This is a genomic window from Arthrobacter sp. GAS37 (genome assembly GCF_044908325.1).
GTDB classification, from domain to species: domain Bacteria; phylum Actinomycetota; class Actinomycetes; order Actinomycetales; family Micrococcaceae; genus Arthrobacter; species Arthrobacter ramosus.
On the sequence record NZ_JBIYDB010000034.1, the window covers coordinates 1 to 47,028 of the forward strand.

The window sequence follows — 47,028 nt, forward strand, 5'->3', positions numbered from 1 at the left end:
GGCCTTTATATTTTTATAAAAACTACCGTTTCCGGTATTTAAAATGTACTTATAAAATCCGGGGGTCCGCAAAACCAACCCCCCCCCCCACCACTGTATTTAAGGCAGGAGTCCCTTACCAGGCAAGCGATTGGGCCCTGCGTCGGATCTCAGTTTTGCGCCCTTCACGGAGCGCGTCGACAGGGCGGCCACGCAGCGACTCGTCCGGAGTGAAAAGCCACGCGATGAGCTCCTCATCCGTGTACCCGGCATCGCCAAGCACTGCGATGGTGCCCTTCAGGCTATCCACCACATGACCGTCCTGGATAAAGAGTGCAGGAATCGAACGGATATTGCGTTCGCCCACTCTCACAGCCACCACTGCACGCTCATCCAGAAGACCGTGGACCTTGGTGATTGAAACGTTCAGCAGCTCTGCCACATCGGGCAGCGGCAGCCATTCGGAAACGAGGCTTTCTATATTACTCACGGATCAAGATTGCCACGCCCGCGCACTTTGCGCCTAGCCGGACGGACGGTACGGGCGGAATTTGCGTCCCCGAATTGCCCAAGAATCGAATGCGCCGGGATTTCTTGTGCGGAATCGAAAAATGTGAGAGATTCACATTGACCACATTTGCATCACTACTAACTTTAGTAACACAGGCAACAGCGGCATTCCCAACATCCGCTGCTGAGATGAGGATTGCTCCCATGACGACGCCCCGCTCGCCCAAGAAGACAACGAGCATGCCCATAATTGCGGCCACCACAGCGGCGCTGCCCGCCGTCATGCTCTCTTCATTGGCACTCGCCCAACCGGCAACAGCGCTTCCGGCGGTACAAACCCAGAAGATCCCCGCATCGCTGACTGCGGCCATGCAGGCCCAGGCCGCGGCCGCAAACGTCATTCCCGCCTCCGCGGTTGCCGCGACCATCCCGGCTGCCATGCAGCCCATGGCACCGGCGGCTCCGGCTACGTACACCATCGTCCGGGGCGATACCATCAGCGGCATCGCGGCCCGCTACGGGCTGAACACCAACACTGTCCTGCAGCTCAACGGGCTCTCGGGCAACACCATCATCTACCCGGGACAGCAGATCAAGTTGTCCGGTTCCGCGGGTGCTCCAAGTGCCCCGGCACCCGCGCCAAGCCCGGCACCCAGCCCGGCGTCGTCGTCGGCTGCCAGCTACACAGTCGTGTCGGGCGATACCCTGAGCGGCATTGCCGCCCGCCACGGCGTGGCGCTGTCCGACGTCTTCAGTTGGAACGGCCTCAACGGCCGATCCATCATCTACCCGGGACAGAAGATCAAGGTCGGCCCGGGAACGAACGCACCGGCGCCCGCGGCACCGGCTCCAGCGGCACTCGTCCCTGCTTCCGCTCCGGCGGCCCCGGCAGCGCCGGCACTTGCCAACACCGGCTCGTACACCATCAAGTCGGGTGACACCCTTGGTGGCATCGCGTCCCGCCTTGGCGTGTCCTTGTCATCGCTGCTCTCGGCCAACAAGCTGTCCATGAGCACCATCATTTATCCGGGGCAGAAGCTCGCCATCCCGGGCGCTCCTGCGCCCTCGGCTCCGGCCCCGGCTCCGGTCAGCGCCCCCTTGGTTCCGAGCACGTTCCTGGGCTACACCTACCCGGAGGCGGTGGTCAGTTCAGCCAACGCGAACAAGGCCCTGCTCAATGCGTCCCCGGTCCCCAGCACCGCCCAGATGAAGGGGATCGTCGCCGATACCGCGCGTCGGATGGGGGTGGACCCGTCGTTGGCCATGGCGTTCGCCTTCCAGGAATCCGGCTTCAACCAGCGTGCGGTCTCTCCCGCCAACGCCATCGGCACGATGCAGGTGATTCCCTCCTCCGGTGAATGGGCTTCCCAACTGGTGGGACGCAAGCTCAACATCCTGGACCCGTATGACAACGTGACCGCCGGCGTCGCCATCATCCGGGCCCTCGTCAACACCAGCAAGGATCTGAACACCGCCATCGCAGGCTACTACCAGGGCCAGTACTCGGTGAGCAAGCACGGCATGTACGACGACACCAAGGCCTACGTCGCCTCGATCCTGGCCCTCAAGAAGAACTTCAGCTAAGTCACGGCGAACAACACGGGCCCGGATCGCATGTCGATTCGGGCCCGTGTTTTTGCTCAACTAGGATCGTAGGGTGCAGGAACAAGTTTCGGACCAACTCCTCGGATCCCTCGTGGACGGACGCTACCTGGTGCGATCGCGCCTCGCGAACGGCGGAATGTCAACCGTCTATCTCGCCACCGACGAGCGTCTCGACCGCGACGTGGCGCTCAAAGTGCTGCATCCGCACCTGGCCAACGACCAAAATTTCCTGGACCGCTTGCAGCGCGAGGCCCGGGCCGCGGCGAGCCTTTCCCACCCGCACGTCGTAGGGGTCCTCGACCAGGGACAGGATGGCCACATTGCGTACATCGTCATGGAGTACATCAAAGGCCACACTCTGCGCGACGTCCTCAACGAGAAGGCAGCGCTTCCGCCCCGGCTGGCCTTTGCACTGATCGACCCCGTCATCGAAGGGCTCGCGGCCGCCCACGCGGCGGGGCTGATCCACCGCGACGTCAAACCGGAGAACGTCCTGATCGCCGACGACGGACGCATCAAGGTGGGCGACTTCGGGCTCGCCCGGGCGGTCACGGCGACAACCAGCACCGGCGCCCTGATCGGCACGGTCGCATATCTGGCTCCCGAACTGGTCCTCGGCAAACCCGCGGACGCCCGGAGCGACATCTACTCCACCGGCATCATGCTTTACGAAATGCTTACCGGCGGGCAACCTTATGCGGGCGACGTTCCCGTCCAGGTTGCCTACCAGCACGTCAACTCGGCCGTCGCTCCGCCCTCGCTCGCGGTGCCCGGCCTCGCCGCCGACGTGGACGAACTCGTCCAGTGGTGCACCGCGAAGGAACCTGAAGAGCGTCCCGTGGACGGTTCTGCGCTCTTGTCGGAACTACGGCATATCCGCACAACCTTGAGCGACGCGCAACTGGACATCAACCCGCCTGCCGCCAAGGCAGCAACGTCCGAAGGGCAACAGGAAGCGGCCGGGGCAACCGCGATAGTCGCCCCTCTCCATTCCGAACGTACGGAGCCCCTGGAACGGATAGGCCGCCCGACGGAGATCATCTCAAGCCAGCGCAATCCAACCACGGTGCTTCCGCCGTCGGGATTCTCCCCCGCCGCCGCGGCATTCGACGTCCAGGTGCCACAGGACCGGGAATCCCAAACACCGGCCGGAGCCCCGCCAAGCAAACGCGACATCAAGCGGATGGAGCGCCAGGAAGAAAAGGACCGCGCCCGGGCCGCGGCCACGCCGTCGCGCTCCTTGCGGGAAGGCAACCCGCGCCGCCGGGCAGTGATCTGGACGATCGTCGTGATTGTCCTGGCGATCCTGGCCACCGCGGCAGGCTGGTTCTTCGGCATGGGGCCCGGCTCGCCCGGAACCATACCGGACACCAAGAACAAGACGGTTGCGGAGGCACAGCAGCTGCTGAGAACCGCCGGCTTCCAATCCGAGCCAAAAGACGTGTTCGACGACGAAGTCACGGCAGGGTTGGCGGTCGGAACGGAACCCGCGTCCGGCCAGGTGGTTCGGAAGTTCCAAGCAGTGTCGCTCTTCGTCTCGAAGGGTCCACAGTTGTTTCCGCTTGCCGCGATGTCGGGCTTGACACTCGACCAGGCAAAGAATGCCCTTGGTGTGGCCGGAATGACGCTCGGCAAAGTCACCGAGCAATATGACGACAAAGTGCCTTCAGGAACGGTCATCTCCCAGTCCCCGGCACAGGACACCGCGGTCCGCCACGGCACCCCGGTGGCATTGGTGGTTTCCAAGGGACCGCAGCCACTCCCCGTACCGGATGTCCGCGGCATGACCCAGCAAGCAGCCGTCAAAGCGATCAGCGACGCCGGATTCACCGCGAAAATTGCGCCGGAACCCGTCAACGACAAAAAGGTCCCCGCGGGAGCCGTGGTCAGCCAGATCCCTGCCAACGGCACCTTGATCCGCGGCGACTCCGTCACGTTGACCCTGTCCAAGGGTCCGAAAATGGTGCACGTCCCCAACTTCATCGGCAAGCAGGCGGACGCCGCCCGCAAAGCCTTGGAGCAGCTCGGATTCGACGTCAAGATCAACAACATCCTGGGTGGCTTCTTCGGCACTGTCCGTGACCAGAACCCCGTGGACAGCGATGCGCCGGAGGGCTCCGTCGTCACCTTGACCGTAGTGTAGGACGTACCCGTACGGGAAAGGCGATCCGGAATGTTCCGGATCGCCTTTCCCGTATTCGGGCGTGCTGCTGGACTTCCGCTTGGTGGGGACTACCGCTTGGTGAGGGCTCCAGCCACGAGGAACGCCATCTCGAGGGACTGCATGTGGTTCAGGCGGGGATCGCACACTGACTCGTAGCGGTCCAGGAAGGCATCCTGGTCAATGGGATCGGCGCCGCCAAGGCATTCCGCGACGTCGTCGCCCGTCATTTCCATGTGCAGGCCACCCGGTACCGTGCCCAGGGCGTGGTGGACTTCGAAGAACCCGCGGACTTCGTCCACGACGTCGTCGAAGTTGCGGGTCTTGTACCCGTTGGGCGAAGTGACCGTGTTCCCGTGCATGGGGTCCGTGACCCAGAGGACCTGTGCGCCGGAGGCCGTGACCTTCTCGACGACGGCGGGCAGCTTCTCGCGGATGTTCTTGGAACCCATCCGGGTGATGAACGTGAGGCGGCCGGGCTCGCGGTTCGGGTCCAGCTTGTCAATGAGCCTCAACGCGTCGTCTCCGGAGGTTCCGGGACCGAGCTTGACGCCGATCGGGTTGCGCACGCGGGACAGGAAGTCCACATGCGCATGGTCGAGCTCACGCGTGCGCTCACCGATCCAGAGGAAGTGCCCGGAGGTGTCGTAGGGAAGTCCCGTGCGGGAGTCGATGCGCGTCAGGGCACGCTCGTAGTCCAGCAGGAGTGCCTCGTGGCTCGCGAAGAACTCCACGCGCTTGAGGGCTTCGAAGTCGGCACCGCAGGACGCCATGAATTTGATGGCACGGTCGATGTCCCTCGCCAAGGACTCGTAGCGGGCATGGGCGGGGTTTTCGGTGAAGCCCTTGTTCCAGAGGTGCACCAGGCGGAGATCGGCGAAGCCGCCCTGCGTGAAGGCGCGGATGAGGTTCAGTGTGGAAGCCGAGGTGTGGTAGGCCTTCAGCATGCGGCTGGCGTCGTGGGCGCGGGACTCGGGGGTGAAATCGTAGCCGTTGACGATGTCGCCGCGGTACGCAGGCAAGGTCACGCCGTCGCGCGTTTCCTCGTTCGACGACCGGGGCTTGGCGAACTGGCCGGCCATGCGGCCCATCTTGATGACCGGCATGGCCGCACCATAGGTGAGGACAACGGCCATCTGCAGGATGGTGCGGACCCGGGCACTGATCTTGTCAGCCGTGGCGTCCTCGAAAGTCTCGGCGCAGTCGCCGCCTTGAAGCAGGAATGCCTTGCCCTGGGCCGCGGCGGCCAAACGCTCGCGCAATATGTCGACTTCACCCGCGAAGACCAGCGGCGGAAGCACGGAGAGTTCTTTGACGGAGGCATCGAAGATGCCCCTATCGGTCCAGGTGGGTTGCTGCGAGATAGGCAGCTGGCGCCAATCGTCCAAGCCGGGATAGTTTGCCGCGCCACTTTGCGCGGTGCTGGTCAGGGGGCTGCCCAGGGAACTGGTCAGGGGGCCGGTCATGGACGGTGCGGGGTTCGCGGATAGCTCAGTCACTCTCCAAGACTAGTTGCCTTGCCCGCTGTTCGGGGCATGGCTTCCGTAACCCTTATTCGCCGGTCGTCACACTTTCCCGGCCACTGCACCGTCGCCGTCCGGCCCTGAACCGTTGCCGGGCGGGCGCCTGCCCTCGTCACCGGCGTCGGCTGGATTCGCTTCGCTTCCGCCCGCCGGCTCCGGAAGCTGCCCGGCCAGTCGCTGCTTGACGACGGCGGCGTATTCATCCACGTATTCCTGCCCCGAGAGCCGCATGAGTTCGTACATGATTTCGTCGGTCACGGCGCGTTGAACGGAATGGTCTTCTTCTTGGCCGTAGTACCGGCTGAAGTCCAACGGTTGCCCGAAAATGATCCCGATCCTGCGGATGTTGGGCAAACGCTTGCCGATGGGCTGGACTTTCTCGGTGCCGATCATCGCTACGGGAACAACGGGCACCCGTGTTTGGAGTGCAAGTTTGGCGACCCCTACTTTGCCCCGGTACAGCTTGGCATCGGGACTTCGGGTGCCTTCCGGGTAGATGCCCAGCAGGCCGCCCCCGGCCAGGACGTCCCTGCCGGCCTGCAAAGACAACTCGGACGCGGCCCCGCCCGAACGGTCCATCGGCAATTGGTTGGTGAGCCGGAAGAACATGGCCGTAAGCCTGCCTTTGAGTCCGGTACCCGTGAAGTACTCGGACTTGGCCAGGAAACTGACGCGCCGGGGCACCATCACCGGCATGAAGATCGAGTCTGAAAAGGACAAATGATTGGAAGCGAGAATCGCGGCGCCAACGTGGGGAACATTGTCGAGGCCCTTGACCCAGGGGCGGAACAGCAATCTGAGAAGCGGACCCAAAAAGATCCGTTTCATGACCCAATAGAACACTTTGGTTCCTCTCCGGGGCGGCGTCTGCAAGGCGTCCGGACGGTCCCGGCCCGCACTCAGAAGCCACCATACTCCAGTGAGAATTGTCCCGAACAGTGACACGATGGACTCATCACGGAAAGCAGTGCCGCCAACAGAGTAGCCTCGGAGTCATCATGAACACTCTCCCCGATCCCTCGCCGTACACCAGCGACTTCACCGGTAGTGGACCCAGCATCGGCGTCGTGATGAGCCACGGCTTCACGGGCAGTCCGCATAGCATGCGCCCTTGGGCCGAGTACCTGGCGGCGGAAGGCTACGCTGTCCGCCTCCCTCTGCTTCCAGGCCACGGGACCACGTGGCAGGACATGGCCACGCGGCACTGGCAGGAGTGGCACCAGGCGGTGGACGCGGCGTACCTCGAGCTCGAGGCCGAGTGCGACTTCGTCTTCGCCGCCGGCTTGTCGATGGGAGGGACACTGGCTCTGCGGATCGCGGCTACCCGGCCCGTGGCCGGTACCGTCGTCGTCAATCCGGGACTGGTGATCGATGATCCCCGCGCCGCCGTGGTCGGCATCCTCAAGCACGTCATGAAATCCACCCCGGCCATTGCCAACGACATCCTCAAACCCGGGATGGATGAGGGAGCATACCCCCGGACACCGGTCGCCGCCGCCCATGAGTTGAAAAAGATGTACAAGGACACCGTCACCCTGCTCCCCCGGATTTCCGCACCGGTGCGCGTCTTCCGTTCCTCCGTCGACCACGTGGTTTCGGATCGAAGCATCAAGCAATTGAAGGAGCGGGTCACCGCTTCGATGGAGTTCAGCACCTTGGAGAACAGCTACCATGTGGCCACCCTGGACAACGACGCCCTGGAGATTTTCCGGGGCTCGGCCGAGTTCATCAGGAAAACGATGGCAGGACTGACAAGCAGTTCCGCCCCTGCCAGCCAGTCTGCCGCCGAGCTTCGGGATTCACCCCATGAATAGGCCAGGGCCTGACTCCCCCGACCAGAGCGCCAACAAAGACGACGACGCCGTCTGGCTCGATTTGGTGGCCCGGCTTGAGTCAATGCCTTCCTCGGCCCTCGACGAGGCGCCGACGGCGGAGGAACCCGGCAACGATTCCGGAACAGAGCCGGATCCAGGGCCGGACGACGTTCCAGGCCGCTCATCGTCCCGTTCCTTCCAGGACTTCGACCCTCTTGGATTGTCCAAAAGGGGCGCTGCAGAAGAACCCGCAAGCAGCGGGGAGGGCAGTGGAGCGACCGGTCCACGCGACTACGACGTCGAGGACGAGAACGGCTTCGTCCCGGAGGACCCGCCGAGCCTGGCCGGCACCGAACCGCTGACCATGCTCGCCTGGATCGGAGCCGTGGGCGGCCCGCTCGCCCTGCTGTTCACCGCGATGTTCTGGCGCTCGGCGCCGCTCCTGGCAGTGATGGGCATCCTGGCGACCTTTCTGGCCTCAGTGGTTTACCTCATCATGAAGCTGCCCCAGGAAAAAGACGAGAACGACGACGGCGCCCGCATCTAAGCGGACTGTCGCACTGCGCATCCCCTCGCGGCGGAGCCCGTACTAGCCGCGCGCCCTGCCGCTGACCCGGGACAGGTCGGCAGCACCGATCATCCCCGCCCGCGGTCCCAGCGCCGCAAGCTTGATGGCTGCCGCGGGACGGAAACCGCGGCCGGTGAGGTTCCGGGTGAACGCTGTGCGCGCAGGGCCTACAAGAAGCTCACCGGCATCGCACAGCCCGCCGCCGATAACAAACGTCCCTGGGTCGAGCGCAGCCGCCAGGTTCGCCAGGCCAAGCCCGAGCCAGTGCCCCACTTCTTCCAAGAGCTCCCTCGAAGCGGAATCTCCGGCTTTTGCCCGCTCCGTCACGGTAACGCCCGTGATGTTCTCGGCCGAGCCTCCGGCCGCCTTGAGCAGTTCGTAGGCAACCGGTGAATTCCGCAGGGCCAGCTCCCGGGCTTCCCTGCCGAGCGCGTTGCCGGAAGCATATTGCTCCCAGCAGCCGCGGTTGCCGCATTCGCAGCGATGCCCGCCGGGCACCACGATCTGGTGGCCGAACTCCCCCGCTACGCCGAAACGCCCACGCTCCACCCGTCCGTCCATGACCATGGCACCACCGATGCCGGTGCCGAGCGTGATGCAGACGAGGCGGCTCTCCCCAAGACCAGCGCCGAAGCGCCATTCAGCCCAGGCAGCAGCGTCGGCATCGTTGGTGACGAGTACCGGGCGCCTCAGCAGGCTCTGCAGGTTTTCGCGCAGCGGCTCATTACGCCAGGCAAGATGCGGGCTGAACAGCACCGTACCGCCGTCGAGGTCCATCCAACCGGCGGCGCCGATCCCCACGGAGGCAATCCGGTGGCTTCTGCCCAATTCCTGGACAAGCTCGACGATCACCCGCTCTACTGCCCGGGCGTCATTGCCCGGCGTGGAGCGCCGCGCTTCCTCGACCACACGGCCCGAGGGATCCACAACTCCCGCTGCCACCTTCGTGCCGCCGATGTCGATCCCGATCGCCAGCCCCCTGCGGCCGAGATGGGAACGGCGCGCGGCCCATGGCACCGACTCCCAGCGCAGGCCGCCGTGCGTGGAGCCGGGGCGCCGGCCGGTTGACGCCGAACCGGACCAGGAAATCTTCCGAACTCTTGCCGGGTTCTGGTCGTTGGATGAATTCAGTGGCATGTCGCCATCCTATTCCGAGTGCCGCATATGTACTGACATGCAGGACCTGCGGACGGAGCGCCCGCACGCCTGCATTGGCGGAATCTCACGCTTCACGTAAAGTTACTCATCAGTAACTTGAGTAAGGTGAATTGCGCCACACCCATTACCTGGCCGTATAGAGTTAGAGCAGCCCCGCAATGGTCTGTTGATATCGAAGGAGCTATCGTGCGTGAATTCAGTGTTCCGCCCCTGGTGAATGTTGCCCCCGAAACCAACATCACGGACCTCGTGGTCCGTCAGGCCGCCAAGCCATCCAACCCGGCACTGTTTGCCAAGCTCAACAGCGCCGGCCAATGGCAGGACATCCGGGCAAAGGACTTCCTCAAGGACGTATCGGCTCTGGCCAAAGGCCTGATCGCCAACGGCGTTGGTGTGGGCGACCGGGTGGGCATCATGTCCAGGACCCGCTACGAATGGTCCCTCGTGGACTTCGCCGTCTGGTTTGCAGGCGGCATTTCCGTGCCGATCTACGAAACGTCATCTCCGTCGCAAGTGGCCTGGAACCTCGGCGACTCCGGCGCAGTCGCGGCATTCGCCGAGACTTCGCACCACGAGGACGTCATCCGCGAAGCGGTCACCGCCGAAGGCCTCGGCTCGGTCGGCCATGTCTGGCAGCTTGAAGGCGGCGGCCTTGACGCCCTTCGCAGTGCCGGCAGCGGTGTCAGCGACGAGGAACTCGAGGCGCGCCGCAGCAGCGCGGAACTAGCCGACGTCGCCACGATCATCTACACCTCCGGCACCACGGGGCGCCCCAAGGGTTGCGAACTCACGCACGGCAACTTCGTGGAGCTCTCGGAGAACGCCTTGGCTTCCCTCGGCGATGTCGTCAACGAAAACGCCAAGACCATCATGTTCCTTCCTCTGGCCCATGTCTTTGCCCGTTTCATCTCCGTCCTGGCCGTCGCCGCCGGCGCCCAAGTGGCTCACACGCCGGATATCAAGAACCTGTTGGCGGACCTGCAAAGCTTCCAACCGTCCTTCATCCTGGCTGTTCCGCGCGTCTTCGAGAAGGTCTTCAACTCGGCCCTCACGAAGGCGGAGGACGGTGGCAAGGGTGCTATCTTCCACAAGGCCGTGGACACCGCAATCGCCTACTCGAGGGCGCAGCAGTCGGGATCCGTCGGGTTGGTGCTGAGGCTCAAGCACGCTGTATTCGACCGTTTGGTGTACGGGAAGCTTCGCGCTGCGATGGGTGGCCACGTCAGCCACGCCGTCTCCGGTGGCGGCCCCCTCGGCGAGAGGCTGGGCCACTTCTTCCACGGCATCGGCTTGCAGATCCTCGAAGGTTACGGCCTTACAGAGACCACGGCACCCATTTCAGTCAACACACCGTCCCTGATCAAGATCGGCACGGTGGGGGCCCCGCTCCCGGGCAATGCGGTCAAGATCGCCGATGACGGCGAAATCCTCGCCAAGGGCGTCTGCGTCATGAGGGGCTACTTCAAGCGGGATGACCTCGCCGCGGAAACCTTCGTCGACGGGTGGTTCCGCACCGGTGACATCGGCGAACTGGACGAACAGGGTTTCCTCAAGATCACCGGCCGCAAGAAGGAAATCATCGTCACGGCCAGCGGCAAGAACGTCGTGCCTGCCCTGCTGGAGGACCAGATCCGTGCAGACGCCCTGGTGTCCCAAGTCCTTGTCATCGGCGACAACCGGCCCTTCATCGGCGCACTGGTCACCCTCGACGAGGAAGCCCTCCCGGGCTGGCTCGAGCGCCACGGCCTTCCTGCGTCCACTACGACGACGGATGCCGCGGACAACGCCCTCGTCCGGGCGGCCGTCCAGGAACTGATCAGCCACGCAAACCAGTCCGTATCCCATGCGGAGGCGATCAAGTCGTTCCGGATTGTGCCGGCCGACTTCACCGAGGCTTCCGGCCACCTCACGCCGTCGTTGAAGGTCAAGCGCGCCCAGGTCATGAAGGACTTCGATGCAGTGATCGAGGAAATGTACTCGGCGCCCAAGGCGTCCTGACCCGCCTCACCCCGACGCTTTAGGAAACCAAAGAAAGAAGGTCCCGGGCTTTACAGCCCGGGACCTTCCTTCATGCGTGCTCCACGGACGAGCTAGCCGCTATTCGACCACGATCAACAGATCGCCGCCCTGGACCTGCTCCACGTTGTTGATGGCGAGGCGCGAGACCGTGCCGGCCACCGGCGTCGTGATGGATGCTTCCATCTTCATCGCCTCAATGGTGGCGACAGTGTCGCCGGCTTTGACGGCGTCGCCTGCCTTGACGGTCAGGGTCACGGCGCCGGCGAACGGCGCTGCGACCTGGCCGGGCTGGGACGCATCCGCCTTCTCCGCAGCCTTCACGTTGCTGACCACCGACTTGTCACGAACCACCACGGGGCGGGACTGGCCGTTGAGCTTGCACATGACAGTGCGCATGCCCTTTTCGTCGGGCTCCGAGACTGCCTCCAAGGAGGCGATCAGGCGCACGCCCTTTTCGAGCTCCATGACGTGTTCGGCGCCGAGCTGGAGACCGTACAGGTAGTCGCGGGTGTCAAGCACCGACAGATTGCCGTAAGTGTCTACGCTCTTGAGGTAGTCCTTGGTCGGGCCCTCGAACAGCAGCCGGTTCAGGGTCCTCTGGCGGGACTTGGAATCGCCCTTGAGCGCTGCACTGTCTTCGGCGCTCAGCTCTACGTCGCGGACCTTGATGCTGCGGCCCTGAAGCGCTTTGGTGCGGAACGGCTCCGGCCATCCTCCGGGAGGATCTCCCAATTCACCCGACAGGAAGCCGATGACGGAGTCCGGGATGTCGTAGTTCTGCGGGTTCTCGTTGAAGTCCGCAGGATCTGCATGGATTCCCACGAGGTGCAGCGCGAGATCGCCCACCACCTTGGACGACGGCGTCACCTTGACCAGGCGGCCCAAGATACGGTCCGCGGCGGTGTACATGTCCTCAATGGCCTCGAAACGCTCGCCAAGGCCCAGCGCGATGGCCTGCTGGCGCAGGTTGGACAGCTGGCCACCCGGGATTTCGTGCTGGTAGACCCGGCCTGTGGGACCGGGAAGCCCGGACTCGAACGGCGCGTAGACCCTGCGGACCGCTTCCCAGTAGGGCTCCAGTGAGCTGACGCTGGCCAGGCTGAGCCCGGTGTCGCGCGGGGTATGGGCCAAGGCGGCCACAAGGGCCGACGCAGACGGCTGGCTCGTTGTACCGGCCAGGGACGCTGACGCGACGTCGACGGCGTCTACGCCGGCTTCCACGGCTGCCAGCAGGGTTGCCAGTTGGCCGCCTGCGGTGTCGTGCGTGTGCAGGTGGACCGGAAGGTCGAAGCGTTCACGCAAGGCGCTCACAAGCTTGGCTGCGGCTGCCGGGCGAAGCAAGCCGGCCATGTCCTTGATGGCCAGGATGTGCGCACCGGCGTCGACGATCTTCTGGGCGAGGTCCAGGTAGTAGTCGAGGGTGTACAGGTTCTCGCTCGGGTCGAGGAGATCGCCGGTGTAGCAGAGTGCCACCTCCGCTACCGCGGTGCCTGTGGCCCGCACTGCGCGGATGGCCGGAGCCATCTGGTTGACGTCGTTGAGGGCGTCGAAGATGCGGAAGATGTCGATGCCCGTTGCCGCGGCCTCGTTGACGAATGCCTCGGTGACTTCCTCCGGGTAGGGCGTGTACCCGACCGTGTTGCGGCCACGGAGCAGCATCTGCAGGCAGACATTGGGCAGGGCCTTGCGCAGGGCGGTCAGCCGGTCCCAAGGATCCTCCCCGAGGAAGCGCAGGGCGACGTCGTAGGTGGCACCACCCCAGGCTTCGACCGAGAGCAGTTCGGGCAACAGCGCGGAGACCGCGGGGCCGGCCGCGACGAGGTCGCGGGTACGGACACGGGTTGCAAGGAGCGACTGGTGGGCATCGCGGAAGGTGGTGTCCGTGACGGCCACGGCCTGCTGCTCGCGCAGCGCCTTCGCAAATCCTTCGGGTCCCAATTCCTGCAGCTTCTGGCGCGAGCCGGCCGGTGCGACGATCCCTGCAATCGACGGGAGCTTGGCTGCGGGGTCCGTGTGGACCTTGAGTTCGCCGTTGGGCTTGTTGACCGTCACATCGGCCAACCAGGTCAGAAGTTTGGTTCCACGGTCGGCGGAGACGTGGGACTTCAGCAGTTCGGGGCGCTTGTCGATAAAGTCGGTCGCCACGTTGCCGGCAATGAAGTCGGGGTCGGCAAGGACGGCCTGGAGGAAGGGGATGTTGGTGGACACGCCACGGATCCGGAACTCGGCCAGGCCGCGCCGGGCACGGGCCACTGCAGCCGGGTAGTCGCGTCCGCGGCAGGTTAGCTTGACCAGCATGGAGTCGAAGTGGGGGCTGATCTCGGCACCCGAGTAGACCGTGCCGCCGTCGAGACGGACGCCGGCGCCACCCGCGGAACGGTAGCCGGTGATCTTTCCGACGTCGGGCCGGAAGCCGTTGGCGGGATCTTCCGTGGTGATGCGGCACTGCAGGGCGGCACCCTTGATGGATACCGTCTCCTGGCTCAAGCCGAGGTCTGCGAGGGTCTCCCCCGATGCGATGCGCATCTGTGCCTGGACGAGGTCCACGTCCGTGATTTCCTCAGTGACCGTGTGCTCAACCTGGATGCGCGGGTTCATCTCGATGAAGACGTGCTGGCCGGCCCGCTCGCCCTCGGTGTCCACCAGGAACTCGACCGTTCCGGCGTTAACGTAGTTCAGGGCCTTCGCGAAGGCCACGGCATCCCGGTAAAGGGCCTGGCGGATGGACTCGTCCAGGTTGGGGGCCGGAGCGATTTCCACGACCTTCTGGTGGCGGCGCTGCAGGGAGCAGTCGCGCTCGAAGAGGTGCATGACATTGCCCTCGCCATCGGCCAGGATCTGGACCTCGATGTGGCGGGGACGCAACACGGCCTGCTCCAGGAACATGGTGGGATCGCCGAACGCAGCGTCCGCTTCGCGCATGGCCGCCCGGAGTGCTTCCGGAAGGTCCTCGCGGGTCTCCACCCGGCGCATGCCGCGGCCACCGCCACCAGCGACGGCCTTGGCGAAGATCGGGAATCCAACCTCGTCCGCTGCGGCAATGAGCTCATCGATGTCGCGGGACGGCGCACTGGACTTCAGAACCGGTACGCCGGCCTTGCGGGCGGCCTCGAGCGCGGCGACCTTGTTGCCGGCGAGCTCCAGCACCTCGGCCGGAGGGCCGATAAACGTGATGCCTGCCTCTTGGGCTGCCCGGGCGAGGTCCGGGTTTTCGGACAGGAATCCGTAGCCCGGGTAGATTGCGTCAGCACCCGCTTCTTTGGCGACACGGACGATTTCGTCTACGTCCAGGTAGGCACGGACCGGATGACCTTCCTCTCCGATCAGGTAGGCTTCATCAGCCTTCTGCCGGTGGATCGAGTTGCGATCCTCATACGGGAAGACCGCTACGGTCTTGGCGCCCAGTTCATAGCTAGCGCGGAAGGCCCTGATCGCGATTTCGCCGCGATTAGCCACCAGAATCTTGGAAAACATGCTTCTCCTGCATCATTGCGGGTGTAACGGTCGGTGGTCACAGTGTGTAAGACCTCCATACCCAAACACAAATCTTTGTGGTGACAGTCACATGGGGATTCGTCACGAGCAGTGTACCTTCGCGCACGGTGCAGTTTCACGTGCTAAAAGACGATCGAGTAACAGGCGGCCCAAACCGTTCAGGGCCGATAAGGCAGGAATCCGCGGCCACTCAACATATGATGTTGAAGGGCAGCGGCAGAGCCCCGGTTCCGGCAACGCCGGAACAACAAGCACCGCGACACGGCAACCGGCGTTAGGTTTTGGGTTTTCAAGTGCAAGTAGTCAGCATCAGCAGCCTCAAAGGCGGCGTGGGCAAGACATCCGTAACCACTGGGTTGGCCTCGGCCGCACTGGCCGCAGGGATCCCCACCCTTGTCGTGGACCTGGATCCCCATGCCGACGCCACGACGGCGCTTGGCGTCCAGGCCGGGGACCAGCTCGACATCGGCCGCATGCTGAAGAACCCCCGCAAGGCGAGGCTCTTGGACAACGTGGTCAGCAGCGGCTGGGTTGACCACCCCCGCGGCAATGGCGGAGGGACGGCCCTTGATGTGGCCGTCGGGTCCGCCTACACCGGAATCTACGATCGGCCGGATCTTGGGCGCCGCGATCTCCGCCGCCTGTCTGCGGTCCTTGCACCTGCCGAAAAGTACGAGCTGGTACTCGTCGACTGTCCGCCGTCCCTCAACGGCCTCACCCGCATGGCGTGGAGCGCGAGTGACCGCGTGGTCCTTGTCGCCGAACCAGGGCTCTTCTCGGTAGCCGGCACGGAACGCACCATGCGCGCCATCCAGCTGTTCCGCCAGGAGTTCGCTCCGCAGCTGGCTCCTGCGGGGATCGTTGCCAACCGGGTCCGGCCCGCCTCGTCCGAGCACACGTTCCGGCTTGCAGAGATGGAATCGATGTTCGGCGAGCTTTTGCTGGCACCGCATATTCCGGAGCAGGCGAACTGGCAGCAAATCCAGGGGGCCGCCCACGCCGTGCACAACTGGCCTGGCGACTCCGCCAAGAACACCGCCAAGCTGTTTGACTCGCTTCTGGAGAACATGTTGTCCTCGAACAACGGCACCCGGGAACGCCGCAAGCGCTGACGGGAGTCTGCAAAGCAGCAGCTATCCAACTTCGAGAAAAACGACGAAGCCGCCTTCCTGTTGGAAGGCGGCTTCATTGGTCTTCAGTGGCCGCTCGCGGCGATCCCGACGGCAGTTCAGCCTGTGCGGCGCGCGGAACGGCGCTTGCTGAGTTCGTCGTCCGGAAAGGACTGTTCTATAACGTGCTCGCTCGGCAGCGCAGCAAGGCTGCCCTCGACTTCGCGCCATACGCGGCCTACGGCGATGCCGAAAACGCCCTGGCCACCCTGCACCAGGTCAATGACTTCGTCCGCGGAAGTACATTCATAGACACTCGCGCCATCGCTCATGAGCGTGATTTGCGCCAGGTCCTCTACTCCGCGTTCACGCAAATGTTCAACGGCAGTGCGGATCTGTTGGAGGGATACACCTGTGTCCAGGAGGCGCTTGACGACTTTGAGAACCAGGATGTCCCGGAAGCCATAAAGCCGCTGCGATCCGGAACCGGCGGCGCCTCGCACAGCGGGTTCAACAAGTCCTGTACGTGCCCAGTAGTCCAGCTGGCGGTAGGTGATCCCTGCCGCCTTGCACGCGGTGGGACCACGGTAGCCGGCATCTTCATCCAGGACCGGAAGGTCCTCGGTGAAAAGCAGACCCTGGGCACCGCTTGCGGGTACAGCAACGCCTGTCGAGGCCTGCTTTAGCTCGCCTGCTTCGCCTTTGGGACTCACGTGACCCTCCTTGTCAGAAGTTCCCTTGGGGATGGTGCATACGGCGGCTAACACGAAACGGGAAAATGCACTCGTGTAATTTCAACGCGGCCGCACCTTTCAGTGTGACTTGCGCGGGTCCTGTACGCAACGGGAACTTGATATCTTCGACGTTAGGCGTGCGGGGGCCTCAGGTCAAAGACGTCCGGGGCATTTTCAGATCGTGTCGAAACTTTCACCCTCAACTTTAACCTTAGGCTGCCTTCAGCCTTCGAAATCCTCTGGCTCCACGTCGTCCAGGAACTCCCGGAATCGGCGCAATTCCCGTTCTTCGTCAACTTCGGGGCCCGGCTCGGTGTCTTCGCCCTCGTCGTGTTCAGTGATCCGGACGCCGGCTTCATCCATCACGGCGTCGGCACACCAGATGCGGCATTTCGCCCGCAAAGCTAGCGCCAGCGCGTCGGAAGCGCGGGAACTCACCACCGTGCCGTCGTCGAACTGGAGCTGACCGTAGAAGATGTTGTCCTCGACCGCCACAATGTTCACGCTGATGATGGTGTGGCCGAGTGCCTCAACGACGTCGATCATCAGATCGTGGGTCATGGGCCGGGGCGGCACCACTCCTTGCTGGGCCAGGGCGATGGCACTGGCTTCGGGTGTGCCGATCCAGATGGGGACATGGCGTTCCCCGTGCATCTCCCGCAGGAGGACCAGAGGCTGGTTCGAAGGCAGTTCAATCCGCACTCCAACGATCTCGACCTCAATCATCATGCGTCCATACGGGAGATACGGTCCTGCACCAAGGCTCGATGCAGGCTGAGGCAGAGTTCACTGATTTCCCGGGCGGCTTCCGCAGCCCGGGATTGCGATGCCGCATCCTTGCGGGAGGTCAAAGGAGCGACCACCCGCTCCACCAAGCCGAATTCGCGCTCGGCCGCCGCTTGGAACGGACGGAGGTGCCGCGGCTCAAGTCCGTGGCTTTCAAGTTGGACACAGGCACGCGCCACTTGCAGGGCATGTTCGTCGAATTTGCCGTTGACATGGCTGATGAGTCCGAAACTGAGGAGGGACTGCAATAGCGGGACGCTGGCCCCGGATTCCGTCCGCAACTGTTCCTCGCTCAGCGCACGTGCGCGGCCCTGCAGCTCAGCCGCAAGTTCGTCCGAGACAATCCGAGGGGAAACCGACACCCCCGGCGGAAGGTTTTCGGGACGCTCGCCACGGTCGATCGCGTCAAGGTAATCCTTGATGACCTTGAGGGGCAGGTACTGGTCACGCTGGAGGGCCAGCACGAAGCGCAGGCGCTCGACGTCGCTTTCGGCGTATTGCCGGTATCCGGCAGGCGTGCGCTTCGGATTGATCAGTCCCTTTTCCTCAAGAAAACGGATCTTCGACGCCGTCATGGTGGGAAAGTCGTCGCTGAGTTGGGCGAGGACCTCCCCGATGTTGAGGACCTGCGGTCCTCGCCGTTCCGGCTGGGGCATTGCCACAGGCGTACCCGGAATCAGTCTTGGCCTGCTGCGCGGGCAGGGCTCAGGTAGTAGGTGAGGCGGAACTTCCCGATCTGGACCTCGCTGCCGTTCTTAAGCAGGACGTTGTCCACCCGGTCCTGGTTGACGTAGGTGCCATTGAGGCTTCCGGTGTCCACCACTTCGAAGCCCTCGGGGGTGCGTACGAATTCCACGTGTTTGCGCGAAACCGTCACATCATCCAGGAAGATGTCCGCATCCGGGTGGCGGCCAGCGGTGGTGGTGTCCGAGTCCAGGAGAAACCGTGCACCCGCATTGGGGCCGGTGTGGGCAATCAGCAAGGCCGAGCCGGGAGGCAATGCCTGGACCGCGGCGCGCTCCTCGGCTGCCAGCGGCGGGCGGGCATCCGGCTCGTGGTGGCGCACTGGCGTGAGCTGGATTGAGGTGGTCTCCGAGGTTGGCTGTTCTACAGCACCGTGCTCGTCCCGGGCGTGGTTCCGCTTGCCGCCAACCATGGAAATCCTCCTCATCCGCCGGCAGTTGTCATCAACTGCCGGTTACGCAACTGCCCGGTTCCCCCGGGCCAAACAGGTCGCTGGCCCGCCGCCGCCGCTCCCCTGTTCCGGGGAGAACCGACTTGGCGGGCCAGATACCATTTAGCCTACCTGTTGTTCGTACTCTGATGCACTGAGAAGGGTCTCGATGGCGTCAGCTTCCGAAAGCTTTACTTCGAACAGCCAGCCGTCACCGTAGGGATCCGAGTTGATCAGGGCAGAGTCGGTGTCGAGAGCGTCGTTGCGGGAGACAATTTCGCCGCTGACCGGGGCGTAGATGTCGCTCACGCTCTTCGTGGACTCGACTTCACCCACGACGTCGTTGCCCTTCACGGTGGTGCCGGGCTCGGGCAGCTGGGCGTAGACGACATCGCCGAGTGCATCCTGGGCGAAGTCCGTAATGCCGACGCGCACGACGCCGTCTGCATTCGGGGCACTCACCCATTCATGTTCGGCGGTGTAGGAAAGATCGGCAGGAATGTTGCTCATGAGTCGCCTTTCATCGGGACATTTCGGACCACGACGGCGGCCCGGTCATCCGGCCACCGCTGAAAGTATAAGCACATCCAAGCCCCCTCCCCACAGGTGTCTGGAATGATTGGAAGCAGACTCGAGCCGCATAGTCCTGCAATGCCGTCAAAGGAGCGCGATCATGCCGGAACTGCCCGAAATCACTGCCTTGACCGATTTTCTGGACGAGCAGCTATCCGGGGCGCAGCTCACACAGTTACTGCTGCCATCGGCGTTCGCCCTGAAAGTAGCGGATGTTTCCCATGAATCGCTGATCGGGCGGACGGTCGAGTCCGTCGGCCGGCGGGGAAAATTCCTCGTTTTCGAGATCGCTCCTGCCGCTGAAGCGCGCGAGGGCGAAGACTCAGCAGAGCCCCTGTATTTGATCGTCAATTTCGCGAAGGCCGGCTGGCTCACATTCTCGGATAAACAGCCCGGAAACGACGCAACTGCGGCGGGCGGATACTTCGCCGCGCAATTGGGCTTTTCGAACAATGGCAGCGATTTCGGCATCACCCTTACCGACGTCGGAACGTGGAAGGGATTGGCCATCTTCATCGTTCGCGAGCCGGAGGAAGTCCATGGCATTGCGGAGCTTGGGCCGGATCCCCTTGACCCCGCCTTCGGCCTGGACGAGTTCAGCCGGCTTTTCACGCACCGGCAGCAGATCAAGGGAATCCTGAAGAACCAGAAGCTCATGGCGGGTATCGGGAACGCCTATAGCGACGAAATCCTCCACGCAGCCAAACTGTCTCCCGTCGCCCCCGCTTCTTCGTTGGGCCCGGACGCAGTGGTGCGCATCTTCACTTCGATGCAGGACATTCTCAATGGAGCCGTCCAGGAGTTCTCGGGCAAGAAACCGAGCGAGCTGAAGCCGGCCAAAAAAGCCTCGATGCGCGTGCACGGCAGGACCGGCGAGCCTTGTCCTGTCTGCGGGGACACCGTGCGGGAGGTTACGTTCGTGGGGACTTCGCTGCAGTACTGCCCAACGTGCCAGACCAACGGCGAGATCCTGGCCAGACGCGGTTCGAGCGACGACTGATTCGAAGAAACCCGCGTTTCGCCTAGGCGACCGGCGACTCCTCAGGTTCGCGTACGACGTCGGGGGCTGCTTCCGGCGCGGAAGCAGACTGCGCCGCTCCCCCACGCCGGGCCGCTGCCGCGGCGGCGATCATGACGATCAGGGCCGCTACAGTGATGGCGGCGCCGGCCCAGATAGGCGAGGTGTAACCCAAGCCCATGGTGATGGTGACGCCGCCCAGCCAGGCGCCCAGGGCGTTCCCCAGGTTGAAGGCGCCGATATTCGCGCCGGACGCGAGGGTAGGCGCGGTGGTGGCAAAGTGCATGACGCGCATCTGCAGGCCCGGCACGGTAGCGAAGCCGAAGCCGCCCATGGGTGCGAGCGAGAACAGGGTGGCCACCGGGCTCGCGGCGGTGAGTGCGAAGAACACAAGCACCAGCACCAGGCCTGCGAGGATGACCACGAGGGTTTTGTCGATGGACTTATCGGCCGCTTTGCCGCCGGCGATATTGCCGACGAACAGCCCGGCGCCAAACAGGACGAGGAGCCAAGGGACCGCGTGGGGATCGAATCCGGAGACATCGGTCAGGGTGAAGGCGATGTAGGTGAAGGCACCGAACATGCCGCCAAAGCCGAGAATTGTGACGATGATGGACAGCCACACCTGAGTGGACTTGAAAGCTCCAAGCTCGCTGCGGAGGCTGCTGGCGACGGCCCCTTCCCTGGTGCGCGGGACCATGAGGGCGATGCCGATGAGGGCGACAACGCCGATGATGGTGATGGCCCAGAAGGTGGACCGCCAGCCGAGGTTCTGGCCAAGGAAGGTACCGAAGGGAACACCCAGCACGTTGGCGGCGGTGAGGCCCGTGAACATGATGGCAATGGCTCCGGCCTTTTTGTGGGCCGGGACCAGGCCGGCCGCGACCACTGAGCCGATACCGAAGAAGGCTCCGTGACAGAGGGCAGCGACAATGCGACCGATCAGCATGGCCGGGTAACTGTCCGCGATGGCGGACAGGAAGTTACCCGCAATGAACAGGACGAGGAGCCCGATCAGCACAGGCTTGCGGGGCAAGCGTGTGACGGCCGCTGTAACCAGGAGTGCGCCGACAACGACGCTCAGCGCATAGCCGGTGATGAACCAGCCGGCGGCTGCTTCGCTGACTCCGAAGTCGGTGGCAATCTCGGGTAAGAGGCCCATGATGACGAACTCGGTCAAGCCAATGCCGAATCCGCCGAGGGCGAGGGCGATCAACCCTGCGGGCATGTTGTTGCTCCTTTGTGGGGATGGATTCCCGTGAGACTGGAAGTGCGTCGCCGAGAACCGTAGAATATTAGTTGCAGACGCTGCATATATAGTTGCACACGCCATGTAATTGCGCAAGCAACTACTTTCGTGCGTCTGGTTTCTTCATCGATCGGCAGGAGTTTCGGGAGACATGGGCATCAAAGACGACGCCGTTGAGGTGCGAGCGCAGGGGTGGCGGACTCTCGCGGCGCTCCACGGCAACATCGAGGCAGCACTGGAGAAAGCGCTGCAGTCGGCCGCGGATCTTTCGGTGGTCGAGTACACGGTGCTTGACGCCCTGAGCCGGCAGGACGGATGGCACATGCGGATGCAGCAGCTCGCCAGGGCAACAGCACTTTCCAGCAGCGCCACAACGCGTTTGGTGAACCGGCTTGAAGACCGCGCGCTGCTGACCAGGATCCTGTGTGCGGACGATCGGCGCGGGATTTACACGGAGCTTACCGAAGCGGGCCAGAAACTGTTGCTGGCGGCCCGGCCGGTACACGACGAAACCCTCGCGGAGTCCCTGACGGCCGCAGAATCGGTGCCGGAGCTTGAGCCCCTGGTGAAGGCGTTGGGGGCGTTGCAGGGGACTTAACGCGCCTTGTTTTGTGGGGCGCGGCGTTGGTTGGGCCTGCCGTCGGGCGGCGCGCGTTGGCGCGTTAGACCTTCTTGACCACGCTTGACTTGAGCTGCATGGGGCCGAAGCCGTCCACCTTGCAGTCGATGTCGTGATCCCCCACGCCGTTCACGAGGCGGATGTTGCGCACCTTGGTTCCGACCTTGATGGCGGTAGCGCTCCCCTTGACCTTGAGGTCCTTGATCACCGTGACAGTGTCCCCGTCTGAGAGGACATTGCCGACGGCGTCCTTGATCTCCGTTGAGTCGGCTTCCGCTTCGTCAGAAGCCGTGGGCGACCATTCGTGCGCGCACTCGGGGCAGACCAGCAAGGCACCCATCTCGTAGGTGTATTCGCTGGCGCATTCGGGGCAAGGGGGAAGTGTATCGCTCACCGTCCAATGATAGTTGGGGGCGGGCGTGCTTCGACCTCCGCGCTTGGCTCGGCCTCGCCCTGTCTGATTCTGCTCGATCATTCCATTCGAGGGAGGTCTCCTGCCTTGCGAATCCAAGGCTTCGGGATTTATCGATACGAATGATTGAGCGAAACCCGACGCCACCCCCAAAGAAAGACCGAGGCACGGACCGACCGGGCCTGCTCGACGATCTTCCGAGCCCTCCCTGACATGGACGATGCGCATCTCGTTTGACGACTCTCATTTTGACCCAGGACACCGGAATACACTCGTCCCGTGTCCGTTTCCGAGTCGTCGATCGGTTTCCGCGTCACGGGTCCTTTGCAGCGTCGACCCGCGATCAGGCGGCATCTTGGAACAAGCAAGCAACTTAAACGCAAAAGTCCCGGGAACCTTTAGGTTCCCGGGACTTTGCTATCGATACCTTGGCTATCAATACCTTGCGGTCGGGCTGACAGGATTTGAACCTGCGACCCCTTGACCCCCAGTCAAGTGCGCTACCAAGCTGCGCTACAGCCCGTCAGTCCTGCCGTTCTCCGCCTAGGTTTTCACCCAAGCAGTCCGGCCGAACCACCTCAAAAAGCTTACACGATGTTCGAGGTTCCCAATGACACCATGGCGGGTGTCATCTGTGATGCGCGTCTCAATTAACGCTTCTTGCCGCGCTTTTCACGGACGCGCATGTTGACCTCGATCGGCGTGCCATCGAAGCCAAAGGTTTCGCGCAGCCGGCGAGTGATGAACCGGCGGTATCCGGGGTCCAGGAAGCCCGTGGTGAAGAGCACGAACTTCGGCGGACGGCTGGATGCCTGGGTGCCGAACAGGATGCGGGGCTGCTTGCCGCCGCGGACCGGGTGCGGGTGGGCAGCCACGAGCTCGCCCAGGAACGCGTTGAGGCGTCCCGTGGGGATGCGCTTGTCCCAGCTCTCCAAGGCGAGGTCCAGTGCGGGCACCAGACGGTCCTTGTGCCAGCCGGTCTTGGCGGAGATGTTGACGCGCGGAGCCCATTCAACGTGTGCCAGGTCCTGCTCGATTTCACGCTCAAGGTAGCGGCGACGTTCGTCGTCGAGCAGGTCCCACTTGTTGAACGCGAGGACGAGCGCACGGCCCGACTCGATGGCGAGCTGCAGGATGCGGACGTCCTGCTCGCTGAGCACCTCGTCTACGGCCAGGAGGACGACGGCGACCTCCGCCTTTTCGAGCGCGGCCTGCGTACGCAGGGAAGCGTAGAAGTCTGCGCCCTGGGCCATGTGCTGGCGGCGGCGGATGCCTGCAGTGTCCACAAAGCGCCAGGTGCGGCCGCCGAGTTCGATGAATTCATCCACGGGGTCGCGGGTGGTCCCGGCGAGGGGATCAACGACGACGCGCTCGGAGCCGGCCAGCTTGTTCAGCAACGAGGACTTGCCGACGTTCGGACGGCCGATGAGGGCAATGCGGCGGGGACCGCCTGAGCGCTCGACGCCTTCCACGGTGGAGAACTCGGGCAGGGTGTCCATGACGTGGTCCAGGAGGTCGGCAACGCCGCGGCCATGGAGGGCGGACACCGGGTACGGCTCGCCGAAGCCAAGGCCCCACAGGGTTGCCGAGTCGGCTTCCTGGGCAAAGTCGTCAACCTTGTTGGCCACCATGATGACCGGCTTCTTGGACTTGCGCAGCATCTTCATGACGCCTTCGTCCGTGGCAGTGGCGCCAACGGCGGAGTCCACCACGAAGAGCACGGCGTCGGCCAGTTCCACGGCCATCTCGGCCTGCTCGGCGACCCGGGCGTGGATGCCCCTCGCGTCGTGCTCCCAGCCACCGGTGTCCACCAGCGTGAAGTTGCGGCCGTTCCAGTGTGCCGAGTACATGACACGGTCACGGGTAACGCCCGGGGTGTCCTCGACGACGGCCTCGCGGCGGCCGAGGATGCGGTTGACCAGCGTGGACTTGCCGACGTTGGGGCGGCCAATGATGGCCAGGACCGGGTCCAGCTTGAGGGGGCCGTCTTCGCCTTCGTCGTCGTAGAGCCCGCTCAGCAGCGCGGCGTCGTCCTCGTCGAGGTCATAGTCTTCCAGGCCTGCCCGGAGGGAGGCTGCGCGGAGTTCGGCTTCGTCGTCGTCCAGGGCGGCGAGGTTTTCAGCCACCTGGTCGGTGCCGGTGGGCGTGTATTCGTCGTCGCCGGCTCCGATGTTGCCGGATTTGTGAGTCGTATCGCTCATTGCACTTTCCTTAGTGGTGATCTGCCGGCGTCCCGGCTACTTCTTCTTGGCGGTGCTGCATTGGCTGTGGGCCGGTTCATTTAGTCCCCCGGAAGGGACTGACCGGTGGTCTTGACGGCATCCTGGACGTGTCCAGCCAGCGCAGCGCGGATCTCCGCAGCCGCCCTGTCCATTGAAACACGCCCCGACTCGCCATTTCTGCGGGTCACATTCAAGGGGGCTCCGAAACTGACGTGCAGGCGGCGGCGCAGCCCCGGAATGGAATCGCGATGTTCGTCTGCGATCCGCGTTCCGAGGATGGCCACGGGAATCACTGTGGCCCCGGACATCAGCGCGAGCCATGCGACGCCGTTGCTGATGTTGCCGGCGGTGCCGCTCCCCCGCGTTCCTTCAGGGAGAATCCCCACGCAACGACCGGCGTCGAGCACTTGCTTTCCGAGTTGGAGCGCCGCACGGTCGCCGGAGCGGTCGATGGAAATCTGCCCCGAGGCACGAAGCACCTTTCCCAGGAAACCCCTGAACATCTCCTTCTTGACCAGGATGTGCATGGGCCGTGGAGCCGCGCCGAACATCACCGGCCCATCCAGGAAGCTGATGTGGTTGCCCGCGAAAATGACCGGGCCGGACTTGGGAATATTGGAGCGTCCCGTTATTGCGGTCCGGTACAGGACGTGGTCCAACAGCCAGCCAACAGGCCGGCTCCACATCATGGTCCAGCGTGCCGGGAGCCGGGCTTCAGTCACCGTAGATGACCTTGCCCACAATGCTCAGTGCCGTTTCGACCGTCTCTTCGAAGTCCAGGTCCGAGGAATCCAAGGTCACGACGCCGTCGGCCGCCTGGGTGAAGTTCACCACAGTGGAGTCCTTGGCATCGCGGTGGATCACTTGGGCGGCGAGTTGCTCCTGGCTCTGCGTTCCGCCCAACTGGAGGCCGCGGCGCCGCAGCCGGGCTTCCTCGCTGGCGGTCAGCAGCATGCGGACCTCCGCATAGGGCGCGACGACGGTGGTGATGTCCCGTCCTTCCACCACCATGCGGCGGTGGTGCTGTTCGATCAGCTGGCGCTGGCGACGAATCAATTCGTTGCGGGCACCCAAGGTGGTTGCCACCGAGCTGACAGCCGAGGAGATCCTCGGCTCGCGGATTTCCTCCGTGATGTCCACTCCGGCAACACTGACGTATTCGGCGTTGGCGCTGGTGCTAAGTTCCAGCGGCAGATCCTTTGAGGCCTGCTCGACGGCGGCACCGTCGGCGAGGTCGATCCCGGTCTTGAGGCAGTACCAGGTCAAAGCACGGTACATCGCACCGGTGTCCAGGTAGGCGAGCTTCAAGCGCCGGGCAACTTCCTTGCTGACGCTTGACTTGCCGGAGCCGGACGGGCCGTCGATGGCGACAACCAGCGGCTTTCCCGGACGTACAACGGTCTCCGGGCCGAAAAGTTCACGTTTCATTACTGGAGTACCCGCCATCCACGGTCGGTCAAGGCTTCAACAAGGAGGTCATGCTTGTTGGGCATAACGGAAAGTTCCACCATGCCAACGTTCTGCCCGGACGAGTGGTCCAAGCGGAGGTCTTCAACGTTGACGCCGATCTCACCGATCTCCGTCAACAGCCTGGCGATCTGCCCGGGCCGGTCGTCTACCAGAACTGTAAGCCATGAATATGCCTGCGGGGGTCCGCCATGCTTTCCAGGGATCCTGGCCTGCCCGGCGTTGCCCTCACTGATGAGCTGGGCAAGATCCAGGCGGGCCCCGGGTGCCGTGGGATCCTCCAGGGTACCGATCAAGCGGTTGAGGTCTTCACGGACACCATGGAGGATATCCACCACCTTGGCCGCGTTGTTGCCAAGGATCTGCACCCAAAGAGTGGGATCGCTGGCAGCAATCCTCGTGGTGTCCCGCAGCCCGTTGCCGGCCAGGGACAGCGCGTGAAGCGGTGTTCCCTGCAAGCGACTGGCGAGAAGCGAAGACATCACCTGGGGCAAGTGCGATACCAAAGCAACCGCTTCATCGTGTTCCTCCGCGGTGAACTGGGAGACTATTGCCCCCAGGTCGCCAGCAAGGGAACGTGCAGTCTGAAGCGCGTCGGCGCTGGTCTCGTCGGACGGGCAGAGAACCCAAGGCATGGACGTGAAGAGCTCGCCGCGGGCAGCGACGGGCCCCGACTTCTCGCGCCCCGCCATCGGGTGCGTCCCGACGTAACGGGACATGTCCACTCCACGGCCCCGGAGCTCGGCCTGGATTGCCAGCTTGACGCTGGCAATGTCCACCACAACGGCCTCCGGGTATTCACCCAGGGCGCGCTCGACGACGTCGGCCGTCACATCCGGTGGCGCAGCGACAACAACCAGTTGGGGCGGGTTCTCAAGCTCGGACAGAGGCCTGCCCGCACCGATATCCACGGCCACGGCCTGGTTGGTTGGCGACGGGTCCGAAAGGAACACGGAGACACCCCGGCCACGCAGGCCGAGACCGATGCTGGCTCCGAGCAGGCCGGTGCCGAAAACGACCACCGGGCCGTCAAGGTGGCCCCGGCCGTGCGAGTGGAATGCCGACATGCCTTACAGTCCTACGGAGGCCAGAAGGTGTCCGACTTCCTGCTTGCCGAGGTTGCGGATGCTGCCCTGGCGCTGGTCGCCCAGGCCGATGGGACCGATCTTGACGCGCACGAGACGAAGCACGGGGAAACCCACGGCTTCGAACAAGCGGCGAACAATGCGGTTCTTGCCGGAGTGCAGCACAACCTCGATCAGCACGTGGCCGGGAGTGGAATCCACGAGCTTGAAGGAGTCGACGGATGCGATGCCGTCTTCGAGCTCGATGCCGGCCTTCAGCTGCGCACCGACGCCCTGCGGGAACGGACCACGGACCTGTACCAGGTACGTCTTGGGCACCTCATAGGAAGGGTGCGTCAAGCGGTTGGCGAGTTCGCCGTCGTTGGTCAGCAGCAGCAGGCCCTCGGTGGCGACGTCAAGACGGCCGACGTGGAAGAGACGCTCGCCCTTGTTCTTGGCGGACTTGAGGAAATCGCTGATGCAGGGACGGCCCTCGGGGTCTTCCATGGTGGAAACGACGCCCTTGGGCTTGTTGAACACCATGTAGAGCATGGTGTCATCGAGCTGGATGCGAATGCCGTCGACGTGGATCACGGCGGTCGCGGGGTCGACGCGCATGCCAAGCTCGGTGGTGAGCTGGCCGTTGACCTCGACGCGGCCTTCCTCGATCATTTCCTCGCACACGCGGCGGGAAGCCACGCCGGCCTGGGCCATGACCTTCTGCAGGCGCACGCCATCGGCGTCGTGCTGCTCGGACTGGGCCACCTCGCCGCGGCGGCCGCGGGGCTTGCGGATCGGGCCAAGGTTCTGGCCGAAGCGCTCACTGCCGAAGGCGCGGGAAGCGTACTGTTTCTTGTTGCTGGCTTTGGGCTTCAACGCACCTGGCGTGCCCGGAGCCTTGCCGAATCCGGGCTTGTTCGAGCCTGGCTTGCGGGGGGCCTTGGCCGGCCTGGAATCTTGGCGGCCGGCCTCTTCACGGCGCTCGTAGCCTCCGGCCGAGGTGGGGTTGTCCGGATCAAAGGGGCGTTCTTCACGCGGACGAGTGGGCTTGAAGGGGCGCTCTCCGCCCGGGGAGAAGCTGCGCTTGCTCCCTCCGGAGGCGCCACCGGCACGGCTTGCGCCACCCCGGCCGGCACCAAAGCTGCTGCCTCCTGCGCGGCCGGCACTGCTGCGGCCTGCACTGCTGCGGCCTGAGTCTTGCGACTCGTTGCGTCCGGAATTGTTTCGTCCCGAACTATTACGTGGTGAACCCTGGCGTCCCGCCTGTGTCATGACCCGTCCTTTTGTTATGGTGGCCGGCTTGTTCTTTCTCAACGTAAGCCAGCCGGACAGAGGATATCTGTCCCGTGTGTCTGCCCGCTACTAGCCGGGCGTTTGTAGATCCTTGCAATATCAAAAATTATTGAGTTGTTCCCGCGACTACATGCGTTCGGCGTCGAAGAACTCCTCGATGCCCTCCAGCCCCGGAAGGTGGGGGGACAATTGAGGCAGTTCCGTCACCGAGCCAATGCCCATGCGCTCCAGGAAGTACGAGGTGGTCCGGTAAAGGATCGCCCCCGATTCAGGATCGGTACCCGAGTCCTCGATCAGCCCGCGTTGGACCAGGGTCCGAACGACTGAATCGACATTGACGCCGCGGATGGACGACACCCTGGCCCTGGAAACCGGCTGCCGATACGCGATGACCGCCATGGTTTCAAGGGCTGCCTGCGTCAGCCGCGCGGTCTGGCCCTCGAGAACGAACCTGCCCACGACGTCGGCAAAATCCGCGCGTGAATAGATCCGCCACCCTCCGGCAACGTTCCGCAACTCAAAACCCCGGGGTGCAGCGCTGGCACTTGCATCAGTGTGCAAGTCATCAGCGTCCCTGCCCGGGGCTTTAACAGTATAGCCGCTATACTCCTGCCGCAGTCCCTCCAGCAAATCCTCGACGACGGCGACCGTCACGTTGAGCCCGGCAGCGAGCTCTTCCGCCGTGGCCGGTTCGTCGATCACCATCAGGACGGCTTCCAGGGCCGCGCGGGCGCCTCCGGGTAGGGCTTCAAGCTCGGCGAGGCCGTCCCCGCCTGTTTCCTGCTCGCTCACAGCGGCTCCTCTCCTTCGTCGATCTGCTCGTACTCGTCGCTCAAGTTGTCGCTGCTCCATCCTTCGGGGCGCCCTGTCCACCGGACAGTGAGTTCGGCGAGCGGACCCGGCTGCTCAAACGCCACCACACGGTCACGGAACAGCTCGAGGAGTGCCAGGAACCGGGCCACGACAACGAGCGTGGACTCGGCGTCGGCAATCAATGCCCTGAAGGATTGCGGCTGGCCGCGCTGCAGGCGGTACCCGATGATCTCGGCTTGTTCCTTGACGCTGACGGGTGTTCCGTGAAGGTGGTCGAGCCCGACTTGCTCGGGCGTGTTGTCCTTCGGCGCCAGGGTCTTGGCCGCAAGCGCCGCGAATTGCTCAGGAGTGTGGCGCCAAATCAGTTCGGGCAGCATTGCGGCGAAATGCCCTTCCAGCGCAACTTGCCGGGGGAAGCGCCGGGCTTCGGACTCCAAGGTGCCGGACATGATCGCGGCCACCTGTTTGAAAGCCTTGTACTGCAGGAGCCGGGCGAAGAGAAGATCCCGGGCTTCCAGCAAGGCGATGTCCTCGGCATCTTCGACTTCGCCGGCTGGCAGGAGCCTTGCGGCCTTGAGGTCCAGAAGGGTGGCGGCGATAACCAGGAATTCGCTGGCTTCGTCCAGTGCCCAGTCCTCGCCCAGTTTCTGCAAGCGCCGGATGTACTTGATGAACTCATCCGTCACGGTGGCCAGCGCAACTTCCGTGATGTCCAGCTTGTGCTTGGAGATCAGGCCGAGCAGGAGATCGAACGGGCCGGTGAAGTTCGCCAACCGGACCTCGAAGCCGGCCTTTCGTCCGGAAGGCGACGCTCCGGCGTCGTCCGCTGTGCTTGCAGAAGAGTACGACGGCGGCGCGTCGCCCATCAGGGCGGGCGCGCCTTCAGCGGTGAGTGGCTCTGCCACGCGGGCTAGGGTGCGCCGCCGCGCGAAATCAGTTCCTTGGCCAGGCGGCGGTAGGCGTCGGCACCGATGTGGTTTCCGGCGTAGCTGGTGATGGGTTCCGCGGCAACCGTAGCGTCGGCGAACTTGATGGAACGTTTGATGACGGTCTCGAAGACCTTGTCCCCGAACGCCTCCACGAGCCTCGAAATGACTTCACGGCTGTGCAGGGTGCGGGCGTCGTACATCGTGGCGAGCACGCCGTCCACCTGCAGGCGCGGGTTCAACCGGTCCTGGACCTTTTCGATCGTTTCGACGAGCAGTGCCACCGCGCGGAGGGCGAAGAATTCGCAGATCAGCGGGATGATGACACCGTGCGCAGCCGTCAAGGCATTGACAGTCAGGAGGCCCAGGGACGGCTGGCAGTCGATGAGCACCACGTCGTAGTCGTCCTCGACGCTCTTGAGCGCGCGGTCAAGCACTTGCTCGCGGGCGACCTCGTTGACCAGCTGGACCTCGGCGGCGGAGAGGTCGATGTTCGCCGGCAGGAGGTCGATACCTTCGACGCCGGTCTTTTGGATGGCGTCGCGGATATCCACTTTGCGGTCCATCAGGACGTTGTAGACAGTGAGGTCGAGCTCGTGCGGGTTCGTGCCCAGGCCCGCGGAAAGAGCCCCTTGGGGATCGAAGTCAACAAGCAGGACGCGCCGGCCGAATTCTGCGAGCGCAGCGGCGAGGTTGATGGTTGACGTGGTCTTGCCCACGCCACCCTTCTGGTTGACCATGGCGATGACGCGGGCCGGGCCATGGGAGGCCAGCGGCGCGGGCTCGGGGAAGTCGCGGTGCGGGCGGCCCGTTGGCCCCATGACGGCGTCTTCCAGATCGAAATCCGTGCCCTCCAGCGTAGTCGTTCCCCGTTCGCTGCTCACGTATCTGTCCACTCTCTCCACGACGGTCATTTCCTGCGGCTGTCTCCAGCACCAGCACTGCTCCCCACCTAGGCTACAGCGCCAGACACGGCATTCTGCGGAACTTGACATTGCCCGCAGTTTGAGCCTTTACCTTCTAGCTGAGGTAGAAGGTTGGGCCGCGGTGCCAATAAAACGCAAGCAAGGCAGGCCCCCATGACGGGTTCCTGCCTTGCCTGCGTGGATGCTTCCAAACAGTGTGCCGGACTAAGCGGCCACGGCCTCTTTCACCTCTGGTTCAGCGTGGTGGCTGATCATGGTCAGCTCGTCGAACGGCTTCGCACCGGACAGGACGTTGGTGACCTGGTTGCGGTCGATTTCCTTGACCCACGTACCGATCAACACGGTGGCGACGGCGTTGCCCGTGAAGTTGGTCAGGGCGCGGGCTTCCGACATGAAGCGGTCGATGCCGACGATCATGCCGACGCCGCCCAGCAGTTCGGGCCGGTGTGCCTGCAGGCCTGCGGCGAGGGTGGCCAGGCCGGCACCGGAAACCCCGGCCGCTCCCTTGGACGCAATGATCATGAAGACCAGCAACGATACCTGCGCACCGAGGTCCAGCGGAATACCCATGGCGTTGGCGACGAACAGCGAGGCCATGGTCAGGTAGATGGCAGTTCCATCCAGGTTGAAGGAGTAGCCGGTAGGCACCGTGACACCGACAACCGGCTTGGAAACGCCGAGGTGCTCCATCTTGGCGATGAGCCTCGGCAGCGCCGCTTCGGAGGACGAAGTGGAGAAGATGAGCAGGTACTCGCGGGCCAGGTACTTCATCAGCTGGAAGATGCTGACGCCGGCAACAACCCGCAGCAAGGTGCCCAGCACGACGACGATGAACAGCGCGCAGGTGATGTAGAACGCAACCATCAGGGTGAGCATTCCGAAGATGGCCTTCACACCAGTGGCACCGACCACTGCGGCGATCGCGCCGAAGGCACCGACGGGAGCCAGCCACATGATCATGATGAGGATGCGGAAGACGAGTGCCTGCCCGTGCTGGATGGCCTTGAGCACCGGCTGGCCCTGGGAGCCCATGCGCTGCAGCGCGAAGCCCACCAGGATGGCGGCCAGGAGCGTCGGCAGGACGGGAATGTCTCCGGGGATGATGCCCAGCAGGAAATCGGCGGTGCTGTTCGTGGCAGCCTTCGCATTGGGGTCGTACGGGATCAGCTTCAGGCCCTCGCCCGGGTGGATGATGTTGCCGACTACCAAACCGATGGCGAGCGCGAAGGTGGACATCACCAGGAAGTAGATCAGTGCGAGCCCGCCGACCTTGCCGACAGTGGCAGCCTTGGCGATCGATCCGATGCCCAGGACGATGGTGCAGAAGATGACCGGGGCGATCATCATCTTGATGAGCTTGATGAAGCCGTCACCCAAAGGCTTGAGGGATTTACCCACCTCGGGGAAAAGCAGGCCGACGACGGCGCCCAGCACAACTGCGGCGATCACGGCGATGTAGAGGTAATGCGACTTGTCCAGCCCCTTGCGCCCGGTCTTGGCGGGTGCAATCTCTCCTCTTTGAGAGGTCATGGCTTTGCTCCTTATAGATACTCTGGAAAGCGCCGTGGTCCCTTCAAAATGTCCCTGCGCCGCTCTGCTGTGATACCCATCATTAGGCGCGGCGTGACATGTATCACTGTTGCGTTCATATTGGTCACAGGATTGCCCGCAGAAAGGAGTACGTGATCCGACGCTGGAGCATTGCCCGGAGACTCTTTGTGGCGAATCTACTGTTCGTCCTCGCGCTCACCGCCATCGTGGGCACGGCGGCTTTCCTGGATGCCCGGGACCGGGCCTACAACGACGCCGGCCAGCGCATGCAGGCGGTGGCCGCCGCGATCGCAGCCAATCCCCTCGTGCTTCAAGCAGCCGGTACGCCGAATCCATCCGCCATCCTGCAGCCCTATGCCCAGGTGGTGACGGCCAATGCCCATGCCGATTTCATCACCATCATGGCGCCGGACCGGACTCGCTGGACCCATCCGAACCCCGACGAGATCGGCAAACCCTACATCGGCACCATCGATCCTGCCCTCCACGGCCAGACCTTCACCGAAGTCACCGCCGGTACGCTCGGCCCGTCCGTCCGAACCATCGTTCCCGTGGAGGATTCCTCCGGAAAAGTCCAGGCCCTGGTGGCCGCGGGTGTCACAGTGCGGACAGTGGACGTCGCAGTGTCTGCCCGACTCACGGCGATCATCGGCATCTCCCTGGCCATGCTCGCTGGAGGCTCCCTCGCCTCCTGGCTGCTGGGCCGATACCTGCGTTCGGTCACCCGGGGCTGGGGACCGGAGCAATTGGCGCAATTGTTCGCGTACTACGAGTCGGTCCTGCATTCGGTCCGCGAAGGCGTGGTGCTGATCGACACCGGCGGCAGGGTGGTCATGTACAACGACCAGGCCGCGGAGCTGCTGGGACTGGAACCGTCCGACGTCGATCCCGCCGCGGAGGCCGCCCCGCGCCTTTCGGATCTGCCCCTGGATCCCAGCCTCCACCGCCTCTTCGAATCCGGCCGGACGGCACACGACGAAATCCACCTCACAGGGTCCCGGATCCTTGTGGTGAACCAAGCGCCCGCCGTCGGGCCACCTGGAATGAGGGGCCGGCAGCGACCTGCCGTGTTCGGGACCGTAGCCACGCTCCGCGACAGGACGGAAATCGAGTCCCTGGGCAGTGAACTCGAAACCATGAAGACCCTGTCCGACGCATTGCGGGCCCAGACCCATGAGCACGCCAACCGGCTGCACACCATCGTGTCCCTCATGGAGCTCGGGCGGACCGCCGACGCCTTGGACTTTGCCACCAAGGACCTTGAGCTGAGTCAACAACTGACCGACCACCTCGCGGCATCGGTGGACGAGCCTGTCCTGAGTGCGCTCATCATGGGGAAGTCCGCCGAGGCGCACGAACGCGGAGCAGAGCTGACTGTCATGGTGACCGGCGGGGACGGCCTCCAGGGCCTGGCCGTCCAGGACCTCGTGACCATTTTGGGAAACCTGCTGGACAACGCACTCGACGCCGCCACTGCCGCTCCCCCGCCGCGCAAAGTGGAACTGGGCATCGAATCCGGACCTGAAGGAACCACGTTCACGGTGGTCGATTCCGGCCGCGGCATCGATCCCGGCATCGTGGACGACGTCTGGCAATACGGATTCAGCACCAAGGCCGCCGGCATCGGACAGGCCGGCCAACCCGGGGCTCCTTCCCGCGGCGTGGGCCTGGCCCTGGTGCGGCAGGCGGTGCAGCGGCTTGGCGGTACGCTGTCCATCAGCGAATCCACGAGCGCCTTGGGCGGTGCGTTCTTCCGCGTGGCGCTCCCCGCGCCGGACTCCAGGAAAGAAGCCGAATGACCGAAATCCGCGTTCTCGTTGTCGAGGACGAACCCATCGCCGCCGATGCCCATGGCGTCTACGTCGGACGAATCGACGGCTTCACTGTTGCGGGAACGGCCCCGGACGGGCAATCTGCCCTGCGGCTACTCAACGAATTCGCCGTTGCCGGGCAGCCAGTGGACCTCGTCCTGCTGGACATGAACTTGCCGGATCTTCACGGACTGGACGTCGCCCGCCGAATGCGCGCTTCGGGGCTCCTTGCGGACATCATCGCCATCACCGCCGTCAGGGAAGTGAACATTGTCCGCAGCGCGGTGTCGATCGGCGTGGTGCAGTACCTCATCAAGCCGTTCACGTTCGCAACGTTCGCGGACAAACTCGCCAGCTACCGCACCTTCCGCGAACAACTCGCCGCACCGGCGTCGGGCGCTCGGGCAAGCGGAGCCTCGCAAAGCGATGTGGACCAGGCGTTTGCCAGTCTCCGCGCACCCACCGAAGTCCCACTGCCCAAGGGCCTTTCCGCCCATAGCCTGGAGTCCGTCAAAGACCTCCTGGCCAGCCTTGGCCGGGCCGTGTCCGCGAGCGAGGCAACTGTCGCCCTGGGGATGTCCCGGGTTACCGTTCGCCGCTATCTCGAGTACCTGGCCGACGCCGGGATGGTCACGAGGAATGCGCGATACGGCACCCCCGGACGGCCGGAAAACGAGTACCGCTGGAATCGGACTTAGCACCCCGCCGTCCTTTGCGTTGCGAGGCCCGCTCTGCGTCCCAAGTCCCCTAGAGAGCGCGCAGAGTGTAGGTTCTCGTTCAAACTGTCTAACGCCCGACGCGCTGACCTGTGGAGACACCGGGCGCAGGTGTGATGATTTTCGCTGCCGTGGCAAAAGTCGACTCAACTAGACAGGTCTCGGGACGTTACTTGCGACTCACTGTGAGCAGGCCAGTTCGAGTGTCCCCGCGATCTTCGATGAAGACATCAGGACTCTGACCGTGGCCCTCAAGGAATCACCGGGCATGTAGGAAGAACTCCCGCGTCCTATTCGCACACGATGCCGTCTTCATCCGAGCGTTCAGCGCCCTGGTTCCCGCCCGTTCCTGATTGGTCTATGTTCCGGGTTGCGGCCATTTCACGCAGGCTGAGATGTGGTGTCGGGCGGGCTCCCAGCGTGCTTCCTCCGCTGACGTCAAGGGTGGCGCCCGTGGTCCGGGAGGCGTGAGCGGAGAGTAGGAACGCAACGGCTTCGGCAACGGTCTCGGGGTCACTGATTCCGCCGAGCACGGCGAAGGTGGACAAGTACTCACGGACCTGGTCGATACGGAACGCATTATGCCCGTTGTCGGTGAACCCGGGAATTACGGTGTTGATCCGGATCGCGCGTGTTGCGAGCCATTCTGCTGCGTTCATTGTGAGGGACTCGATCGCGGCCTTGCTCATGGCGTAGACGATGTCGCCAGGACTTGAGAAGTGTGCGCCGGCAGAGGATATGTTCACGATACTGCCGCCTGGGTGCATACGGGTGGCGAGCCGCTGTGTTAGGAAGAACGGGGCCTTCACGTTGAGTGCAAAGTATTCGTCGAACTGAGCCGGCGTCGCGTCGGAGAACGACGGGCCCAGGAGCTTCGCGGCATTGTTGATGAGTACATGCAGAGCCTGCGTCGGCTGCGAACGGAGGAGATCGTCGACCGAATCCACAAGTTGACCCACTCCTTCCTCGGTTCGTAAGTCAGCTTGCACGATCGAGCATGCGCCGCCGAGTTCCTGGACTTCACGTTGAAGTTTCGATGCCCGGTCGGAATTGCTCTCGTAGTGAGCGATGACTACTGCGCCACCAACGATAAGCCGCTTGACGATTGCCGTGCCGATGCCTCCGGTGGCGCCGGTGACCACGACGACATGCTGCGGATGCTCAGCCATGTCGGGCCCAACAGGGGCGGATGCTGCACTTCGGACTGCTTTCGGCGCGGATCGCATCACCCATCGCGGAGATCCACCGAGGTTTCGCTTCTGACCAGCATGAGAATTGTGTTGAGTGTGGCCTCAAGCCTCGCGGGCGCCTCGGTCCAGGCGTTGCGGGACGCCAAGAGGTCCTTCGTTCCCATGCCCGCAGCGACGATGAGCCAAACGGTCTCGTCGAGATTGACCCTGTCATGAAGCAGCCCCTTGTTCTTGGCTTCATCGAGTTGTCTGAACACGAAGTCACGCCAGACGGCGAACGGATCGAGTCGTCGTTCGGGAAAGTGTTGCCGGGACTCACCCGCCAGGCGGACTCCAGCCCTGACGACAACATCGTTGGCCAGATCATCGCCGATGGAACGAAAGACGAAAAGCAGGCGTTCGATAGGATTGCTGGTTCGTCGGGCTGCTTCCCGTTGATTTCGTCGCATGCATTCACGTTCGTAATCCAGGACAGCTGCTCCCAGCGCGTGCATCGTGGGGAACCATTTCTCGATATTCTCGATCGGCACCTGAACGATCGACGCGATCCGCTCAAGTGTGACGGTGATGTAGGGTTCCGCGGCGAGCATCTCGGCGGCGGCTTGGAGAGCGGCGCCGCTCGATGATGCGTCGTGCCCGAAGGCGCCGGCACCGCCCGGATAGCCATCGGAGTGCTCACCCAACACGTTATTCGATCTGCTCACAGCTGAGGGCCTTCCTCGTAGGCCAACGCTGCCCGTGCCGTTACCCCGGATGATGCCTTTGAGTCGACTAGCACATCGTGGAGTTGCCGGCCGGTTCGGGCAACGGGGCGGTCGCGAACGAGACGCGTGGATGTATGAAGAGATGCGGGCACCCGTGTCGGACGAGAAGGGAGTCTGAGCTGCATGGTGCGCATCCACAGATTGCCGGCGGCTGATCTGCTCGTCTGCGCTGACTCGTAGATTGCAACCTGAGTGAGCTGTCCCATGGTGACCAGGTAATCGACGGCCGTCAGTGCGGGCCAGAAGGCTGACTCCAACCCTCCCGGTGTCCGCGCGTCTGAGGCCGGGCTGGAAAACTCATGCTCTGCGCTAAGAGTTTGGTGGGGTGCTTCGTAGGCGGTGAGCAGTGTTCGCGACGCTGTGTTCCTATAGAGCCCGCCATATACCGTGCTGCCACCGGGCGGCGACCCGTCTGTTTCGCTTCGCGTGTCGCCGGTTGCATTCCGCGTGGACAGGGTCAGTCGGGCGCGGATGTTTCCGACCATCGCGGTAACCAGAAGTGTGTGCCCGTGAACGTCGATTTCGACTGCAAGCGGCACCCGGTCCAGTTCAAGCCAGGGCACGCTGCCGGATCTCAAGTCAACATTCTGAACCCAGCAGTTTCCCAGCACCCCTGGGAAGTCGACCGGGTCCGATTGTTCAAGGAACAGCAAGGGAAGAACGATCGCGTCGACGGAACTCAGGTGTGCCACGCGGGCACTACCGTCTGGGTTGGTCGACCAGTCCCGCGGATACAGAACCGAACCTACGGCTTCGAGTGGGTGCCCTGGTCTACTGCGGCCGGAGGCTCCCACCAGGTGTGACACCCGGCGGTAACCCGCAGCGAAGTAGCGGCCGTTCGCCGGCCCAAGAGCCTCCTCGATGAAAACCCCAATCATGCTGCTACGTTACAGAGCTATCTGTATTTTTAGAAGCAATTTCCCGGCTGTCTGCGCCGAGGGCGCTTGATAGGGTTACGCAGTGACGAATAATCAAACAGGGCGCCCTTTCGTCCCGGGCATTACGGAAGCTCTGATCCAGGCCGCTGAGCGCATCATGGTAACCGATGGTTTCTCCGGACTCTCCATTGACGGGCTCGTCACGGAGGTGGGCACGACAAGGCCTACGTTCTACCGCCGGTACCCCAGCATCGCCCATCTCGCTTTCGAGGTCATTGCGGCCCGTTTCGGAACCGGCATGCCGGTCGACACCGGTTCACTATACGGAGATCTCCTGAAGCTCCAGCGCGAGGATATCGCCATGTTCGCTTCTCCGCTTGTCCGAAACAATCTGCCAGGACTTCTCGAGTCGGTTCGCACGGACCCGAGGGTGCGCGACAGGTACCGTGACGATTTCGTGGGCCCGCGTCGCGCGAACGTGGCCAGAGTGATAGCTGCAGCCGTCGAACGCGGGGAGTTGGCCGACCGGAACGTCGATGTCGATATGGTGTGTGACCTTCTTGTTGGCCCTATCCTGGCTCGCACCTTGCTGCCCGTGGCGGTGTCCGCCGATGACCGGCTCGCCCGGCAAACCGCACAATTCGTAGTGGGCTACCTCCAATCGACGGTCGTGGAGTGACGGAATCCTACTAGCAGCAGATCACGACCGATCGCACTGTTGGCTTGACACGGCTGGGCTTCTCTTTGCGGCGCCGAGGGTGATGTGTCGATCGCTTCGTCCGGATACTGAGTCGTCATGTGTCACGACGATGACGGCTTTGCCGGCCTCGGCCAAGGTTCTGGTGAGGGCCAGGACATGGTCTCGGTTGACGTTGTCGAGGGAGCCTGTTGGTTCGTCGGCGAGGATCATCTGGCAGGGTTTGAGGATGAGGCGGGCGATGGCGAGACGTTGTTGTTCTCCGCCTGAGAGTTCGTAGACTTTGCGATTCGGGTCAAGGTCGAGGCCTACCCGTTCCATCGCGATTGCGCGGGATCCGCTTTTTTCCTTGCGTGTTCCCGGGGTGTAGATTTGTGCGATCTTGAGGTTTTCGGTCACGGTCGCGTTGTCGATGAGGGCGTAGTTCTGAAAGAGATATCCAAGGCGCAGCCTCCGGAGTAAGCGTGCGCTGCGGCTACCCGGGTGAGGGGCACGGCGGCCGAATAACTTGATCTCGCCCCTGTCAGGCTGATCAAGCAGGCCAAGCATGTTAAGGACGGTTGTCTTCCCGCTTCCGCTTGGACCTGTAATGGCGACGATTTCGCCTGAGTGCACCTTCAGACTCAGGTCCGAGATGATTTCATGGCCGCGGAAGCCTTTGTGGACGTTCAGGAGTTCGCATACGACGTCGGACATTAGAGTTCCCCTTTCAGGATGTTGGGAGTGCGCCGCCGTTCTGTGAGCCACAGGACGCCGACAGCGACCAGGCCCTGAACGGCGCTGACGGCAACAGCCGCGGTGAGCGTGGAGAGCGGCCCGGTGTCGGCATAGGAGAACGGCCGGAAACCGGCCAATACCAGCCCGGAACCGAGCCCGGCCTGGACAGCCCACACAATTGCTCCAAGCTTGATGAACTCGCGGTAGCGCCTCCATGTTGACAGGCCGAACAGGCCACGGACAATGATCTTGCGCGCGAACCGCTCGAACGCGATCGTCAAAGTCTGCGCGGTGACAATGACCAGCAATACCACCAGAGCGGCCAGCACGATCGTGGTGTTGCGGAGGCTCTCCTGGAGGTGGCCGATCCTGGCGAGCTGATATTCGTTGATGGTCACCAGATGACGCAGGTTGTCGTCCAGGCTCAGTCGTTTGAGGAGTGGCTGGAGGGCGGTGATCGTGGCCTGGGAGCTCCCTTCTACCAGCGGGACCTTCAGTCCGGCACTGGCGTCACCCGTGACGGCGTTGAGCCGGTCCACGCCCAGGCTGTTGGCCCGGGTGATGACTTCAACGATGGGGTCCTCCACCGAGCCGCCGGAGGATGCGGCGACGTCGGGGTTGAATGTGAAAATTCGCTGGCCGTTGTCCGTCCAGATGATCCGCACGCGGAGATCCTGCGCTGTCGCGCTTATATTGCGGTGGAAGATCGTCTTCTCGGCGGAGAGTGCGCTATCGCGTTGGGCCCGGAAATATGCAGTGATCTCTTGTTCCTGGGAGCGGAATTGCTCGGGCACGAGCAACATCCACGACGATTCACTCTCATCCACCGTGATCGGCTGGCCGTTTGTGTCACGGATCGGGTATGTGCGGAGGTAGGCAGGATTTACCTGCATCGATCGGTATTGGCCGGCCTGTTGACTTTGCTGGAGCGCTGTCTTTGAGAATGCGCCGGCGTAGACATACAGGGCCCCGCGGGCGCTGAGTGCGTCGTAGAGGTCTGTGGCTTGAACGATGGATGAACCGGGCTGGCCGGTCTGCAGGTCCACTGCATCGTTGCCGTTGCTCACCGGAGCGAAAACACCGTTCCCGGTTGTCGAGGTCCAATGTTGCAGCGATTCGCGTTCATTGTCAATCACGTCCACGTTGGACCAGGCGCCCGCAGCGACCACTACGAGGGCCGCCGAAGTCACAACGGACAATGCGATTCCTGCACCAAACAATGCTCTGGTGTCACGTCGGTTCTTCAACGCGTCCGAGGCTCGCATCCTTGCCACGTAGGGTATGGTCAGCAAGCTGGTGGCAGCGAGCAAGCCCACGGCAATTATCTGGTCGAGGACCACAACTGCTGCGAATCCGCTGTCCGCGCCAGGCAGAAGGGCCGAGATGGAAACGAGAGCGACGCCGGAAGCCGTGCTGACGATGATCACTGGCCGCCCTGTGATCGTCCACCACACCCTAGTCGCACCATAGCCAAGCAAGCGCATCGCGCCAGCTCTCTTTGCCTCGTATAACTGTCGATAGACAGCAAGCACCGCGGTGAGGAGAAGCCCGGCGAAAACCGCGAGTTGCAAGTAGACCGGCGGGACATTTGTCGGGACAACCAACTGCGGATTCGGTGCGCTCAAATCCGAGGCCACGAAGGTCCGTCCGGCAATGTGAGTGGTGAGCGCGGCAGCTGCAGCGTCCATAAAGGCCGCGCACCCGGCGGGCCCGCACTCGGCATAGTAGGTTCCCGGCGCAGGCATCGTGTCGAACGCTGTCCGTAATGGACGGAATGAGAAACGCTCTCCCGCCCCCAGGACACGCAGAACACCAACCGTGTTCGGGCTGGTGTCCGATGACGCGACCGAAGCGTCGCCTTCCTGCGACTCTTGGACGGTAAGGAATCTCCCCGATGAGAGGGCGGTCCCGTCGAAGACCCGAGTATCCGGCTGGGTCAAAAGCACGTACTGAGTCACGAACGCGTGGTCGTTTTCATCCACCCCGACCACCGTCCTGAAAACGTTGCTGCGGGTGGCTTCGGCTGCGCTTCTCAACGCGGACAGCACTGCATCAGGATCCGCTGCATCGCTCGGGACTGAAAACGCCTTTCCGGCATCAGCTGCCGCGCGCGCTACAGCCGTGCGTTCTTCATTGATTCCGTTGACGACGCTCACACCAAACGTTGCAGCGCACACTACGATCACCAGTCCCAGCAGGACATGTTTCATCGGCCCACCACACCTTCAACTCTTCGACATTTCCGTTCGCCGCCTACAAACAAAGGGGTCGGCGGGCCCAAAGGGGACCCGCCGACCGACAACCGCTGTGACGGCATCTGCACATCTGGGACGGCTCTACTCAGTAGGTATTCCAATATTGGGCGGCATTCTCGCCGGAGCCGCACTGGGTATCAGCGTTGGCCCAGTTATTGGCATTGGCATAGACCTTGACATTGTTCGGGCCGCCAATAGCTGTAGCGGAGTGGTACGCGGTTGGGTGAACGTAGTGAGACCAGACGTTCTTGAACCACGGTGGTTGGAACGCGGTCCCATAGTTCCAGGTGCCGCCTCCGACGTTGGTGATCGTTCCTGCGAGTGCGGGAGCAGCTGCGCCGATCGTCAACACACCGACCAGGGCTCCCCCTGCCAGCAGACGCTTAACATTCATGATTATCCCCAATCTTGTACCGGCCAGAGTTGGCCCTTACAGAGTAATGATTCGCTTCAGCCGTACCGATTGACGGCCCATTTCGATACAGGCTAGTGTGTAACTGAATATAAGGCGGAGTCAATAGTTGAGCTCATCGGCATCCAGTTCCAGATCGTCGAACCGTCTCGCAGGACAAGGGCGGCAGCAGGGCGATCGGCCCCACCCCATCGCCGCCAAACAACAACCGTTCAAGGACTAACTCCACCCTCGCACTAGCCGCGGTGCGCGGCCGTCTCGCAACGAGGATGCATGCGCGGATGCTATGTATACATGAGTCGGAAACTATTCCCCTTTCATTGGCCAGAACTAGGCCTGTTCGCGGTTTATGTATACACTGAGGGCATCTGCTCAGTGAAGGAGGGTCCATGCGTGCCAGCGACAAAGCCTATGCGGCCCTGCGAGAAGACATCATTGAGTGGCGCCTGGCACCCGGAACGGTCCTCGCGGAAGTGGAACAATCCGAACGCCTGGGCGTGTCCCGCACACCTGTCCGGGAGGCGCTGAGCCGGCTCAGCGCGGAAGGGTTGACGACAGCGGCAGGCGGCCGCGGCGTCGTCGTCACCGACATCTCGCTGGAGGACATCGACGAACTGTTCGAGTTGCGCGAAACCCTGGAAGGCAAGGCCGCCGCCCTCGCCGCGGAGCGCGGTGAACGCCCCGTGTTCGCCCAACTCCACGCAGAGCTCCTCCGGGCCCCGGAGATGCTCAACAACAGCGACCCGGCCCGGCACGACTATTACGCCCTGGTGGGAAGGCTCGACGAAGCGATCGACGAAGCCATCTCCAATTCCTACCTCGCCCAGGCCATGCGCAGCCTGCGCGTCCACCTGGTGCGGGTCCGCCGCCTCGCGGCCGACGACGCCGAACGCCTCCACGCCGCCGCGGCCGAGCACGCCGCGATCGCCGAAGCCATCGCGGCAGGCAACCCCCGGCTCGCCGAAGCCGCCACCACCCTTCATCTGCACCGCAGTCTTTCCCACGTCAAAGCCACCCACACACCTCACTAAAGGAGCACCATGGTGAAGAACAACCACGTCCGCGTCTACAAGAGCGAAGAGAACCTTGCCCGTGAGGAGCAGCTGGCGCACAAGATCGCCACGGTCGCCGCCGACCCCGTCGACGTGACTCCCATGGTCACCGAAATGATCATCAACCGGATCATCGACAATGCCTCCGTTGCCATTGCCTCCCTGAACCGTGCCCCGATCATCGCCGCCCGGGCGCAGGCCCTGACCCACGCGCCCACCACCAACGGAAAGGGCTCCTCCGTTTTCGGAATCAGCGACAAGGTCTCCCCCGAGTGGGCCGCCTGGGCCAACGGCGTCGCCGTCCGCGAACTCGACTACCACGACACCTTCCTGGCCGCCGACTACTCCCACCCGGGCGACAACATCCCGCCGATCCTCGCCGTGGCCCAGCACGTCGGCTCCAGCGGCAAGGACCTGATCCGAGGCATCGCCACCGGCTACGAAATCCAGGTGAACCTGGTCAAGGCCATCTGCCTGCACAAACACAAGATCGACCACGTAGCCCACCTCGGCCCCTCCGCCGCCGCCGGCATCGGCACCCTCCTCGGCCTGGACGTCGAAACGATCTTCCAGTCCGTCGGCCAGGCCCTGCACACCACCACGGCCACGCGGCAGTCCCGCAAGGGCGAAATCTCCACCTGGAAGGCCCACGCCCCCGCGTTCGCCGGCAAGATGGCCGTCGAGGCCGCGGACCGGGCCATGCGCGGCCAGACCTCCCCCGTGCCGATCTACGAAGGCGAAGACGGCGTCATCGCCTGGATGCTCGACGGCCCGGACGCCTCCTACGAGGTCCCGCTGCCCGAAGCCGGGGAGCCCAAGCGCGCCATCCTTGACACCTACACCAAGGAACACTCCGCCGAATACCAGGCCCAGGCCTGGATCGACCTCGCCCGCAAACTCCACAAGGAGCATCCCGAGGCCACGGACCCGGCCAACGTGGAATCCGTCCTGATCAAGACCAGCCACCACACCCACTACGTGATCGGCTCCGGAGCCAACGACCCCCAGAAATACTCGCCCACCGCAAGCCGGGAAACCCTGGACCACTCCATCCCGTACATCTTCACCGTCGCGCTGCAGGACGGCTCCTGGCACCACGTCGACTCCTACAGCACCGAACGCGCCGGCCGCCCCGACACCGTGGAACTCTGGCACAAGGTCACCACCGTGGAAGACCCCGAATGGACCCGCCGCTACCACTCCCTGGACATCGCGGAGAAGGCCTTCGGCGGCACCGTAGTCATCACACTCACGGATGGAACGGTCATTACCGATGAGATCGCCGTGGCCGACGCCCACCCGCTCGGTGCCCGGCCCTTCGCCCGCCAGCAATACATCGACAAGTTCCGCACCCTCGCCGCCGGACTCGTCGAGGAAGCCGAGATCGAACGCTTCCTCGCCGCCGCCGAAGCCCTCCCGGACCTGGGCCCGGGCGAGCTGGACCAGCTGAACATCACCGCCGCCCCCGGGGTCATCGACCTCGCCGCCGCGCCGAAGGGGCTGTTCTAGATGCTCTATTCCAAGACAACGCCGGAGCAGAAGCGCCTCGCCCTGCGCGAGATGCTCGCTTCGGGGACCATCGCCCAGTTTCCCGGCGCGTTCAACCCGCTCTCGGCACGCCTGATCGAGGAGAAGGGCTTCCCCGGCGTCTACATCTCCGGTGCCGTCCTCGCCAACGACCTCGGCCTGCCGGACATCGGGCTCACGACGCTCACCGAGGTCGCCACCCGGGCAGGCCAGATCGCCCGCATGACCGAGCTCCCGTGCCTCGTGGACGCGGACACGGGATTCGGCGAGCCGATGAACGTGGCCCGCACCATCCAGGAACTGGAAAACGCCGGACTGGCCGGTTGCCACATCGAGGACCAGTTCAACCCCAAGCGCTGCGGGCACCTGGACGGCAAGAACGTGGTCGACGTCGACACCGCCGCCAAGCGCATCCGTGCCGCAGCCGACGCCCGGCGCGATGCGAACTTCCTCATCATGGCCCGGACCGACATCCGCGCCGTCGAGGGCATCGAAGCCGCGCAGGAACGTGCGCGGGCACTCGTCGAGGCCGGCGCCGACGCGATCTTCCCGGAAGCCATGAAGGATCTCAGCGAGTTCCAAGCCATCCGTGATGCAGTGGATGTGCCGATCCTGGCCAACATGACCGAGTTCGGCAAGAGCGATCTATTCACCGTGGAACAGCTCCAAGGGGTCGGCGTGAACATGGTGATCTACCCGGTCACCCTGCTCCGCATTGCCATGGGGGCTGCAGAGCGTACGCTGGAAACGATCAAGGCCACAGGAACGCAGGAGGCGCAGGTGGAGAACATGCTCACCCGTGCGCGCCTCTATGACCTCGTGGACTACGAGGCTTACAACCACTTCGATACGAGCGTTTTCAACTTCCAGATTCCTGGGCTCAGCCGGTAACTGGATCAACCAAGGGATGCAGGCGCTCCGGCTGTTCCGGAGTGCTTGCCGATGAACGAAGGAGTTCAGCATGGCTGCTGAAGAGATCAAGAAGGGCCTGGCCGGCGTCGTGGTTGACTACACCGCGATCTCCAAGGTCAATCCGGACACCAACTCGCTGCTGTACCGCGGCTACCCCGTGCAGGAACTCGCCGCCAAGTGCAGCTTCGAAGAAGTCGCCTTCCTGCTGTGGAGCGGCGAGCTGCCCACGCCGGAGGAACTTGCAGAGTTCACAGCCCGCGAGCGCGCGGGCCGCGCCCTTGACCCCGTAGTGAAGCAGGTCATCGATACGCTGCCGACTACAGCACACCCCATGGATGTCTGCCGGACGGCCGCTTCGGTGCTCGGAGCACGGCACCCGCTGGCCGAGGTTTCCACGCCCGAGGCCAACATGACCAAGGCCATTGACCTGTTCGCCGCCATGCCGGCAGTGGTCGCCTACGACCAGCGCCGCCGGCGCGCGGACGGACAGGCCATCGAACCCGTGGCACCGCGGGACGACCTGGGCTACTCCGCGAATTTCCTGTGGATGACCTTCGGCGAGGATCCGGTGGACGAGGTCGTGAAAGCGTTCAACGTCTCGATGATCCTTTACGCCGAGCACTCCTTCAACGCGTCCACCTTCACGGCCCGTGTTGTCACCTCGACCCTCTCGGACCTGCACTCCGCGGTCACCGCGGCGATCGGCGCCCTCAAGGGTCCGCTGCACGGCGGCGCCAACGAGGCCGTCATGCACACCTTCGAGGAAATCGGCATCCGCACCGAGGAATCACTTGAGGAAGCCGCTGGCCGGGCGAAGACCTGGATGGAACATGCCCTGGCGCAGAAGAAGAAGGTCATGGGATTCGGGCACCGCGTCTACAAGCACGGTGACTCCAGGGTGCCCACCATGAAGGCCGCACTCGACAAGATGATCGCCCACTACGGCCGGCCCGAGATCCTGGGCCTGTACAACGGTCTTGAACAGGCCATGGACGAGGCCAAGGCGATCAAGCCCAACCTGGACTACCCCGCGGGGCCCACGTACCACCTCATGGGCTTCGACACCCCGACCTTCACCCCGCTGTTCGTGGCCAGCCGCATCACCGGCTGGACCGCACACATCATGGAACAGACCGCCGCCAATTCCCTGATCCGTCCGCTCAGCGAATACAACGGCGTGGACGAACGGCACCTGCCGTAGTTTCACCATGTACGACGGCGGGGGGGGGGGGGGGGGGGGGGGGCCCCCCCGGGCGCGGCCCCCCCCGCGCGGCAACACCCGCAAGGAGGGGAGGGGGGGGGGGGGGCCCAGGAGCGGGGGGGGTGGAG

General features: G+C 63.7%; 40 protein-coding genes, 1 tRNA gene and 2 pseudogenes. 15 read left to right on the forward strand and 28 right to left on the reverse strand.

What is annotated here, in order from left to right:
• Positions 1–115: 115 nt before the first annotated feature.
• On the reverse strand, positions 116–469 hold the full coding sequence (locus tag ABH924_RS19660) for an Rv2175c family DNA-binding protein (protein ID WP_234753809.1): 354 nt from the start codon (positions 467–469) through the stop codon (positions 116–118).
• 224 nt (positions 470–693) lie between these two features.
• On the opposite strand from ABH924_RS19660, the gene ABH924_RS19665 reads away from it, so the two are divergent.
• A complete protein-coding gene (locus ABH924_RS19665) occupies positions 694–2,073 on the forward strand; it encodes a LysM peptidoglycan-binding domain-containing protein (protein ID WP_404501550.1) in 1,380 nt (459 codons plus the stop codon).
• A 73-nt stretch (positions 2,074–2,146) separates the two neighbouring features.
• Positions 2,147–4,237: a Stk1 family PASTA domain-containing Ser/Thr kinase gene (gene pknB, locus ABH924_RS19670; protein ID WP_404501552.1), complete on the forward strand. Its 2,091-nt coding sequence runs from the start codon at positions 2,147–2,149 to the stop codon at positions 4,235–4,237.
• An 89-nt stretch (positions 4,238–4,326) separates the two neighbouring features.
• Here pknB and ABH924_RS19675 read toward each other — a convergent pair whose 3' ends face one another.
• Entirely contained in the window at positions 4,327–5,754 is a 1,428-nt protein-coding gene (locus ABH924_RS19675) for a class II 3-deoxy-7-phosphoheptulonate synthase (RefSeq protein WP_404501554.1), read from the reverse strand.
• Positions 5,755–5,820: 66 nt separating this feature from the next.
• Positions 5,821–6,621: a lysophospholipid acyltransferase family protein gene (locus ABH924_RS19680; RefSeq protein WP_404501556.1), complete on the reverse strand. Its 801-nt coding sequence runs from the start codon at positions 6,619–6,621 to the stop codon at positions 5,821–5,823.
• A 155-nt stretch (positions 6,622–6,776) separates the two neighbouring features.
• Here ABH924_RS19680 and ABH924_RS19685 point away from each other — a divergent pair, with 155 nt between their 5' ends.
• Both ABH924_RS19685 and ABH924_RS19690 read left to right on the forward strand, forming a co-directional pair.
• Positions 6,777–7,592 carry a carboxylesterase gene (locus tag ABH924_RS19685; RefSeq protein ID WP_234753803.1) on the forward strand — a complete coding sequence of 272 codons (816 nt, stop codon included), beginning with the start codon at positions 6,777–6,779 and terminating at the stop codon, positions 7,590–7,592.
• Complete coding sequence (locus tag ABH924_RS19690) at positions 7,585–8,139, forward strand: hypothetical protein (protein WP_404501558.1); 555 nt, start codon at positions 7,585–7,587, stop codon at positions 8,137–8,139. The genes ABH924_RS19685 and ABH924_RS19690 overlap by 8 nt, the downstream gene beginning before the upstream one ends.
• A 42-nt stretch (positions 8,140–8,181) precedes the next feature.
• On the opposite strand, the gene ABH924_RS19695 is transcribed toward ABH924_RS19690, so the two are convergent.
• Entirely contained in the window at positions 8,182–9,297 is a 1,116-nt protein-coding gene (locus ABH924_RS19695) for an ROK family glucokinase (RefSeq protein WP_234753799.1), read from the reverse strand.
• A 207-nt stretch (positions 9,298–9,504) separates the two neighbouring features.
• Between ABH924_RS19695 and ABH924_RS19700 the strand changes: the two genes are divergently transcribed.
• Positions 9,505–11,316 (forward strand): AMP-dependent synthetase/ligase, encoded by a 1,812-nt coding sequence (locus tag ABH924_RS19700; RefSeq protein WP_404501561.1) that lies wholly within the window; start codon positions 9,505–9,507, stop codon positions 11,314–11,316.
• Positions 11,317–11,415: 99 nt separating this feature from the next.
• On the opposite strand, the gene ABH924_RS19705 is transcribed toward ABH924_RS19700, so the two are convergent.
• Positions 11,416–14,811, reverse strand: coding sequence for a pyruvate carboxylase (locus tag ABH924_RS19705; protein ID WP_404501563.1), 3,396 nt, complete (start codon positions 14,809–14,811; stop codon positions 11,416–11,418).
• 314 nt (positions 14,812–15,125) lie between these two features.
• Here ABH924_RS19705 and ABH924_RS19710 point away from each other — a divergent pair, with 314 nt between their 5' ends.
• Positions 15,126–15,944, forward strand: a complete 819-nt coding sequence (locus tag ABH924_RS19710) for a ParA family protein (protein ID WP_404501565.1) — start codon at positions 15,126–15,128, stop codon at positions 15,942–15,944.
• A 116-nt stretch (positions 15,945–16,060) separates the two neighbouring features.
• On the opposite strand, the gene ABH924_RS19715 is transcribed toward ABH924_RS19710, so the two are convergent.
• The 5 genes from ABH924_RS19715 to gcvH form a co-directional block, all read right to left on the reverse strand.
• Positions 16,061–16,654 carry a MerR family transcriptional regulator gene (locus ABH924_RS19715; protein WP_234753792.1) on the reverse strand — a complete coding sequence of 198 codons (594 nt, stop codon included), beginning with the start codon at positions 16,652–16,654 and terminating at the stop codon, positions 16,061–16,063.
• Between the two features lie 243 nt (positions 16,655–16,897).
• Positions 16,898–17,401 carry a bifunctional nuclease family protein gene (locus ABH924_RS19720; RefSeq protein WP_234753890.1) on the reverse strand — a complete coding sequence of 168 codons (504 nt, stop codon included), beginning with the start codon at positions 17,399–17,401 and terminating at the stop codon, positions 16,898–16,900.
• Entirely contained in the window at positions 17,401–18,117 is a 717-nt protein-coding gene (locus tag ABH924_RS19725; protein WP_234753791.1) for a MerR family transcriptional regulator, read from the reverse strand. The genes ABH924_RS19720 and ABH924_RS19725 overlap by 1 nt, the downstream gene beginning before the upstream one ends.
• A 20-nt stretch (positions 18,118–18,137) precedes the next feature.
• Positions 18,138–18,617 (reverse strand): FHA domain-containing protein, encoded by a 480-nt coding sequence (locus ABH924_RS19730; protein WP_234753790.1) that lies wholly within the window; start codon positions 18,615–18,617, stop codon positions 18,138–18,140.
• A 141-nt stretch (positions 18,618–18,758) separates the two neighbouring features.
• Positions 18,759–19,145, reverse strand: coding sequence for a glycine cleavage system protein GcvH (gene gcvH / locus ABH924_RS19735; protein WP_234753789.1), 387 nt, complete (start codon positions 19,143–19,145; stop codon positions 18,759–18,761).
• 163 nt (positions 19,146–19,308) lie between these two features.
• Here gcvH and ABH924_RS19740 point away from each other — a divergent pair, with 163 nt between their 5' ends.
• Positions 19,309–20,208: a DNA-formamidopyrimidine glycosylase family protein gene (locus tag ABH924_RS19740; protein WP_404501568.1), complete on the forward strand. Its 900-nt coding sequence runs from the start codon at positions 19,309–19,311 to the stop codon at positions 20,206–20,208.
• A gap of 22 nt (positions 20,209–20,230) precedes the next feature.
• Here the strand turns inward: ABH924_RS19740 and ABH924_RS19745 are convergent, their stop codons facing one another.
• A complete protein-coding gene (locus tag ABH924_RS19745) occupies positions 20,231–21,454 on the reverse strand; it encodes an MFS transporter (RefSeq protein WP_404501570.1) in 1,224 nt (407 codons plus the stop codon).
• Between the two features lie 172 nt (positions 21,455–21,626).
• Here ABH924_RS19745 and ABH924_RS19750 point away from each other — a divergent pair, with 172 nt between their 5' ends.
• Positions 21,627–22,073 carry a MarR family winged helix-turn-helix transcriptional regulator gene (locus ABH924_RS19750; RefSeq protein WP_404501572.1) on the forward strand — a complete coding sequence of 149 codons (447 nt, stop codon included), beginning with the start codon at positions 21,627–21,629 and terminating at the stop codon, positions 22,071–22,073.
• Between the two features lie 64 nt (positions 22,074–22,137).
• Here the strand turns inward: ABH924_RS19750 and ABH924_RS19755 are convergent, their stop codons facing one another.
• The 11 genes and pseudogenes from ABH924_RS19755 to ABH924_RS19805 all read right to left on the reverse strand — a co-directional run bounded on the left by ABH924_RS19755 (position 22,138) and on the right by ABH924_RS19805 (position 32,747).
• Entirely contained in the window at positions 22,138–22,488 is a 351-nt protein-coding gene (locus tag ABH924_RS19755; RefSeq protein ID WP_404501574.1) for a zinc ribbon domain-containing protein YjdM, read from the reverse strand.
• 467 nt (positions 22,489–22,955) lie between these two features.
• Positions 22,956–23,029, reverse strand: a tRNA-Pro gene (locus ABH924_RS19760).
• Between the two features lie 127 nt (positions 23,030–23,156).
• Complete coding sequence (gene der, locus ABH924_RS19765; RefSeq protein ID WP_078105603.1) at positions 23,157–24,707, reverse strand: ribosome biogenesis GTPase Der; 1,551 nt, start codon at positions 24,705–24,707, stop codon at positions 23,157–23,159.
• Between the two features lie 10 nt (positions 24,708–24,717).
• Positions 24,718–25,414: pseudogene (locus ABH924_RS19770) on the reverse strand (lysophospholipid acyltransferase family protein).
• Between the two features lie 28 nt (positions 25,415–25,442).
• Complete coding sequence (cmk, locus tag ABH924_RS19775; protein WP_404501576.1) at positions 25,443–26,156, reverse strand: (d)CMP kinase; 714 nt, start codon at positions 26,154–26,156, stop codon at positions 25,443–25,445.
• Positions 26,156–27,262, reverse strand: a complete 1,107-nt coding sequence (locus ABH924_RS19780; protein ID WP_404501578.1) for a prephenate dehydrogenase — start codon at positions 27,260–27,262, stop codon at positions 26,156–26,158. Before ABH924_RS19780 ends, cmk begins: the two co-directional genes overlap by 1 nt.
• A gap of 3 nt (positions 27,263–27,265) precedes the next feature.
• Complete coding sequence (locus ABH924_RS19785) at positions 27,266–28,531, reverse strand: pseudouridine synthase (RefSeq protein ID WP_234753765.1); 1,266 nt, start codon at positions 28,529–28,531, stop codon at positions 27,266–27,268.
• 147 nt (positions 28,532–28,678) lie between these two features.
• Complete coding sequence (locus tag ABH924_RS19790) at positions 28,679–29,344, reverse strand: SMC-Scp complex subunit ScpB (RefSeq protein ID WP_404501580.1); 666 nt, start codon at positions 29,342–29,344, stop codon at positions 28,679–28,681.
• Positions 29,341–30,231, reverse strand: coding sequence for a segregation and condensation protein A (locus ABH924_RS19795; protein WP_404501608.1), 891 nt, complete (start codon positions 30,229–30,231; stop codon positions 29,341–29,343). Before ABH924_RS19795 ends, ABH924_RS19790 begins: the two co-directional genes overlap by 4 nt.
• 44 nt (positions 30,232–30,275) lie before the next feature.
• Positions 30,276–31,175, reverse strand: coding sequence for a ParA family protein (locus ABH924_RS19800; RefSeq protein ID WP_234753762.1), 900 nt, complete (start codon positions 31,173–31,175; stop codon positions 30,276–30,278).
• Between the two features lie 246 nt (positions 31,176–31,421).
• The gene (locus ABH924_RS19805) at positions 31,422–32,747 is read right to left on the reverse strand and encodes a cation:dicarboxylate symporter family transporter (RefSeq protein ID WP_404501583.1); all 1,326 of its coding nucleotides are present in this window, start codon (positions 32,745–32,747) and stop codon (positions 31,422–31,424) included.
• Positions 32,748–32,899: 152 nt separating this feature from the next.
• Between ABH924_RS19805 and ABH924_RS19810 the strand changes: the two genes are divergently transcribed.
• On the forward strand, positions 32,900–34,567 hold the full coding sequence (locus ABH924_RS19810; protein WP_404501585.1) for an ATP-binding protein: 1,668 nt from the start codon (positions 32,900–32,902) through the stop codon (positions 34,565–34,567).
• Positions 34,564–35,277, forward strand: a complete 714-nt coding sequence (locus tag ABH924_RS19815) for a response regulator (RefSeq protein ID WP_404501586.1) — start codon at positions 34,564–34,566, stop codon at positions 35,275–35,277. The genes ABH924_RS19810 and ABH924_RS19815 overlap by 4 nt, the downstream gene beginning before the upstream one ends.
• Before the next feature lie 308 nt (positions 35,278–35,585).
• Here ABH924_RS19815 and ABH924_RS19820 read toward each other — a convergent pair whose 3' ends face one another.
• From ABH924_RS19820 to ABH924_RS19830, 3 genes are read right to left on the reverse strand one after another with little or no spacing between them, the layout of a single operon-like run.
• Positions 35,586–36,464, reverse strand: coding sequence for an SDR family NAD(P)-dependent oxidoreductase (locus tag ABH924_RS19820; protein WP_404501588.1), 879 nt, complete (start codon positions 36,462–36,464; stop codon positions 35,586–35,588).
• Positions 36,465–36,520: 56 nt separating this feature from the next.
• On the reverse strand, positions 36,521–37,189 hold the full coding sequence (locus ABH924_RS19825; protein ID WP_404501590.1) for a hypothetical protein: 669 nt from the start codon (positions 37,187–37,189) through the stop codon (positions 36,521–36,523).
• On the reverse strand, positions 37,186–38,127 hold the full coding sequence (locus ABH924_RS19830) for an AvrD family protein (protein WP_404501592.1): 942 nt from the start codon (positions 38,125–38,127) through the stop codon (positions 37,186–37,188). The genes ABH924_RS19825 and ABH924_RS19830 overlap by 4 nt, the downstream gene beginning before the upstream one ends.
• 82 nt (positions 38,128–38,209) lie before the next feature.
• Between ABH924_RS19830 and ABH924_RS19835 the strand changes: the two genes are divergently transcribed.
• On the forward strand, positions 38,210–38,806 hold the full coding sequence (locus ABH924_RS19835; RefSeq protein WP_404501594.1) for a TetR-like C-terminal domain-containing protein: 597 nt from the start codon (positions 38,210–38,212) through the stop codon (positions 38,804–38,806).
• 21 nt (positions 38,807–38,827) lie between these two features.
• Here ABH924_RS19835 and ABH924_RS19840 read toward each other — a convergent pair whose 3' ends face one another.
• From ABH924_RS19840 to ABH924_RS19850, 3 genes are all read right to left on the reverse strand, one after another.
• Positions 38,828–39,520, reverse strand: a complete 693-nt coding sequence (locus ABH924_RS19840) for an ATP-binding cassette domain-containing protein (protein ID WP_404501596.1) — start codon at positions 39,518–39,520, stop codon at positions 38,828–38,830.
• Entirely contained in the window at positions 39,520–41,751 is a 2,232-nt protein-coding gene (locus ABH924_RS19845) for a hypothetical protein (RefSeq protein ID WP_404501598.1), read from the reverse strand. The genes ABH924_RS19840 and ABH924_RS19845 overlap by 1 nt, the downstream gene beginning before the upstream one ends.
• Before the next feature lie 130 nt (positions 41,752–41,881).
• Positions 41,882–42,190, reverse strand: coding sequence for a lactococcin 972 family bacteriocin (locus ABH924_RS19850; RefSeq protein ID WP_404501600.1), 309 nt, complete (start codon positions 42,188–42,190; stop codon positions 41,882–41,884).
• 407 nt (positions 42,191–42,597) lie between these two features.
• Here ABH924_RS19850 and ABH924_RS19855 point away from each other — a divergent pair.
• From ABH924_RS19855 to ABH924_RS19870, 4 genes and pseudogenes are all read left to right on the forward strand, one after another.
• Positions 42,598–43,304, forward strand: a pseudogene (locus ABH924_RS19855) (GntR family transcriptional regulator).
• On the forward strand, positions 43,249–44,769 hold the full coding sequence (locus ABH924_RS19860) for an MmgE/PrpD family protein (RefSeq protein WP_404501602.1): 1,521 nt from the start codon (positions 43,249–43,251) through the stop codon (positions 44,767–44,769). The pseudogene ABH924_RS19855 and the gene ABH924_RS19860 overlap by 56 nt, the downstream one beginning before the upstream one ends.
• Complete coding sequence (gene prpB, locus ABH924_RS19865) at positions 44,770–45,678, forward strand: methylisocitrate lyase (protein WP_404501604.1); 909 nt, start codon at positions 44,770–44,772, stop codon at positions 45,676–45,678.
• A 70-nt stretch (positions 45,679–45,748) separates the two neighbouring features.
• Positions 45,749–46,900, forward strand: coding sequence for a bifunctional 2-methylcitrate synthase/citrate synthase (locus ABH924_RS19870; RefSeq protein ID WP_404501606.1), 1,152 nt, complete (start codon positions 45,749–45,751; stop codon positions 46,898–46,900).
• The last annotated feature ends 128 nt before the right edge of the window (positions 46,901–47,028 follow it).

Excerpts from the sequence above, each read along its gene's own strand:
- ABH924_RS19860 (WP_404501602.1), top strand. The coding sequence starts at position 43,249 with ATGGTGAAGAACAACCACGTCCGCGTCTACAAGAGCGAAGAGAACCTT.
- ABH924_RS19795 (WP_404501608.1), bottom strand. The coding sequence starts at position 30,231 with ATGGGCGACGCGCCGCCGTCGTACTCTTCTGCAAGCACAGCGGACGAC.
- ABH924_RS19850 (WP_404501600.1), bottom strand. The coding sequence starts at position 42,190 with ATGAATGTTAAGCGTCTGCTGGCAGGGGGAGCCCTGGTCGGTGTGTTG.
- ABH924_RS19870 (WP_404501606.1), top strand. The coding sequence starts at position 45,749 with ATGGCTGCTGAAGAGATCAAGAAGGGCCTGGCCGGCGTCGTGGTTGAC.
- prpB (WP_404501604.1), top strand. The coding sequence starts at position 44,770 with ATGCTCTATTCCAAGACAACGCCGGAGCAGAAGCGCCTCGCCCTGCGC.
- ABH924_RS19695 (WP_234753799.1), bottom strand. The coding sequence starts at position 9,297 with ATGCCACTGAATTCATCCAACGACCAGAACCCGGCAAGAGTTCGGAAG.
- ABH924_RS19665 (WP_404501550.1), top strand. The coding sequence starts at position 694 with ATGACGACGCCCCGCTCGCCCAAGAAGACAACGAGCATGCCCATAATT.
- ABH924_RS19685 (WP_234753803.1), top strand. The coding sequence starts at position 6,777 with ATGAACACTCTCCCCGATCCCTCGCCGTACACCAGCGACTTCACCGGT.
- ABH924_RS19690 (WP_404501558.1), top strand. The coding sequence starts at position 7,585 with ATGAATAGGCCAGGGCCTGACTCCCCCGACCAGAGCGCCAACAAAGAC.
- ABH924_RS19805 (WP_404501583.1), bottom strand. The coding sequence starts at position 32,747 with ATGACCTCTCAAAGAGGAGAGATTGCACCCGCCAAGACCGGGCGCAAG.
- ABH924_RS19780 (WP_404501578.1), bottom strand. The coding sequence starts at position 27,262 with ATGTCGGCATTCCACTCGCACGGCCGGGGCCACCTTGACGGCCCGGTG.
- ABH924_RS19840 (WP_404501596.1), bottom strand. The coding sequence starts at position 39,520 with ATGTCCGACGTCGTATGCGAACTCCTGAACGTCCACAAAGGCTTCCGC.
- ABH924_RS19705 (WP_404501563.1), bottom strand. The coding sequence starts at position 14,811 with ATGTTTTCCAAGATTCTGGTGGCTAATCGCGGCGAAATCGCGATCAGG.
- ABH924_RS19845 (WP_404501598.1), bottom strand. The coding sequence starts at position 41,751 with ATGAAACATGTCCTGCTGGGACTGGTGATCGTAGTGTGCGCTGCAACG.
- ABH924_RS19725 (WP_234753791.1), bottom strand. The coding sequence starts at position 18,117 with ATGCCCCAGCCGGAACGGCGAGGACCGCAGGTCCTCAACATCGGGGAG.
- ABH924_RS19815 (WP_404501586.1), top strand. The coding sequence starts at position 34,564 with ATGACCGAAATCCGCGTTCTCGTTGTCGAGGACGAACCCATCGCCGCC.
- ABH924_RS19745 (WP_404501570.1), bottom strand. The coding sequence starts at position 21,454 with ATGCCCGCAGGGTTGATCGCCCTCGCCCTCGGCGGATTCGGCATTGGC.
- ABH924_RS19720 (WP_234753890.1), bottom strand. The coding sequence starts at position 17,401 with ATGATTGAGGTCGAGATCGTTGGAGTGCGGATTGAACTGCCTTCGAAC.
- gcvH (WP_234753789.1), bottom strand. The coding sequence starts at position 19,145 with ATGAGCAACATTCCTGCCGATCTTTCCTACACCGCCGAACATGAATGG.
- cmk (WP_404501576.1), bottom strand. The coding sequence starts at position 26,156 with ATGAAACGTGAACTTTTCGGCCCGGAGACCGTTGTACGTCCGGGAAAG.
- der (WP_078105603.1), bottom strand. The coding sequence starts at position 24,707 with ATGAGCGATACGACTCACAAATCCGGCAACATCGGAGCCGGCGACGAC.
- ABH924_RS19750 (WP_404501572.1), top strand. The coding sequence starts at position 21,627 with ATGGGCATCAAAGACGACGCCGTTGAGGTGCGAGCGCAGGGGTGGCGG.
- ABH924_RS19785 (WP_234753765.1), bottom strand. The coding sequence starts at position 28,531 with ATGACACAGGCGGGACGCCAGGGTTCACCACGTAATAGTTCGGGACGA.
- ABH924_RS19830 (WP_404501592.1), bottom strand. The coding sequence starts at position 38,127 with ATGATTGGGGTTTTCATCGAGGAGGCTCTTGGGCCGGCGAACGGCCGC.
- ABH924_RS19820 (WP_404501588.1), bottom strand. The coding sequence starts at position 36,464 with ATGGCTGAGCATCCGCAGCATGTCGTCGTGGTCACCGGCGCCACCGGA.
- ABH924_RS19740 (WP_404501568.1), top strand. The coding sequence starts at position 19,309 with ATGCCGGAACTGCCCGAAATCACTGCCTTGACCGATTTTCTGGACGAG.
- ABH924_RS19730 (WP_234753790.1), bottom strand. The coding sequence starts at position 18,617 with ATGGTTGGCGGCAAGCGGAACCACGCCCGGGACGAGCACGGTGCTGTA.